Here is a 54,399-nt window from a genome sequence, read left to right as displayed (position 1 = left end):
GACATCGAGGGCGTGCGGCTGGCCGTCGTGCACGAGACCGGCGCCGCGACGGGCCGGGAAGGGCGCTGTGCCGCGCGCTTCCCGGACACCGACGTGCTGGTCTTCGGCCACTCCCACATCCCGTGGGACACCGTGGCCGCGAACGGCCTGCGGCTGCTCAACCCCGGCTCACCCACCGACCGGCGCCGGCAGCCGCACCACACCTTCATGACCGCCGAGATCAACGGCGGCGCGCTGACCGAGGTGGCCCTGCACCGGCTCTAGCCGCCGTTGGACGGCTGGTAGCGGGGTGCGCGGGCGGTCCGCGCGGTGTCGCCGGAAAGGGTGTCGATCGTGTCGATGAACGCCCGGCCCATCTTCGCCCGGGCCTGGACGGCCGGGTGGGTGGCACCGAAGTCCTCGGCGCCGGACTGACCGTCGGCGAACAGGGCGTACGTCAGGACCGGTGCGCCAGCGCGGTCGAAGATGATGCCGGCCTCGTGGCGGGCGTTGTCGAACCAGCCGGCCTTGGTGGCGACCCGGAGCCGCTCGTCGGACGACATCACCCGGCGGATGCCGTCGGTGAACGCGATCGGCGCCCGCAGCTTGGCCAGGATCGCGGCGGTCGAGGCGGGGGAGAGCAGCGTGCCGCCGACGAGCTGGCGCAGCAGGTCGTGCGTCTCGCGCGGGGTGGACACCCCGAGGAAGAACCGGTTCGGGTTGGCGACCGGCTGGACCTGGGTGTTCGGGAAGCCCTTGGCGACCAGGATCTCGTTGATCTCGAGGGCCGGGGCGACCAGGCCGCAGAGCCGGACCGCGGTGTCGTCCGAGACGGTCAGCAGGGCGGCCAGCGCGTGGCCGATGGTGACCGAGCTCGGGTACGCCCCGTCCAGGCTGAAGATGCCGTCGCCGCCAGGCACCACGATCGCCGCCGTGACGTCGACCCGCTGGTCGAGGGTGAGCAGGCCGCGGTCGACCTTGTCGAGCACCGCGACCGCCACCGCGATCTTGTTGACGCTGTAGGCCTCGAGCACCGTGTCGCTCTCGTCGTCGACGGCGACCTCGCTCGACCCGTTCACCGTGACGTAGGCCTGCCAGTTGCCACCGGCCGCCGCGCTCTCCCTGCGGTAGACCCGGCCGACCTTCCGCGCGGCCTTCAACGGCGTCGGCTCGGCGCCGGAAGCGGCTGACGTGGGTGCCGCCGAGGCGACGGCCGGGGCGCCGAAGACAGCCCCGGCCGTGGCCAGCGTGCCGAGCCCGAGGGCGGTGCGACGGTTGAGGGACGAACCCATGCGAAATCCTCCCCGATGGACAGATCGCTAGATCCAACCATGAAGCCGTTTCGCATGATGTCCCCCGAAAAGTCGTCAGCCGCCGTTCGACGGATCGTGGAAATCGAGCTCGATCCGCACGGCCGGGTCTCCGGGCAGCGTGTTGACCGCGTCGAGGAACGCGCGACCCATCCGTGCCCTGGCTCGGACGGCCGGGTGGGTGGCCCCGAAGTTGCCGGCGTTCGCCTGTCCGTTCGCGAAGATGGAGTACGTCAGCACCGGCCGGCCGAGCTTGCTGAAGATGACGCCGGCCTCGTGCCGCCCGTCGCCGAACCAACCGGCCTTGGTGGCGATCCGGCCGCGCTCCAATGAGGACATCTCCCGGCGGATGCCGTCGGTGAACGCGATCGGCGAGCGCAGCCGGGACAGCATCACCCGGGTCGAGGCCGCCGAGAGCAGCTTGCCCGCGACCAGCTTGCGCAGCAGCGTGTGCATCTCGCGCGGGGTGGTGCGACCCAGGTAGAACTGGTTCGGGTTGCCCACCGGCTGCACCTGCGTGCGGGTGAAGCCCTTCTTGCGCAGGATCTGGTTGATCTCGGCGGCGGGCGCCACCAGCCCGCAGAGCCGCGAGGCCGTGTCGTCGGAGACGGTCAGCAGCGCGGCGAGCACGTGGCCGAGGGTCACGGAGCTCGGGTACGCGCCGTCCAGGCGGAAGATGCCGTCGCCGCCGGCCGCCACGAGCCCCGAGGTCACGTTGACCCGCTGGTTGAGCGAGAGCAGCTTGCGGTCGACCTTGTCGAGCACCGCGATCGCGACGGCGAGCTTGTTGACGCTGTATGCCTCGACGACGGTGTCGACCTGGTCCGCGACCGCGACGACCTCACGCGTGGACGCCACCGTGACCAGCGCGTGCCAGTTGCCCTTCGCGACCGCGATCTCGCGCTGGTAGACCTGGCCCACCTTGGCGGCCGCCTCCTGCGGCGTCGACTCGATCACTGGTGCGCCGTCGAGCACGTCCGGGTCCGCCGCCGCGGGCGCCTGCAGGCCCAGGACCGCACCTGCGGTCGCCATGGTGCCCAGCCCGAGCGCGGTGCGCCGGTTGAACGATGAAATCATGCCAAAACCCCCGTATCGACATTTGCGGTGATTACAGCATGAAAAGGGACTACCGCACCTCGGAAGCGTCAGCTGTTCGCTCGCCCGCGCGATCGAGCAGGGCCATCACCGGCGTGGCCGCGATCCCGTGCACCACAACGGAAACCACCACCGCCAGCCCGGCCGTGGCCCAGAGCAGCGGCTCGCCGGGGAAGTCGGCGTGCGAGGTGGCGTACGCGAGGTAGTAGAACGAGCCGATGCCGCGGATGCCGAACGCGGCGATCACCCAGTGCTCGGCGGGCCGCCCGGGCGCACCGCGCAGCGACAGCCAGCCGGCCAGCGGTCGGACCACGAAGACCAGTGCCAGCGCGACCAGCGCGGCCGGCCAGGTCAGCGGGGCCAGCAGGCCGGACACCACGGCGCCCCCGAAGAGCAGGAGCAGCAGGACGGTCAGCAGCCGCTCGACCTGCTCGGCGAAGTCGTGCAGCACCTGGTGGTACTCGTGCGAGCGCTCCGCCGAGCGGATCGCGCGGGCGGCGACGAACACCGCGAGGAACCCGTAGCCGCCGGCCACCTCGACCACGCCGTACGCCAGAAAGGTGGCCGCCAGGGCCAGGAAGCCCTCCGAGTGCCGGGCCAGCCGGAGCGTCTCGGAACGGGCGCGGAAGAACAGCTTGCCCAGCAGCTTGCCCACCAACAGCCCGCCGGCGACGCCGACGAGTCCTTTGTAGAGCACGTCCAGGCTCAGCCACTCGGCCAGCCAACCGCCCGGCGCCGCGCCGTGCTGGGCGATCAGGATGGCCGCGTAGACGAACGGGAACGCCAGCCCGTCGTTGAGCCCGGCCTCGGAGGTGAGCGCGAACCGCACCTCGTCCTCGGAGTCCTCCTCGTCGGTCGGCTCGCCGACCTGCACGTCGGCGGCGAGCACCGGGTCGGTGGGCGCGAGGGCCGCGCCGAGCAGCAGCGCGGTGGCCGGTACGAGCCCCGCCCACCACCAGCCGAACAGCGCGACCGCGGCGATGGTGATCGGCATCGCGATCGCCAGCAGCCGCCAGGTCGACGACCAGCGCCGCCAGCCGAGCGGGCGGTCGATCTTCAGGCCGGCACCCATCAACGCCACGATCACGCCGACCTCGGTCAGGTGCGTGGCCAGCACGTCGTGCTGGATCGGGTCAGGGTCCGGCAGCAGGGGCAGCGCGAAGACGATCATGCCGAGGAGGAGGAACGCGATCGGCATCGACAGTGGACGGCGCTCCAGCGCGCGGGGCAGCACACCCGCGAGCAGCGCGCCGACGCCGAGGATCGCGAACGCGGCGTCGGCGGCGCTCACGCCTTGGTCAGCGGCGAGTCGTCGAGGTGGGTGAGCAGGTCGGCCGGGTCCTCGTACACGGCGACCGCGCCGGCGCCCGCGAGCTCGGCCCGGGACGTGCCGCCACAGGTGAGCGCCACGCACGGCACGCCGAGCTTGGCGCAGGCCGCGACGTCCCAGATGGAGTCGCCGACGTACACGGCCTGGGCGACGGACAGGCCCACCACACGCAGGGCGGCCTCGATGATGTCGGGCTCGGGCTTGCTCCGGTCGGCGTCACCCAACGAGGTCGCGCCGTCGATCGCGTCGTCGACGGCCAGCGCGCCGCGCATCGCACCGAGCTCCTCCGGTGTCGCGGACGACGCGAGCGCCACGCGCTGCCCGCGCTCGTGGCAGGCCCGCAGCAGGTTAGCGGCTCCGGGCAGCGGCCGCAGCTGCGACATGTACGGCGCGTACCGCTCGCTGTGCACCGCGCTGACCAGCTCGTCCCGGGAGCGGTCGCGCTCGGTGCCGAGCAGGTGGTCGAGGAGGCGGTCGGAGCCCATCCCGACGGCCCGGTGGATCTGCGCTATCGGCACGTCGTACCCGCCGGCGCGGAAGCCTTCCCACCACGTGATGGCATGGAGGTAGGTGCTGTCGATCAGGGTGCCGTCGACGTCGAACAGGACGCCCACCGGTGCGCTCATGGGAGCCCGTTTACCCCGTCAGGCGGCGTTCGATGCGCGGATTCCGATCTCGAACCAGACGGTCGAACCGCGCACCGCGGGGTCGGTGCCCCACGCGTCACTCAGCTCCTCGATCAGCCCGAGCCCGCGACCTCGGCTGCTCAGGGTCTCGGCATGGGCGCGGGTGACGGCGCCGCGGGTGCCGCTGTCGGAGACCGCCACCAGCAGGCGCTCGGCGCTCAGGTCGACCTGCACCCGCGCGGCCGTGCCGGCGTGCAGCAGCGCGTTGGTCGCGAGCTCGCTGGCGCACAGGACCGCCGCGCCGATCACCTGCTCGGGCACGTTCCAGGCGGCGAGCTGGGCCGACATCCAGTGCCGGACCCGGCCCGGCGCGGTCGGCTCGGCCGGGATCTCCATGCCCGCCGAGCGGCTCGGCGCCGTCGCGTGCTCGACCGCGAGCACGGCGACGTCGTCGTCGGTGGTGCCGCCGACAGCGGCGCAGGCGACGGCGCACAGGCTGCGCGGGTCGCCACCGCTGGCGGCACCCACGCTGGCCGCCACCTTCTCCAGGCCGGCGCCCAGGTCGAGCCCGCGCCGCTCGACCACGCCGTCGCTGAACAGCAGCAGGGTTTCGCCCGGCGCCAGCCGGGACACCGTGGACCGGCGGAGACCGCCGAGGCCCAGCGGCGTGCCGACAGGCACCTCGAGATAGTCGGCACCGCCGCCGGCGTGGCGGACCAGCGGCGGCGGATGCCCGGCGCTCGCCACGGTCAGGACCGCGTCGCGGTCGATCACCGCGTACGTCACCGTCACGAACAGCTCGTCTGTGCGGGCCTCCTCGCCCAGGCTGGCGACCAGCCGGTCGAGGCCGGTGAGCACGCTGGTCGGCGCAGGGTCGGTGAGGGCCAGCGCGCGCAGCGCCGCCCGCACCTGGCCCATCAGCGCCGCCGCGCGCACGTCGTGCCCGACCACGTCGCCGAGCACCACCGCGAGCCGGCCACCGGGCAGGGCGAACGCGTCGTAGAAGTCGCCGCCGGCCGCGTTGCCGTCGACGCCCGGGTCGTAGCGCGCGGCGAGCCGGAACCGGGGGTCGTCGGGCAGGTTCTCGGGCAGCATGCTGCGCTGGAGCAACTGTGCGGTGCCGTGCTGGTTCTCGAACCGGCGGGCGCGCTCGGCGGCCTGCGCGACGAGCTTGGCGGCCGCGGTCAGCAGTGCCCGTTCGGCGGGCGACCACGGGTGTTGGTCGTGCCGGCCGACGGTCAGCGCGCCGCGCAGCGAGGGTGTGCGCAGCGGGAGGGCGCCCAGCGCGCGGACCTTCTGGTCGTGCCGGTCCAGCGCGGACTCGCGCAGCGGGTGGCCGTCGGCGGTGAACCGGGCGAGGCCGGCCCCGGCAGCCACGGCCAGCGGCGACAGAGAGTCGGAGGCGATCCGCCGCCAGACCGGAGGCAGCCGCTCGTCGGCGTCGTCGAGCACCTCGCCGCGGACCCGCCGGACCACGCGCCAGTCGTCGCCGTCGTCGACCCCGAACGCCACCTGGTGGACGTCGGGGAAGGACAGGCCGTAGCCCAGCGCGACCCGGGCCACCTCGTCGAGCGTGAGCGTGCCGGCCAGCGACTCGGCCAGCTCGCTGAGGCCGTGGAGCCGATGCGCGACCGGGACCGGCTCGACCGCGACGACCAGCACACCGGCGATCCGGCCGGTGCCGTCGCGCACCGCGGACAGGCCGCGGCTGGGCAGGGCCGGGTCGGGCTCGCCGTCGTCGACCACCGGCCACTCCGGGTCACGGGGCACGAACCCGGTGTGGTGGGCCTCGCGGACCGCGGCGCCGGCCGGGCCGTCCCAGACGGCACCGAACACGTCGGCCGCGGGAGCGCCGTAGGCGTCCGGATGGCGGTCGCCGAGGAGCTGCCCGTACGCGTCGTTGTAGATCAGGCGCAGCCGGTCACCGTGCAGGAACGCCATCGCCACCGGTGAGCCGAACACCAGGTCGACGACCGCGAGCAGCCCCGGATCCCAGCCGTCGGTCGCCGGACCCGCCGGCGGCGGTGACGACGGTCCGGAGCCTGACATGCCAGCAGCGTAACCGCCGTCCGCCGTGGTGGCTCGCCGACCGCTGACGGCCGGGGATTGCCGGAGCCGCCGTACGGGTAATGCCGTCCGCTGACATCCACCCCGACGGAAGGTCTGACATGGACATCGGCGCCGCCCTCACCGACATGTGGCGGTCTGTGCTGCTCTTCGTGCCGAAGGCGCTGGCCTTCCTCGCGATCCTGCTGGTCGGCTACCTGATCGCCCGGGTCGTCCGCAAGCTGGTCGGCACCCTGCTGACCCGGGTCGGCTTCGACCGGGCCGTGCGGCGTTCCGGGATCGGCGAGCGGCTGGAGAGATCCCGACACGACGCGAGCGACATCCTGGCCCGCCTGGCGTACTACGCGATCCTGCTGTTCGCGCTCCAGCTGGCCTTCGGAATCTGGGGACCCAACCCCATCAGCGACCTGATCTCCGCAGTGGTCGGTTGGCTGCCGAAGGCGTTCATCGCGATCGTCATCCTGGTGGTGGCCACGGCGATCGCCAGCGCGGTCCGCGACCTGATCAACGGCGCTCTCGGCGGCCTATCGTACGGCCGGCTGATCGCGACCGTGGTCTGGGTCTTCATCGTCGGCCTCGGCGTGATCGCCGCGCTCAACCAGGTCGGCATCGCCACCACCGTGACCCAGCCGGTGCTGGTCGCCGTGCTCGCCACGGTCGCCGGCATCCTGATCGTCGGAGTCGGCGGCGGGCTGGTCAAGCCGATGCAGGGCCGCTGGGAGCGCTGGCTGGACCGGGTGGCCGCGGAGTCCGCGGTGATCCGCGAGCGGGCGCAGGCCTACCAGGCCGAGAAGGCCGCGGCCGAGCAGCGGCGCGTCGACGAGGAGCGGTCCCGTGCCGAGGCCGCCCGGGTCGAGGCGGCCCGGGCCGAGGCCGAGCGGCGTGAGGCGGCCGCGCGTGCCGACATCGACCGGGCCGAGACGACGGTGATCAGCACCGAGGCCGAGCAGACCCAGGTGATCCCGCGCCCCGAGGAGTCGCACATCGTGCCCGGGATGCGCGAGCCGACGCCGGCGCAGGGCCTGCCGGTAGCCGGTGCGCAGCCTCCGGCCGGCGACGAGCCGGCGGCAACGGCCGCGGCGGACCGGGGTCGCGGCAAGCCGACCGTGGCCGATCCGACCTCGCCGCCCGAGCAGGAAGCGGAGCAGACCCAGGTGATCCGGCCGCAGGAGGGCAAGGAGGCCTAGCGGTAGCGGGGCGCCGGCCGGTCGTTATTCCGCGTTGTCGGTGACCGGCTGGCGCCGCTGCGCGTCGTCGACCAGGATCAATGTTCCGATCATCATCCCGACCAGGATGCTGAGCAGCCAGGAGTCGTCGTGCAGCAGGTGGGCGGAGATAGGTGCCTGAACGGCGATCGCCATGAAGGCAAGCCAGGCGTAGAGGCGCTGGCTGCCCGTGAGAATGCTGGGGGTCGTCTCGCGCATTCCCGCAAGTCTGCCTGGCGGTCCGGGTTGCACCAGTCGGCCGTTCGGGCGACTTTGACTGACCTGTCCGGGTTGGACCCCAGCGCCGATCAAGCGGTGCGCCGGCCGGACCCGGCCGGTAGAAGAACACCTATGAGTCGGATGGCCCGGGCCGTCGCGCCGCTGCTGGTGCTCCTCCTCGCCGCCTGTGCCGCGCCCGGCCCCGCGCGTCCGCGACCGCACTGGGCATACGAACCGGCTCGGGCCGGCCAGCCCGCGGGCCACACCGTGACCGACTCCCGCGACGGCCTCGACGCGGCCACCTTCACGCTGGACAGTGGCGTCACCGCGGTGACGGTGCGGGTCGCGGACCTGGGCGACGACCTTTACCGGGTACGCACGGCGGACGACGCCAGGATCGCGCCGTGGGTGCAGCGCGACGATGCCGACCTGCGCCTGCTCACCCAAGGCACGGGGCTGCCCGGCCCGGCCGCCGTCGACGTGACGCTGCACCGCGCCGTGCGCTGGCACCTGCGGCTCGGCGGTGGCGCCGAGGACGAGCGGATCGACCTGCGCGGCGGCGACGTGTCCGCGGTCGAGTTCGTCGCCGGCGTCGGGCGGGTCGAGCTCACCCTGCCCGCACCGCGCGGGACAATGCCGGTGCGGATGACCGGTGGCGCCGGCGAGTTCCAGGTGCGTCTGGTCGACGGTGCTCCGGTGCGGGTCCGGGTCGGCGGTGGCGCCGGCAGCGTCGTGGTCGACGGCGTCACCCGCACCGGGATACCCGGCAATACGGTCATCGAGGGCACGGGCTGGTCGTCGGCCACCGACCGCTACGACGTCGACCTCGCGGCCGGGGTCTCGCGGTTCGTGCTCGACCACGGGTGACCGCGCACGGAGAGCGCTCTCGTCCTTATCATCGGCCGGTGACACCCGCCCCCTCCGTGCGACCGATCCGCCTCTCGTTGCTGATCCTGTCGTACTTCGCGTTCATCAGCCTTGGCCTGCCCGACGGCCTGCTCGGGGTGGCCTGGCCCTCGATCGCCGGCGACTTCCGGGTCGCCACGGAGGCGGTCGGCCTGTTGCTGATCGCGTCCACCACCGGCTACTTCATCTCCAGCGTGGCCGCCGGTTTCACCCTCGCCCGGGTCGGGGTCGGGTGGCTGCTGGCGTTCAGCACCGCGGCCGCCAGCGCCGCGCTGGCCGGCTACGCGCTGTCCCCGGCGTACGCGGTGATGGTGCCGTTCGCCCTGCTCGCCGGCTTCGGCGGCGGTGCGATCGACTCGGGACTCAACGCGTACGCCGCGGCGGCGTTCGGCGCCAAGCACATGAACTGGCTGCACGCGTTCTTCGGCCTGGGCGTCGCGATCGGCCCGCTGATCATGACGGCGGTGATCAGCGGCGGGCTGGGCTGGCGCTGGGGCTACGGCATCGTCGCGTCCGCGCAGGCCTGTCTGGCGCTGGCGTTCTTCCTGACGGTGCGCCGCTGGGTCCGGCACGGCGAGGTCGCCCGGTCGGAGCCCGCACCCCTGCAAGCGGCGGTCCCGGTCGGCGACGCCGTCGCCACGGCGGTGGCGGCCCAGCCGACGACGGCGAAGGTGCGCACCCGCGAGACGCTCGCCCTCCCGGCCGTGTGGCTCGGCGTGCTGGCCTTCGCCGTCTACGTCGCGGTCGAGGCCGGCGCCGGCCTGTGGGCGTTCCTGCTGCTGACCGAGTCGCGCGGCATCAGCGCCGCGGTCGCCGGACTGTGCGTGTCGCTGTACTGGGGCATGCTCTTCGTCGGCCGGGTCGTGCAGGGGGTGGCCTCAGAACGGTTCGACCCCACGAAGATCCTGGTCGGCAGCCTGTTCGGAATGGCAGCCGGTGCGCTGCTGGTGGCGCTGCCGCTGCACGCCTCCGTGACGGTGGCCGGCCTCGCGGTGATCGGCTTCGCGGCCGCGCCGGTGTTCCCGCTGCTCACCCTGACCACGGCCGACCGGGTCGGCCAGGCGCACGCGGACCGCGCGATCGGCATGCAGATCGGCGGCGCGGGTCTCGGGGGCTCGCTGATCCCGGCCGGCATCGGCATCCTGATGGGCAAGTTCGGAGCCGGTGCCCTCGGACCCTGCCTGCTCGTCCTGTCGATCCTGCTGATCGTCTTCTACCTGGCGGCGACCAAGGTCAGAGCTCCAGCCGCATCACTGCCCGCCGCGGAGTCGGTCGGCTGACCCCCCAGCCGGCCCACGGCACCCGGGCACGGAGCCGGCCCGCTCGTCACTCAGTCGCGGCTCGCTGGGTGCGTGGGCGAGGGCTGGAGGTAAGCCGCGATGGTGTCGTGGATCCGGTCGACGTAGCGGGGCGTCAGGCCGGCCTCCCGCGCACTGCCGTAGCGCAACGCCGCAGGCGGCCGGGCGAACCGGATGTCGCCGCTGGTGACGGTCGGTGGCCTGGGGGAGTCGGGCGGGGCCAGCACCGCGGAGGCCGGGGTGGCGACGAGCGCCGCGAGCGCGCCCACGGCCACGATCGCGCGCAGGGTCCGTCCGAAGCGCATGCAGGCTCCCCCGAGGCTGGATCGCCGTCAGCGTAATCGCTCCGATTCGGACCAATGCCATGCCCGCGCCGCTGGTTTGGATCTCTCGACCGCGTCAATACGGCCTGCGTAGACCGGCAGATCGGGGGAGTGCCATGTCATCGAACGTCCGCGTCGAGAGCTTCGGGGTTCCTTGGGAGGAGTCGTACGGCTACGTCCAGGCGATCAAGCGGGGGGACTCGATCTACCTGTCCGGCCAGCTCGCCAACGACGGCGCGGACCTGGTCGCGTTGGCGCCGCTCGACGACCAGGGTGACGTCAGCGATTTCGGCAACATGGGTGAGCAGATGCAACAGACGTACCACAACGCCGACGTCCTGCTCCGGCGCTTCGACGCGACCCTGGACGACGTCGTCGAGGAGACCATCTACGCCCTCGACATCGACGCGGCCTTCGCGGCCGCCGGCCCGGTGCGCAAGGCCGCCTACGGCCGGGACGACCCGCAGGTTGCGAGCACGCTGGTCGGCGTGACCCGGCTGGCCATCCCCGGCCAACTGGTCGAGATCAAGATGATCGCCCGCGTCTGACCGGCTTGCGCGCGAGGATCAGCTGGTAGCTGATCCCGCCGTCCGGCAGCGCGACGGTGCTCGCGCTGAACCCTGCTGTCGTCAGGTCGGCGAGGACCGCCGGCCGCTGGTTGGTGCGGTAGTACATGACGAACGGCGGGCGCCACACCGCGTTGCGGAGCCGCATGGCCAGGTCGAACCCGAGCGTGCCCCAGTACGCGACCGAGGTCGGCGACGGGATCGCACCGATCGGGAAGGCGAGCAGGCCGCCCGGTCGCAGCGCGCGGTAGACGCCCTCGAACAGGGCCGGCCGTTCCGCCGGCAGGAAATGTCCGAGCGCGCCGAACGTGACGGCGAGATCGAAGCCCTCGGCGAACGGCATGGCCCGGACGTCGGCCCGCACCCACGTGGCCTCCGGATGCGCATCGCGTGCCTGCGCGAGCATGCCGGCGCTGAAGTCGACACCCGTGGACCGCTGGCACAGCGAGCGGAGCACCTCCATGCCGGCGCCGGTGCCGCAGCACACGTCCAGCCCCTGCTCGAACGGCCCCAGCTCGGCCAGCGCGTCGGTGGTCGCCCGCAGGATGCTGTCGGGCGTGCGGAAGGGCGTGTGGTCGAACTTCGGCGCGAGCAGGTCGTAACCGTGCTCGACCGATGACAGCGCCTGCACACACAGCTCACGCAGAGTAGGGCCTGGCCGCGAGGACACCGGCCGAGGGTACCGGCCGCCGCGTCCGCCGCGCGTGATCTGCCGAACATCTTCTCGGCGTCCCCGCTGGTCAGCGGCATCCTGATCGCTGCGTGCGCGGACCGCGAAGATTTCTCCGGTCCGGCGGTAAATGGATCGGGGCGCGGGTGCGTAAAGCGGGTGTGGATCGGGACCGGGAGGAGTTCGCGGACTTCTACCAACGTTCCAGGGACAACTGCCTACGCGCCGTGCTCGCCAGCACGGGCAGTCGCGCGCTGGCCGAGGACCTGGTCGCTGAGGCGTTCGCACGGGCCTGGGCCTCGTGGCACAAGGTGAGCCGGCATCCGGCGCCGGCCGCCTGGGTGGTGCGCACCGCGCTCAACATCCGCGTGTCCTGGTGGCGGCGCCACCGGCGGGAGGTGCCGCTCGACGGTCACGACCAGGTGGAGGTCGCCGACGAGTCGGCCGGCATGCACGACGGTCTGCTGGCCGCGGTGCGCCGGCTGCCGCAGCGACAGCGGGAGGTGGTCGTGCTGCGCATCTGGCTCGACCTCGACACCAACACCGTGGCCCAGGTGCTGGGCATCTCTGCCAAGACCGTGGCGGTCCACCTGTCCCGCGCGACCGCGAGCCTGCGGACGCAGTTCGTTCCCGCCGCCAGTCAGGGGGTTCCGTCATGAGCGACGACGAGGTGCTGGACGCCCTCAAGCAGAGCCTGTCCGGCGTACGGATGGAGCGTCCGGTCGAGGTGATCGAGCGGCGCGGCCGTGCCAGGCGGCGCGGGCGCAAGCTGCTCGGCCTGGCCGCCGGTGGCGGCGTCGCGGTCGTGGCCGCGCTCGCGCTGGCCCTGCCGACGACCACGAACCGGCCCGGCACCTTTCCCGACGGCGGCCCGAGCCTCACACCCGCGGCGTTCTCCCTGGTCAAACAGCAGGACCAGACGGTCAAGCTGACCCTGAACTACGAACAGATCCTGGACCCCGTCGCCCTGGAGGACGCGCTGGCGGACGCGGGGATCCCCGCCGTCGTCAAGACGCAGGCCTACTGCTTCCCGAAGAAGAAGGAACTGCCCAGCACGAGCAAAGTGTTTCGGACAGCGGAGGTGACCGGGCCGGACGGGTCGGCCAAGGAGACCGCGTTGGTGATCGACCCGGCGAAGATGCCGAAGCACAGCGTCATCTACTTCAGCATCTTCAAGCTGTCGCCCGACGACAAGGTCGGCAAGGTCAGCCGGGTCCTCGTCGCGGACGACGACCCGATGGTGTGCCGGGAGTTCCGCCGATGAGCGCGCCCCGCGGCCGGGCGTCCCGTCGCGCGGTCCTGGCGCTGGGCGTGCTGGCCGTCACGGGAGGCGGTGCGGCCGGGGCGGGCGCGGTGTGGCGCCTGCAGGCCAACGACGCCGGTCCGGTGAGCCCGGTGAGACGGTCCCCCTCGCCCACGCCCAGCCCGACACCGGACTACCTGGCCCTGGCCAGGACCAAGGTCGCGGCGTACCTGGCGGAGAACGGAAACGGCCGCATCACGGTGGCCGTGCGGGACCGCACGTCCGACGTCGGGCTGACGCTCGGGAAGACGCGCTTCCAGACGGCCAGCATCGTCAAGGTCGACATCCTGGCGGCCCTGCTGCTGCGGGCGAAGCAGCAGGGCAAGGAGCTCACCGAGGGCGACCGCTACAAGGCCGAGAAGATGATCACGGCGAGCGACAACGCCTCCGCGACGGCGCTGTTCAACAAGATCGGCGGAAGGTCGGGCTTGGCCGTGGCCAACCGGACCTTCGGCCTGAAGGAGACCACGCCCAGCGTGCACTGGGGGATGGCGATGACGACGGCGGCCGACCAGGTCCGCCTGCTCACCGCGCTGACGGACGAGGCCGGTCCCCTGCGCGCGAGCGACCGCGCGTATCTCTTCGACCTGATGAGCCAGGTCGAGGAGACCCAGGACTGGGGAGTGCCGGCCGCCGCCGGCCCGGACGCGACGGCGACCTACGTCAAGAACGGGTGGGACAACATCTCCGCGGACGGCGGCCTCTGGCAGGTCAACACCATCGGGCGGCTCGTCGAGCCCGGCCGCGACTGGCTCGTGGCGGTGCTCTCGGGTCACCACGAGACACAGCAGGCCGGCATCAAGATGGTCGAGGCCGTGGCCAGGTACACCCTGCGCGAACTGCGGTCGATCCCGCGCTAGGCGATCCTGGTCGACAGCGCCGCGAACTCCTTCGGGTGGGACCAGAACGCGGCGTGGTGGCCGGGACGCGCTGCACCGTGCCCGTGCGCGCGGCCGTCCGCTCCGCGAGCAGGCCGGTGATCGAGATGTCGTCCTCCGGGACCAGGCGGTGGCACAGGAGATCGCCGCCGCGCAGTGGTTCGGCGGCCTGCGCCGGGCGCACTCCCGCTGACGGGTGCCGTTCCGGAAGCAGCGCGCTCACAACATCGAATCACGCCACTGCGCTCCATTGACGTGCGCCGCTGTCAGTCGTTAGCGTGTTGGAAATCTTCCGGAAGAGTTTCGATATGTATCGGAGCCCTTCTCGAACCCTGCCGGCCGTCCGCCGGGGTCGCCAGGAGGCGCGGCCCGGGTCGATGGCGGCTGTCCGGAACGCGGCGAGCGAGAGGAGGCGGCGGTGGCGCGACCGCTCGATGGCCCACCGGGCCGAGTGCGCCGCGACCGCTTCCTGCTGCTGGCGATCCTGCCGGGCCTCGGGCTGCTGCTGACGTTCCACTACCTGCCCCTGCTGGGCAACGTTATCGCGTTCAAGGACTTCCAGCCGTACCTGGGCCTGGCCGACAGCCCCTGGGTCGGCCTGGCGAACTTCCGGGTCCTCGTCGAGGGCGACCCGTTGTTCCTGACCGCGCTCGGCAACACCTTGGTGATCATGCTCCTGCAGATCGGCATCGTGTTCACCCTGCCGATCGGCCTCGCGCTGCTGCTCGACAGCCTGCTCTCCGAGCGGCTCAAGCGCACCGTGCAGACGATCCTCTACCTGCCGCACTTCCTGTCGTGGGTGATCGTCATCTCGATCTTCAACGAGCTGCTCGGCGGCAGCGGGCCGATCAACACGTTCCTCCGCCAGCACGACCTCGGGACCATCGACATCGTCGGCAACGCCGCCGTCTTCAAGGAGCTCGTCACCGGACAGGTGCTCTGGAAAGAGGCCGGCTGGGCGATGATCCTGTTCCTGGCGGCGCTGTCGCGGATCGACCCGGAGCTCTACGAGGCGTCGGCGGTCGACGGCGCGGGCCGGATGCGGCAGATGTGGCACGTCACGCTGCCCGGCCTGCGCAGCGTGATCGTCCTGCTGCTGATCCTGCGGCTCGGCGACGCGCTCACCGTCGGCTTCGAGCAGATCATCCTGCAACAGCAGGCGGTCGGCATCCGGGCCAGCGAGGTACTCGACACCTACGTCTACAACAACGGCATCGTGCGCAGCGACTGGGGCGTCAGCGCCGCCGTCGGGCTGGTCAAGGGGCTGGTCGGCGTCGCGCTGGTGCTCGGCGCCAACAAGCTCGCGCACGCGTTCGGCGAAGCCGGACTCTATCGCCGGGAGGCCCGATGAGCGCCCGTGGCTCGGCGACCACCGTCCCCGTGCGGGCGGTCAAGGGCGTGCTGCTGACCGTCTGCTGTGCCCTGATCGTCGTGCCGTTCGTCGGCATCGTCTCCACGAGCCTGTCCACCCGCGAGCAGATCGTCCGCTCCGGCGGCTTCGTCGTCATCCCCGACGAGGTCACCTTCGCGGCCTACCGCGCACTCTTCACCGGCGGCGTCGTGCCCCGGGCCGTGGCGGTCAGCGTGTTCATCACCGTCGTCGGCACCGCGCTGAGCCTGGCCAGCACGACCCTGCTGGCGTACGGGCTGAGCCGGCCCGGGTCGTTCGGCCACCGACCGGTGCTGATGGTGGTCGTCGGCGCGCTCCTGTTCACGCCGGGCATCATCCCGGGCTACCTGACCATCGACCTGCTCGGCCTGATCGACTCGTACTGGGCGGTCATCCTGCCGGCCGTGGTCAGCGCCTTCAACGTGGTCATCCTGCGGGCGTTCTTCATGGAGATCCCGGCCGAGCTCGTGGAGAGCGCCCGGATCGACGGTGCCTCCGACGGCCAGATCTTCGCCCGCATCGTGCTACCGCTCTCCAAGGCCGTGCTCAGCGTGATCGGCCTCTTCTACGCGGTCGGCTACTGGAACGCGTTCTTCAGCGCCCTGCTGTATCTCAACGACGCCGCCAAGTGGCCGATCCAGCTCGTGCTCCGCACGTACGTGGTCAACCAGCAGCAGCTCGGTGTCGACCAGGTCGGCACCGCGGACCTGCCGCCGCAGGAGGCGCTCCAGATGGCGATCCTCGTCGTCTCGATCGTGCCGATCCTGCTCGTCTATCCCTTCATCCAGCGCCATTTCACGAAAGGCGTGCTGGTCGGCGCCGTCAAAGGCTGACAAGGAGACCGCTCATGAGCTACCTGCACAGGCCCGTGAACCGCCGCACCCTGCTCTCGGGCGCGACCGCGCTGGCCGCCGGATCCCTGCTCGCCGCCTGCGGGGACGGCGGAGGGGGCGGCGCCGACAACAGCGCGCAGGCCAACCAGAGCGTCAAGCTGCCCGCGTACGTGCCCTCGACGGTCGTCACCCCCGACCTGCCGGGCAACGCCAACGGGCTGCTCAACGCCTTCCGGGCGTACCCGAGCCCACCGGTCGCCCAGTTCGGCGGGCCGCCGATGAAGGGCGGCACGGTTTCGGCGTTCGTGCTGACCGGCTCGCCGGTGCCGCCGCCGAAGGGAAACAACCCGTTCTGGCAGGAGCTCGACCGCCGGCTCGGCGTCGACCTGCAGCTGACCATCACGCCCAGCGCGGAGATGGCCACCAAGTTCTCCACCCTGATCACCGGCGACGACCTGCCGGACCTGATCGTGCCGGCGCTTTTCCTGCCCAACGGCGTGCCGGCCGGCATCGGCAACCTTCCACAGTGGATGAACGCCAAGTGCACGGACCTCACGCCGCACCTCGGCGGTGACGCCGTCAAGGAGTACCCGAACCTGGCCAACATCCCGACCGCGGCGTGGAAGCAGTGCGTCTACAACGGCGGCATCTACGGCGTGCCGGTGCCGCGCGGAGTCGCCGGCACGCTGATGTTCCGCCGCGACGACGTCATCGCCAAGCTCGGGGTCGATCCCGACCCCAAGAGCTTCGCCGAGTTCGCGGACTTCTGCCGGAAGGTCACCGACGCCAAGGCCAACCGGTGGGCGATCGTCAACGCCGGCGGCCTGATGCACCTGGTCCAGCAGATGCTCGGCGCGCCCAACGGCTGGCGCTGGGACGGCAGCAAGCTGACCAACGTGGTGGAGACCGAGGAGTTCCGCAAGGCACTGTCCGATGTGGTCACGCTGTACAAGGACGGGGTGGTGCACCCCGACAGCTTCGCCAACAACGCTCCGGTGAAGCGCTGGTTCAACGCCGGTGAGGCGATGCTGACCGCGGACCGCTACACGGCGTGGCCACAGTTCTACGCGGAGAACATCGCGGGTCCGGAATTCAAGATCAGCGGCATGCGGCCGCCGAAGTACGACGGTGGCGGCTTCGCGCCGACGTGGCAGTCGAACGCCGGCTCGATCAACAACTTCACCGTCTTCAAGAAGGCCGACGAAGGACGGATCAAGGACCTGCTCAAGCTCTGCGACTACCTGGCCGCGCCGTTCGGCACGGCCGAGTGGCTGTTCCGCCGGTACGGGCAGGAAGGGGCGCACTACACGATGCAGAATGGCGGTCCCGTCTACACCCAGGCCGGCGTCAGCCAGACCGCGCTGGGCATCCGCTACATCGTCGACGCGCCCGACACCATCTTCATCCCCGGCCGCCCCGACGCCACACAGACCTCCTACGACTACCAGAAGACCATCATCGACACGTCCGTGCCCGACCCGGTGGTGGCCAACAACCTGTTCTCCGACGAGTGGTCGCGCAAGCAGCCGGTGCTCGGCCAGATCGTGCTCAACGGCCAGAACGACATCATCGCCGGCCGGCAGCCGCTCAGCCAGCTCGACCAGGTGATCAGCGACTGGCGTGCCCAGGGCGGCGACAAGGTGCGCGAGGAGTTCACCGAGCAACTCCAGAAGTCCGGCATCCGATGAGCGTGCGGGTCGCGCTGGTCGGCACCGGCACCATCGCCGGGATCCACGCACAGGCTCTCCGGGATCTCGGCGACCGGGTCGACCTGGTGGCCGGGGTCGACGTCGACGGGGCGCTGGCCCGCTCGTTCTGCCAGACGCACGAGATACCGCACGCCGGCACCGACCTGGCCCGGGTGCTGCACGCCACCCGGCCCGACCTGGTGCACGTCTGCACGCCGCCGGGCGCGCACCTCGACGCCGCCCGCACCGCGCTGGCGTACGGCGCCCACGTCCTGGTCGAGAAGCCACCGACGCTGACGCTGCGCCAGTTCGCCGAGCTCGAGGCGGCCGCCGGCCACAGTGGACGGCATGTCGCGACGGTGTTCCAGCACCGCTTCGGCTCAGGCGCGCGCCGCCTGCGGTCGCTCTACCGATCCGGCGTGCTCGGCCGGGCGCTGCTGGCCATCTGCCAGACCACGTGGCACAGGCCGCAGCAGTACTTCGACGTGCCGTGGCGGGGCCGCTGGGACACCGAGGGCGGCGGCCCGACGATGGGACACGGCATCCACCAGATGGACCTGCTGCTCGCGATCCTGGGCGACTGGACACAGGTCAGCGCCATGGCCCGCCGGCAGGCCCGCGACGTCGACACCGAGGACCTGTCGCTGGCCCACGTGAGCTTCGCGGACGGCTGCGTGGCCTCTGTGGTCAACAGCGTGATCTCCCCACGGGAGCAGAGCTACCTGCGGTTCGACTTCGCCCGCGCGACCGTCGAGCTCACCCACCTCTACGGGTACGGGGAGGACGCCTGGCGGGTGACCGCGGCACCGGGCCACGAGGAGGCGGTGCTCGGCGCGTGGCACGGCGGTGAGCGCGGCGTGCCGAGCGGGCACCGGGCGCAGTTCGCGGCGGTGCTCGACGCGATCGAGGCGGGGGAGCGGCCACCGGTGACGCTGGCCGAGGCACGCCGCACGATGCGCCTGGTGGCCGCGATCTACGCGTCGGCGTTCACCGGCCGGCCGGTCGGCCCGGACGAGCTGGGGCCGGGATCGCCGTTCTACGAGCAGATGCGGGGCGGCGGTCCGCCGTGGCGGATCGTGGCGCGTCAGGAGGTGGCATGACGGATCCTGGACGGACCGGGTTGGCGTTGACCCACGAGCACGGCCGCGCGCTGCGGGTGAGCTGGTGTGACCGGGATCTGTTCCGCTACGTCTACCGGCCCTGGGACGACCAGCTCGAGTCGCCCAAGCCGTACCTGCATCCGATGTGGACTCTCGAGGGCCGGCCGATCAGCCTCTACCGGCCGCACGACCACGTCTGGCACAAGGGGCTCTCGCTGGCGCTGGCCAACGTCGGTGCCGACAACTTCTGGGGCGGCCCGACCTACCTGCGCCCCTACGGCGGCTACGCCCAGCTGCCCAACAACGGCACGCAGCGGCACGACCGGTTCACCCGGCTGTCCGCCCATGACGCGGCCGTGGGCGTCACCGAGGAGCTGACCTGGGTGACGCAGGACAGCCGGGCGGTGTTCGCCGAGGAGCGGACGCTCGACGTCACCGCGCTTCCCGAGGACGGTGCCTGGCAGCTCGACCTGGGCACCGCCCTGCGCAACGTCGGTGTCTCGGACGTCGCCATCGGCAGCCCGTCGACCGAGGGTCGCGACGGTGCGGCGTACAGCGGGTTGTTCTGGCGGGGGCCGCGCAGCTTCAGCGGCGGCACCGTGCGGATCCCCGACGCGGAGGGCACCGACGAGCTCAACGGCGCTCGGGCGCCGTGGATGGCGTTCACCGGCCGGCACGACGGCGACGGCGAGCACGCGACGCTGCTGATGGCCGACCTGAACGGGCCGACGCCCTGGTTCGTCCGCAGCGAGGTCTACGCGGTGCTGTGCCCGGCCGCGTTCGCGGAGGTGCGCACCGTCGCCCCGGGCGAGACGCTGCGGCTGCGCTACCGCGTCGTCGTCGCCGACGGCGACCTCGACCACAAGACCTGCGCGAGGCTGGCGGGATGACGGCGTTCCCCGGCGGCACAGGCGTCACCCACCTGTCCGTCTACGACTGGCCCGGCCCGGACGGCCTGCCCGGCGGGTCGGCGCACGTGCACCTGGTCTGCACCGAGGGCTACGTCGTGCTCGAGGGCCGCGGCCGGTTGCAGACGCTCGGCGCCGACGGCTTCGCCGAGACGGTGCTGACCCCACTGACCGTCGCCTGGTTCGCGCCGGGCGTCGTGCACCGGCTCGTCAACGACGGCGGGCTCCGGATCCTGGTGGTGATGCAGAACGCGGGCCTGCCCGAGGCCGGCGACGCGGTGCTGACGTTCCCGCCGGCGCACCTGGCCGACGCGGCGAGCTATCGCGCGGCCGCCACGCTGCCGTCCGACGACCCGGCCGGCGGTGCGCGCAGGCGCAAGGATCTCGCGGTCGAGGGCTTCCTGGGGCTGCGGGCCGGCGGTGCACCCGCGCTCGCCGAGTTCTACGCTCGGGCGGCGGCGCTGGTGCGCGACGACCTGCCCGGCTGGCGCGACCGCTGGCGGGACGGTCCGCTGGCCGCCGCGACCGCCACCGGCGACCAGCTCGACCGCCTCGGCGACGGCGGCGTCCACCATCTGCACGACGGCCGGCTGACCGTGCTGGGCGCGCCTCCGGAGCGCGGCTACGGCATGTGCGGGCGGCTGGCCACCTACCCGGCGCGTTCACCGCTGACCTGAGCGCGCACGGCCGGGACGACCTCCTCGGCGAAGCGGGGCAGCTGGTCCGGCCCGTCGCCCCAGAACAGGAACGTGTCGAACCCGTAGCCGACGGCCAGGTCGGTGAGCTCGTCGACCCACTGGTCGACCGGTCCGCGCAGGAGCCCCTCCCGCGCGCCGTCGGTGATCCGGCCGTTGACGTTCAGCACGCGGCGGATGTCAGCGGGGTTCCGGCCGGCCTCCGCCGCCGCCTCGTCGAGCCGGGCCGCCGCGGCCGCGAGCGGGGCGATCTCCTCGCGCAGTGACGGCACCCAGCCGTCGGCGAGCCGGCCGGCCATGGCCAGCGCGCGCGGTCCGTACACGCCGAGCCAGATCCCGATCCCGTGTGCCGGCTCCGGACCCGAGTGCGCCCCGGCCAGCCGGTAGTGGCGGCCCTCGAAGCGGAGGTTGCGCTGCCCGCTCCAGACCAGCCGGATGACGGAGATGGCCTCCTCGAGCGCGTCGAGCGACTCGCCCGGCGCCCGGCGCGGGCCGCCGTACGCCTCGATCGCGTCCCAGAACGCCCCGGCGCCGAGGCCGAGCTCGAACCGCCCGCCGCTGAGCAGGTCGATGCTGGCGGCGGTCTTCGCCAGCACGGCCGGCGGGCGCAGCGGCAGGTTGGCCACGTCGGGAAGGACGCCGACCCGTGTGGTGGCCGCCGCTATGGCACTGATCAGGGCGAAGGTGTCGACGTACCGCCGCTGGTAGGGGTGGTCCTGCACGCCGATCCAGTCGAGCCCGCGGTCTTCGATCTCGCGCGCGGTGGCGAGCAGCGGCGCGCTGGCGTCGGGGACGAGGAATGATCCGAAGCTGAGGTCACGGCCGAAGTCAGGCACCCCTCCACGGTACGGAACCCGGGCGGCACTTCCGGACAGTCAGAGAATGTGGAGATGAGCACACGGGCGCGGGTCCGTGCGGGAGACCCGGACGCGTTCCGGCAGCTGTTCGACGAGCACGCCCGTTCGGTCTACAACCACGGCTTCCGCCTGACGGGGGATTGGTCGGTGGCCGAGGAGGTGGTGTCGCTGACCTTCCTTGAGGCGTGGCGGCTGCGCGGCCGGGTCGACGCGGGTGGGGACGGATCGTTGCGGCCGTGGCTGCTGGGGATCGCCACCAACGTGGCGCGCAACGTGCGCCGGGCCGCGCGCCGTTACGACGTCGCGCTCGCCCGACTGCCGGCACCGCGGGCCGTGCCCGACTTCGCCGAGGAGGTCACCGACCGCCTCGCCGACCAGGAGCGGATCACCGCCCTGCGGGCCGCGATGAGCGCGTTGCGCGCGCCCGAGCGGGAGGTGCTGGCGCTGTGCGTGTTCGCGGGGCTCGACTACGCGGAGGCGGCGCAGGCCCTGGGGGTGCCGGTGGGCACCGTGCGATCGCGGCTGTCGCGGGCGCGCAAACGGCTTCAGGAACCGCTGCCCGGTTCCGGACAGGTAGTTGGTGACCGCACGATCGCGGTCCGGCTCGCTGCGGAGGAAACGCGATGAACGACCTACGGGACGAACTGGCTCGCCTGCTTCCCCGGCCGGCGGAGCGGAACCTGCCGGGCGACCGCCACCAGCAACTCCGGGAGGCCCTGTTGAACAACCTGTCCACATCGGAACGTCCGGCTCGGCTACGCGGGCGGCCGTTCGCCTACCTCGCGTCAGGGTTGGCGGTCTGTGCGGCGGTCGCCGTAGCGGCGATCGCGATCGGCAGCGGCCCGCGACCGGTGACGTCGGCCGAACAGATCCTGCTCGCCGCCGCGACGACCGCGGCGAGGACGCCGGAAGGCACCGGCGCGTACTGGCACGTCAACGTCGTGTCGTCCGACGGTGGGACGTACGAGACCTGGACGGCGCGCGACGGCCGGTACTGGGTCACCTATCGGACGGACGAGTCCGCACCGGCCACCCCGGGCACGAAGGCAAGCCCCGTGAAGATAGTCGAGGCCGCGTCGGTGGCCCCGTTCTCGCTGGGCGGGGCGGCGGTGACCCTCGAGACGATCCAGGCGCTGCCGACCGAGGAGAACGCGCTGAGCGCGCGGATCGACGAGATCATCGCGGCGGCCGACGTGCGCACCAGCGCCGGCATCCTGACCGCGGAGCAGCGCGAGCAGGCGGTCCTCCAGAGCCTGGTCTCGCTCGTCTCGCAACTGCCGGCGCCGCCGGCCGTGCGGGCGGCCGCCTTCCGCGCGTTCGCCGCGTACCCGAATGTCGAGAACACGGACGAGGGGTTGCTGATCTCCTTCTTCGCCGGTGAACCGCCGGCTCGGCTGGTCGTCGACCCGACCACGGCCCGCGTCACCCGCACCAACGTCATCGTGACGGCGGACGGCGGTTTCCTGAGCCCGCCGGACGGCGCCACCTTCGACCTGACGGTCGCCGAGTGGACCGACGTGCCGCCGAGCTAGGCCCTAGGCGACGGCGCCGCTGGGGCGGGTGTGCAGGCCGGACAGGGCGGAGTAGACCGCCGACAGTTGGGCCGCCACCCGCTTCCAGGAGTAGACCTGGCGGGCGCGGTCGATGGCCGCGGTCGCGTATGCCAGATGGCGGACCGGGTCGCCGAGCAAGCGCCGGATGGCCGTGCCCAGGGCGCGCGGGTCCCGCGGTGCGACCAGGTCGCCGGTCAGGCCCTCCACGACCGTCTCGGCGATGCCGCCGACCGCTGTGCCGACCACCGGCACGCCGCAGGCCATCGCCTCCAGCGGGCTCAGGCCGAACGGCTCGTACCAGGGTGCGGCGACCAGCAGGTCCGCGGAGCGGTACCAGAGCGGCATCTCCAGGCGCGGGACGCGTCCGACCAGCTGGACCCGGTCGCCCACGTCGAACCGGTCGGCCAGCGCGCGAAGCTCGCGCGCCGCGGGGTCGGCGTCCAGTGACTCCGCCGGCGGCCCACCGACGACGACGCACTCGGCGTCGGGGACCAGGCGCAGCGCGGAGATCACGTCCTGGTGGCCCTTGCGGGCGGTCAGGGCGCCCACGGACAGCACGCGGCGGCGCGGGCCGCGCTCGCGGGCCGGCCCCTCGGGTTGGAACAGCTCGTCGTCCACACCCCCGGGGATCAGCACCAGGCGCGACCTCGGCACGCCCATCCGGACGAGCTCGCGGAGCTCGTCCTGGCTCTGCGCGACGACCCGGTCGACCGCGCGGCCGAGCACCCGCTCGTAGCCGATCCGCTGCGGCGGTCCGCTGAACGCGTTGCCGCGCCGGGCCGCGGTGCCAAGCTCATGGTAGGACTCCACGATCGGCACCCCGGTCTGCCGTCCGGCGGTGATCGCGGCCAGGCCACTGGTCCAGAAGTGCGCGTGGGCCACCGCCGGGGTCCAGCCGTCACCGCGCCAGCGGTCGACCAGAAAACGCGAGAAGTCCTTCGTGTACGGAAGCAGTTCGCTGTCGTCCAGGGGTCGCGGGGGGCCGGCCGGGACCCGGATCACCGAGACGCCACCGACGGTCACGTCGGTGGCGTCCCGGTGATCCGCGCGCGTGTAGACGCGGACGTCGTGCCCGGCGGCCGCGAGGGCGGCGGACAGGTCGCCGACGAAGACACCGCGTCCCCCGCTCGCCGCCCCGTCGGACGGGTCCGCGTGCTCGGAGATCATCGCGATGCGCATGGGTTCATCCTCCCGCGTCGAACCGGCGTAGCCGCGCAAGTCCGGCGTTCCCGACGATTTGCCTCGTGGTTCCTGCCTCACCAGGCCTCAGAGCTTCCCGATCGGAACAGCGCTAAACATCACGAACACCGCATGCACCATGCGTCGAAGCGTTTGTGGAACAGTCACGCTGGGTACGGACGGCCGTGCTCCCGGTTTGAGAGGCGGACCCATGGCGACCACGGCAGGCCTTGACTTCGACCCTGCCGCGCTGCCGCGCCGGGTCCGGCAACTCAACTGGCGCACCTGGCGCGGCGTGCTCGTCCGCGCCGGCAAGGGCTTCGTCAACGACAACTGCTCGGACTGGTCGGCGAGTCTGACCTACTACACCGTGCTGGCGCTCTTCCCGTCGGCGATCGTGGTGGTCGCCCTGGTCAACCTGGTCTCGCAAGGTGACCGCACCGTCGACACCGTGGTCGGCCTCCTGCGCGACATGGGCGCCGCCTCGGTCGTCGACAAGGAGGGGGTCGTCGACGCGATCAAGGGCGTGGTCAGCGCGAAGAGCTCGGCGGGTGTGCTGCTCAGCTTCGGTCTGCTGACCGCGATCTGGTCGGCGTCCGGCTATGTCGGCGGCTTCACGCGCGCCTCCAACGCGATCTACGGCGTCGAGGAGGGCCGGCCCGTCTGGAAGCTGCGCCCGCTCCAGATCCTGCTCACCATGGCGGCCCTCGTGCTGTTGGCGCTGGTCGCGCTCATGCTGATCGTCAGCGGGCCGGTGACGACCGCGATCGGCGAGCGGCTCGATCTGGGCCGGGCGCCGCAGCTCGCCTGGACGGTGGCCAAGTGGCCGGTGCTCGTGCTGATCGCGATGCTGCTGCTGGCGATGCTGTTCTGGATCGCGCCGAACGTCCGGCAGCCCCGGTTCCGCTGGCTGACCGTGGGCGGCTTCGTCACGCTGCTGGCGACCGGCCTCGCGTCGTTCGGCTTCGGCCTCTACGTGGCCAACTTCGACTCCTACAACAAGACGTACGGGAGTCTGGGCGCCGTCATCGCCTTCCTGGTGTGGATCTACCTGGTCAACTCGGCCGTGCTGTTCGGCGTGGAGGTCAACGCCGAGGTGCAGCGCGGACGGGAGCTCCAGGCCGGCGCGGAGAAGGTCGACGACCCGGTGCTGCCGCCCCGCACGCCGGCGGAGGACTGAGGTCCCTGGGGCGGATGGTTGCCCTGCGACGGGTTTAGCCCCTGGACCCCTGGGAACCTCAAAACGCATGGAACGGGGCAACGCAAAACACAGTCCACGTGTTGACGACGAGCTCGCGCACGAGGTCGACGGGGTCGTGAAGGGCACCGCCGGCGGCCGGGCGGAGGAGTTCCGCGAGGCCGAGCCGGCCGGCGAGGACCAGCCCGAGCCGAGCATGGTGCCGGGAGGCGACGACGGCTCCGGCGCGCCGCAGGGCATGACGGCCGAGGAGGTCGAGCTGCGCAGCCGGTTCGGGCGGTACATCAACCGCTCGGCGCTGCCGGGCGACCGCGACCGCCTGCGCCGCGACGCCGAGGGCAACGAGGCGCCCGACGACGTGCTCGCGGAGATCGACCGGCTCCCGTCCGGGGTCCGGTTCCAGACGGTGTCCGAGGCCTGGGCCGCGCTCGGTCACCACAACGAGACACAACGCTGGTAACCGCTTCGCCCAGGCGCGGGAACCGGCAGACATGAGGAGGTATCAAGCCACATGGGTGGCGTGACCAAGTCAGTCGACGTCGCGGTGCCGGTGCGCACCGCGTACAACCAATGGACCCAGTTCGAAGAGTTCCCCCGCTTCATGGAGGGGGTCCAGGAGATTCGTCAGCTCGACGCCACGACCACGCACTGGAAGACCGAGATCGCCGGTGTGAAGCGGGAGTTCGACGCCCGCATCACCGAGCAGCTGCCGGACGAGCGGGTGGCATGGACCTCGGTCGGCGGCACGAAGCAGTCCGGCGTGGTGACGTTCCACCGGCTGGACGCTGAGAACACGCGCGTCACGGCTCAGATGGAGTTCGAGCCGGACGGCATGGTGGAGAAGGCCGGCGAGAAGCTGCACGTGGTCGACCGTCGGGTCGAGGGTGACCTCAAGCGGTTCAAGGAGTTCATCGAGGGCCGGGGCACCGAGACCGGCGGCTGGCGCGGGGAAGTGGACAGACCCGTGCCGTAAGGATTTTCTGAGAGGGCCCGCTTCGGCGGGCCCTCTTCTACGGCAGCTGGGCGGCGGCGAAGGCCGGGTCGAAGCCGAACGGCAGCTCGAGGCGGTGGCCGCGCATCAGGTCGGCGTCGCCGAGCAGGTCCGCCGTCTTGCCGTCGGCCGCGATGCGACCTCCGTCGAGGATCACCGAGCGAGGGCAGAGCTCCAGCGCGTACGGCAGGTCGTGCGTGACCATCAGCACGGTGACCGGCAGGGACCGCAGGATCTCGGCGAGCTCCCGCCGGCTGGCGGGGTCCAGGTTGGACGACGGCTCGTCGAGGACCAGGATCTCCGGTCGCATCGCGAGCACGGTGGCGACCGCGACCCGGCGGCGCTGGCCGAACGAGAGGTGGTGCGGCACCTGGTCCCGGTGCTCCGTCATGCCGACCGCGGCGAGCGCCTCGTCGACCCGTTGTCTCAGCTCCTCGCCCTTGAGACCGAGGTTGGCCGGGCCGAAGCCGACATCTTCCGCGACCGTCGGCATGAAGAGCTGGTCGTCCGGGTCCTGGAAGACGATGCCGACCCGGCGCCGGATCTCGGCGATGCCGGCCCGGTCGGCCGGGTTCACGGTCAGGCCGGCGACGTCGACGGTGCCCGCGCCGGATCCCGAGCCCGCGTGCAGGATGCCGTTGAGGTGCAGCACGAGCGTGGTCTTCCCGGCGCCGTTGGGACCGAGCAACGCGACCCGCTCACCGGCGCCGACGGTCAGGTCGACCCCGTGCAGCACCTCCCGCCCGTCGGGGTAGGCGAAGTGCAACCCGTTGATCGTCAGCGAGGCGGTCATGCCAGCACCGCCACCAGGGCGATGGCGCCGGCCGCGATCGGGAGGGTCGCGGAGCGTACCCAGTCGGCGGTCGTGGCTCCTGGTCCTTCCGGGCGGGGAAGGCGGCCGGAGTAGCCGCGGGCGACCATGGCCAGGTAGACGCGTTCGCCGCGCTCGTAGGACCGGATGAACAACGCGCCCACGCCCACCGCGAACGCCTTGACCTGCCACAGGAAGCGCGGGTCGTAGCCGCGGGAGAGGCGCGCGACGCGCATCCGGCGGGCGTCGTCGGCGAGGATGTCGAGGTATCTGAGCATGAAAGTCGCGATCTGCGTGAAGACCTGCGGGCAGCGTAGCCGGTCCAGGCCCAGCAGCAGGTCGCGGGCGGTGGTGGTGGCCGCGAGCAGCAGCGAGGCCAGCACGCCGAGGGTGCCCTTGGCGAAGATGTTCCAGGCACCGTGCAGGCCGTCGATCGACAGCGACATGCCGAGCCAGTCGACCCGCTCGCCGTGCCCCGCGAAGGGCAGGGCGATGGCGAGCAGGACGAACGGGAGCTCGATCGTGGCCCGCTTGGCCAGCCAGAGCGGCGGGACCTTGGCGAGGACGAGCACCCCCACGAGAAGCAGGGCATAGCCGGCGAAGGCGATGAACTTCTCGCGGGGAGTGATCACCACGACGATCGTGAACAGTAGGGTCGCCATGATCTTCACCTCGGCCGGCAACCGGTGGATCCGGCTGTCGTGGTCGAGGTGGAGCGGGTGAGCGTGGCCGGCGCCCATCAGGCGCTCGTCGCTCCTTCGGTCGTGCGATCGTCGGTGTGCTCGTCGCCGCCGCGGCGCCGGACCAGCCAGAAGACGCCGCCGCCGATCGCGAAGGTGACCGCCACGCCGAGGACGCCGGACAGGCCGGTCGACAGGAACTCGTTGTCGATGCCCTTGATGCCGTAGTCGGCCAGCGGGCTGTCCTTGAGCTGGTGGGCCCGCTCCTGCTGGGCCATGCAGGTGCCGCCGGTGATGTTGTCGTCGGCGTCGAACGTGCAGCCCTTGCGGGCGGCGGCGTCGAGGCCGTCGGGGCTCGAGGAGGCGAAGCTGGAGACCACACCGGCCAGGAGGGCGGCGACCAGCAGGCCGCCCGCGATGAACCAACCGAGACGCTTCTTCACGCCACACCTCCGACGGCCGGGGCGGGCACGGCCGGGCCGGCCGGGCTCGCGGTCTTGCGGAAGCGGCGCAGGGCGTACACCAGGTCGGGCCGGACCCGCGCCACGGTGGCGACGGTGACCGCCGCGATGAGGCCCTCGCCGATGCCGATCAGGACGTGCGCACCGGCCATCGTGCCGGCGATCGTGGTGAGGTCGAGCTGGGTCGTGCCGCCGAGCGCGTACTCGACCACGAAGGCCTGCGACGCCACCACCACGCTGACCACCGAGGCGAGGAACGCGGTGACCGCGACGCCGCGGGGCGTCTTGGGCAGCACCCGCAGCAGACCGGCGACGAGCAGGTAGCCGGCCGCCGTGCCGATCACCGCCATGTTGGTGATGTTGAGACCGAGCGCGGTCAGGCCGCCGTCGGCGAACAGCAGGCACTGGATGATCAGCACCGTCGAGACGCAGAGGGCGCCGACCCAGGGGCCGACCAGGACCACCGCCAGCGTGCCGCCGAGCAGGTGGCCGGAGACGCCCGGGAGCACCTGGAAGTTGAGCATCTGGACCGCGAAGATGAACGCCGCGACCAGGCCGGCCATCGGCGCCAACCGGTCGTCGAGATCGGCGCGCCCGCGCCACACGCAGATCGCCAGCGCCGCCGCCGCGACCGCGGCGAAGATCGCCGAGACCTGCGAGTTGACGATGCCGTTGGCGATGTGCATCGCCACACCGTTCATGGACCCCTCCCCGAGGCGATCTGAGCCGCCGGCGCCGTCGTGACGGGTCGTGGCGGCGAGGTCGCCGGTAGCATATTGCGCCGGTCCGGTTATTGCATAGTCTTGGCAACAAGGACCGGCCGGGGTAGTCCACCACGCGCCGGCGATCATGGTCAACATCGCCGACCGACGGTTGGATCACACGAAATGCGCTGTTCACGCCTCGGTTATGGAGGCGACGCCTGCGGTCAGGCGTTGAGGCGCCAGATCGCCAGGTTGAGCGCGGCGGCGTAGGTCACCCAGGCCGCGTAGGGCACGAGCAGCCAGGCGGCCCGGCGATGCACGCGGTGGAAAGGACGACGGTGGCGACGACCGCGAGCCAGAGCAGGCAGATGTCGAGGAACGCGAGGCCGTAGCGGCCGGCGCCGAAGAACAGTGGGGTCCAGGCGGCGTTGAGCAGCAGTTGCGCGGCCCAGACGCTGCGCTCGTCACGTATCGCTGTTCATGAATCTGTGGTAGAAACTTTTCACGTTGCGAGGTGAATGCGCAGAAAATCTTCGAAAGGAGCGTGCTGATGCGCGGGACTGTCGCTCGGGTTCTGTCGCTGTTCGTCGCCGCCGCGGCGTGGCTGGTCGTGCCCGCGTCCGGAGTCGCGGTGGCGGCCACCCCGCCGCAGCCTGGGACGTTTGTCGGGCGTGGGTTCGACACCTGTGCCGCGCCGTCGCAGGCCGCTATGAACGCCTGGCGGGCCAGTTCGCCCTATCGGGCCGTGGGGATCTACATCAGCGGCGGCAGTCGGTCGTGTGCGCAGCCCAACCTGACCGCGACCTGGGTCGCCAACCAGGTCGCCAACGGGTGGCGGTTGATTCCGATCGAGCTCGGCTACCAGGCGCCGTGCGGCACGCGTACGCCCAAGATGTCCGCCAACCCGGCCACCGCGCGCACGCAGGGTGGCAGCGCCGCCGACAGTGCCGTCAGCGCCGCCCAGGCTCTCGGGATCGGGCTCGGCAGCACGATCTACAACGACATCGAGCACTATCCGTCGACCGCCTCGTGCAGGGCCGCCGTGCTGTCGTTCCTGTCCGGCTGGACGGAGCGGCTGCACACCCGCGGCTACCTGTCCGGCATGTACTCCAGCGGCTCCTCCGGCATCCGCGACGTCTGCGCCGCTTACGACGACACCGCGTACACCCGGCTCGACCAGATCTGGATCGCCTGGTGGAACGGGGTCGCGGACACCGACGCGGGCAGCTACTGCCCCGACGACCACTACGCGAACCACCAACGGCTGCACCAGTACGCGGGTGAGGTGACCGAGACCTGGGGCGGCGTGACGATCCACATCGACCGCAACTACCTCGACGTGAGCCCGACGCGGGAGCCGCCACAGGGGGAGGAGTGGACCGCTACCGTCGACAACAGCGGACCGGGCTTCACGGCGAGCGCCAACTGGGGCACGTCGGCCTTCTCGGCGCAGCGGTTCGGCGCCGACTACCGCTTCGCGAGCCCGGTCTCGTCGAGCGACGTCGCCTGGTACGCGGCGACCACCCCGGCGACCGACTCGTACGCGGTCGACGTCTGGTATCCGGCCGACGCGGGCTACAACAACCTGGCGCCCTACATCGTAGCGACGACGACCGGCAACCAGTCGGTGACGGTCGACCAGCGCACGGGCGGCGGCCGGTGGGTGCCGCTGGGCGTGTTCACGCTCCCGGCCGGCGCCGGCAACAAGGTCGGCGTGAGCCGGTGGACGAGCGGCACCGGCTACGTCATCGCCGACGCGGTGCGGTTCACCCGGCTGTGAAATGCCTCCGGAGCAGGTCGGTCACGCGATCGGCCTGCTCCACATTGGCCAGATGGGCGGCGTCGGGCAGCACCTCGAAGGCGGCGCCTTCGACCGCGTCCACAATGGCCGAAAGGAGCCGGGGCGGCGTGGCCGGATCGTCCTCGCCGGCGATCACCAGCGTGGGTGCGGTGATGCGGGACAGCACCGGGCGCAGGTCCATGGCCGCGATCGCCTCGCAGCAACCGGCATAGCCCTCCGGGTCGATCGCGACCAGCGCCTTCGTGAAGGTGGCCACGTCGGCGGGGTCGCATCCGGGTGTGAACCAGCGCGCGACGACCGCGTCGGCGACCGCGCCCATCCCGGCCGCGCGCACGGTCGCGGCCCGGTCGTGCCAGCCGGCGGCGGGTGGCAGATGGGCGGCGGTGCACAGCAACGCCAGGCGGTCTATCCGTGCGGACGCGTGCGCGGCGAGCCACATCCCGACCATCCCGCCGAGCGAGAGCCCGGCGTAGTGCACCCGCGCGAGGCCGAGGTGGTCGAGCAGCGCGACCACATCCTGGCCCAGATCGTCGAGGGCGTAAGGCCCGGGCGGCACGGGCGAACCGCCGTGTCCACGATGGTCGAACGCGACGACGCGAAACTGCCTACGAAGGGCCGCGACCTGCGGCGCCCACATCGCGCCGGTCGTGCCGAGGGAGCTGCCCAGCAACACGACCGGCGCGTCGAGAGGCCCGTGGACCTCGTAGGCCAGCACCTCAGTCGTTGAGGACCGTGGCGAGCTGGTCGCGGAAGACGCGCTCCGTGTCGGTGACCACGTCGCCACCGATGCCGAGGATGCCGCCGCTGGGTGCCGCGGTGACCACCTGCTCGGCGATCGTCACCAGCCAGTGCTTGTAGGCGCCGGCGTCGCCCTCGCTGGCCTTCGCGTTGAGCAGCGCGGCGGCGGCGCGGGCGCGGCCCAGCACGTCGGTGGCGTAGGCGGCCGGGTCCGCGGGCTCGATGGCCGGCAGCTCCTCACCGCTCTCCGGGTCGCCCACGCGGGTGACGAGCTCCACCGCGACGGCGGAGACCAGCTTGCTCGGCGACTCACGACCTTCGGCGATCGCCTCGAGGCCGGCCGCGCTCTCCGCCAGCGTGCGGCGCGTGCCGTCGTGCTCGGCCGCGCTCGCGGCGGTCAGCACCGACTGGGGCAGGCCGACGAGCAGCCCCCACTCGGAGTCGGTGAAGCCGAACTCGGTGAACACCGGAAGGTCAGTCACGTCCCGCACCCTTTCGTCCAACAGTCGAACAGAGCCTAGTCAACGGGCCTCGGCCACCAGCAGCCCCTGTTCGGAGACCACCGGGACCGACAGGGTCTTGTACCCCACTTCGTCGAAGAGCACCGTCATCCGGTCCTCCTCGTAGCCCATCACCATGCCGGAGCCCCACTCGGCGTGGTTGACCGTGCTGTGCACCGGGAACGGGCCGACGGCGCCGTTGTCCGCGACGGCCCGGCCGGCCACGCAGTTGTCGCAGTGGCCGCAGACGTGGTTCATCTTCTCGCCGAAGTACGCCAGGAGGGCCTGGCCGCGGCAGCCGCGCGCCTCCGCGTAGCCGCGCATCATGTCCGTCCGTGACTTCGACAGGTTCTGCTGGCGCTCGGCCTCCGCCATCGCGAGCGTGGCGACGTCGGCCGGTTGCGGAGCGTAGCGCGGGCTCGCGACCTTGCCGCCCGACCGGGTGACGGCGCCGCCGACCTGCTCCAGCAGGGCCACGAGCTGGCCGAGCTTGCGGGCGCCGAGGCCCGTGCGCTCGCGCAGCGCCGTCTTGGTGAGCGGACCGTCGGCTCGCAGCACGGCGGCGAGGTCCCGCAGCTCGTCGAGGGAGGGCAGGGCGCCGGTGAAGTACCGCTGCAAGCCCTCGTCCTCGGCCCGCCAGAGCAGCAGGGTCCGCGCGGGCAGCCCGTCACGGCCGGCGCGGCCGATCTCCTGGAGGTAGCTGTCCGGTGAGTCCGGCAGCGCGACGTGCGCCACCCAGCGGATGTTGGGCTTGTCGATGCCCATCCCGAACGCCGACGTGGCGACCATGATCGGCACCTTGTCGGCCAGGAACTCCTCGTGCAGCTTCTCGCGCGCACCGGTCGCCATGCCGCCGTGGTAGTGCGCGGCCTCGTGGCCGGCCGCGCGCAACCGCTCGGCCAGCTCCTCGGCGCCGCGCCGGGTCGGCACGTAGACGATCCCCGGGGTCTCGCCCTCGGCCAGCAGCGCCTGGAGCCGGCGCCAGCGGTAGTCCTCGGTCGGACAGTTGTTGGCTTCCAGGAACAGGTTTGGCCGGTCCAGCCCGGTGACCATGATCTTGGGGCGTCGCAGGTCCAGCCGGGCCACGATGTCGTCACGCACGGGCGGCGAGGCCGTCGCGGTCAGCGCGACCACGGGCGGGCGGCCGAGCTGCCGGATGACGTGGCCGAGCGCCAGGTAGTCGGGGCGGAAGTCGTGTCCCCAGGCCGAGATGCAGTGCGCCTCGTCGACCGCCACCAGCGACGGCTTGCACGCCTTGACCTCGGCGAGGCGGTCGGGGTCCGCCAGCTGCTCCGGCGTGATGAAGAGGAACTCGGCGGTGCCGTCGCGCAACGCGGCCAGTGCGGCCTGCTGCTGCTTCGGGGTCTCGGCCGACGAGACGCGCACCGCTTTGAGGGGTGCGGCGCCGCGTCGTTCCAGGCCGCCGATCTGGTCCTGCTGCAACGCGAGCAGTGGGGAGATGACCACCGTCGGGCCGGGCAGTTGGGTCGCCGGCACCTGGTAGAGCGCCGACTTGCCGGCGCCGGTGGGCATGACGGCGAGGACGTCGTGCCCGCGCAGGATCGCGTGCATCGCGTCGAGTTGGCCGGGACGCAGGGTCTTCCAGCCGAACAGGGTGCGGGCGGCCCGGCGCAGTCGCAGGGCGGTGAAGGTCGCTTTCATCGCCGAGCCGCGATACCCGGGCCGCACCGGTGCGAAACGCTCAACGGCGCAACTTCGGCAGGACCGAGGACGCGTACAGGTCGAAGAGCCCTTCGTAGTGCGGCCCGGTGTTGGCGACGTAGACCTCGTCGAAGCCCGCCTGCGCGTACGTGTCGATCATCTCGAGATGGGCGGCGGCGTCCTGACCGCAGACGAACGCCTCGCCCACCTTCTCCTCGGTGGCCAACTGCGACGCCTGCTCGAAATGCTTCGGCGTGGGCAGGATCTGGGACAGCTCACCGGGTACCGCGCTGTTGGGCCACTTCTCGAAGGCGATCCGCCGGCCCGCCGCGACCGTCTCGGCGAAGGCCGCCTTGAAGCCCGCCTGGGCCGGCTTGTCTCCGCCGCCACTGTCCCGGAAGGTCTTCACCAGGTCGGCGTCGGGGATCGTGCTGACGTAGCCGTCGCCGATCCGCCCGGCCAGCGCCGCCGCCTTGGGCCCGAACCCGCTCACGTAGACCGGCGGCGGTGTCGACGGCCGCGTGTAGATCCGCGCGTTGCGGACCGTGTAGTGCGGGCCACGGTGGGAGACCACGCCGCCCTGCCACAGTTCGCGCATCACCGCGACGGCCTCTTCGAGCATCTCCAGCCGCACGTCGGCCTCGGGCCAGTCGTCGCGGGCTCTGGCCCTGTGCGTCAACCCACGGGTGGTAGTGATCCGAGATCCACAGTGCCTCGAAGCCCGCCCGCTGTGCTCCCTTGGCCTGGGCGATCAGCCCGGCCGGCGGGTATTCCTCTGACGACAGGAAGTATCCGATGCGCATGCGGCGTCGGTACCCGGGCCGGGCCGGGTCATGCCTGCCGCCCTACTTGAAGATGCGCCGGATCGCATAGATGACGATAAGTGTGCCGAAGATCGCACCGAAGATCTGGACACCCGGTACGTCGTACCAACTCACGTTGTCCGCCGCCCACCCCATGCGGGCACTGTAGCGTCGCCAACAACTGGAAGGTTTGTTGACTATTTCCGGAGGCGGTGTGACCATGGCACGGACGGTGATGGCCCAAACGGGGGGTATGCACAGATGACCGAGCCTGGCGGCGAACTGCTGCGGCTGGCCGCGACCGTTCTGCAACCAGGGTTCGTGGGCACCACGCCGCCCGACTGGGTGCGTCGGTGGCTGGGGGAGGGGCTCGGTGGCGTGGCGCTCTTCGCCCGCAACGTCCGCGACCCCGAGCAGATCGCCGCACTGACCGCCGCCCTGCGCGCGGAGCGGGCCGACGTGCTGGTCGCCCTCGACGAGGAGGCCGGCGACGTCACGCGGTTCGAGTCCCGCAGCGGCAGCTCGCGGCCGGGCAACCTGGCCCTCGGCGCGGTCGACGACGTGGCGCTCACCGAGGAGGTCGCCCGCGATCTCGGTCGGGAGCTGGCCGCGGTGGGCATCAACCTCGACTACGCCCCGGACGCCGACGTCAACAACAACCCCGACAACCCGGTGATCGGTGTACGCAGCTTCGGCTCCGACCCGGCGCTCGTCGCCCGGCACACCGGGGCATGGGTGGCGGGGCTGCAGGGCGCCGGGGTGGCCGCCTGCGCGAAGCACTTCCCCGGGCACGGCGACACGGCCGTCGACTCGCACCACGACCTGCCGCACATCCCGCGCGACCGGGCGGGCCTCGACACGGTCGAGCTGCTGCCGTTCCGGTCCGCGATCGCGGCGGGCGTCCAGGCGGTGATGACCGGCCACCTGCTGGTGCCGGCCGTCGACCCGCACGTGCCGGCCACGCTGAGCCGCGCGGTGCTGACCGGACTCCTGCGCGACGAGCTCGGCTTCCAGGGCGCGGTGATCACCGACGCCATGGAGATGCGCGCGGTGGTCGACGGCTTCGGCTTCGAGGGCGGCGTGGTCGCCGCGCTGGCGGCCGGAGCGGACGCGATCTGCGTGGGCGGCGAGCTCGCCGACGAGGAGACCGCGGAGCGGCTGCGCCGGGCGATCGCCGGTGCGGTGGTCGCTGGTCAGCTGGCCGAGGACCGGCTCATCGAGGCCGCGAAGCGGGTCGAGCACCTGGCGGCCTGGGCCGCCACGGCGCGGGCGGGCGCGACGCCGGGCCTCTGGTACGGCACGGGCGGCTCGCCGGTCGGGCTGGCCGCCGCCCGCCGCGCGGTGAGGATCGGTGGCACCGCGCCGACGCTGCCCCTCTCCGGGGCGCCGCACGTGGTCGAGCTGTCGCCGCCGGCGAACATGGCCGCGGGCACGGACACGCCGTGGGGCGTGGCCGCACCGTTGGCGGCGCTGCTGCCGGGCACGACCGCCGTGCGCCTGACCGAGACCGACGGCGCGGAGGCGTCCACAGTGGTCGCGGCCGCGGACGGCCGCCCGCTCGTGCTGGTCGTCCGCGACCTGCACCGGCACGCGTGGATGGGGACCTTGGTGCGGGCGGCGCTGACCCTGCGCCCGGACGCGGTGGTGGTCGAGCTCGGTGTGCCGGCGGCGGTGGTCGGCGCGACGCACCTGGCGACGCACGGCGCGACCCGGTCGAGCGGCCTGGCGGCCGCGGAACTGCTGGCGGGGGTCAGCCACTAGCGGAGTGAGCACTCACTCCGTTAGGGTCGACCCATGACCGAGACGGAGACCCGGCGCCGCGCGCCAGGGATGACCCCGGAGCAGCGCCGCGAGACCGTGGTGCGGGCCGCGTTGCCGCTGGTCGCCGAGCACGGTGCGGCGGTGACCACCGCGCAGATCGCGCGCGCGGCCGGCATCGGCGAGGCGACCATCTTCCGCGTCTTCGACGACAAGCAGGCCGTCCTCGAGGCCGTGGTCGCGGCCGCGCTGGACCCGACCGTCGTCGTCCAGGAGCTCGGGTCGATCCCCCTCGACCAGCCGCTCGCGGTCCGCCTGGTCGACGCGGCCGACGCGCTCGACGCGCATTTCGCCAGGGTCGGCTCGGTGCTCGGCGCCCTGCACGCCACCGGGCACACCGGGCCGCGCCGCGAGCCCGTGCCCGGCGGCGGTCGGGAACGGTCCGTGAGTACCACGTTCGCCGCCATCGCCGAGATCATCGAGCCCGACCGGGAGCGCCTCCGGCTCCCGGTCGAGACGCTCGTCCACGCGTTCCTCGGCCTGCTCTTCCCGGCCCGCGTCGGCGCACCCGCCGGCCCGCGGACGGTCGCCGTCGAGGACCTGGTCGACGTCTTCCTCTACGGCGCGGTCAAGGCCTAACGCACCCGCACGCCGGCGCGGAAGACCGCCCGCACGGCGCGCAGGGCGGTGATGTCGCTCGTCGGGTCGCCGGCCACCGCGAGCAGGTCCGCGTCGTAGCCCGCGGCCACCCGCCCCTTGGTCGCGCCCAAGCCGCACGCCGCCGCCGCGTCGGAGGTCACCGCGCGCAGGGCCGCCGGCGGTGGGTCGCCGAAGAGCAGGAACATCTCTGCGGCGTACGGGAGCACGTCATGCGGTTTCGACGGCCCGATGCCGGCGTCACTGGTGACGATCATCTGGACGCCGGCGTCGCGCTGCGCCGTGAAGATCTCGGTCAGCGTCGCGGAGATCGCCGCCGTGCTCGCCGGCACCGGCTCGCCGGGCAGGTAGCCCAGCGTGGCCGACACGACCGTGCCGCTCGCCGCCAGCTTGCCGATCACGTCGTGGTCGGGCGCGGCACCCGACGCGGTCAGGAACGAGCCGTGCTCGATCGTGTCGAAACCCGCGTCGATCGCCGCCGCGATGGCCTCCGCGCTGTGCGCGTGCGCGGCGGCCGGCAACCCGTGCCGGTGTGCCTCCTCCACGGCCGCGGACAGCGCTGCCTGGTCGATCTGGAGCAGGTGCGGCTTGGTGCCCGGGGTGATCTCGCCGCCGGTGGCCAGCACCTTGATCACGTCCACGCCGTGCTCGGCGCGCGCGGCCACGGCCGCCCGGATGCCGTCAACCCCGGAGGTCTCGCCGCCGAGCCACCAGCAGTGGCCGCGCGGGCTGGTGATCGGCGGGCCGGCCGACAGCACCTGCGGGCCGGTGTGCGGCGCCCGGTCGAACTCGGCGCGCAGGCGCCGCGCCACGTAGCCGCGGTCGCCCAGATCCCGGACCGTGGTGATGCCGGCGTGCAGGGCTCGCACGGCCGCCACCCGGGCACCGCGCAGCAACTCGTCGTCGTCGACCGCGCGCAGCCGCCCGACCGGGTCCGGCCCGGCGTCGAACACGAGGTGGGTGTGCGCGTCGACGAGGCCGGGCAGCAGCGTCACGTTGCCCAGGTCGAGCACTTCGGCACCGGAGGGCGGGGTCCCACCGGCGGTCACGCCGGCCACGATGCCGTCCTCGACGTACACGATCGGGTCTGTGGTGGTGCCGGTCCCGTCGAACAGTCGGGCGGCGCGGATGGCCAGCATGGTCATTCGGTGGCCAGCAGGTCCTGGTATTCCGGGTGCTTGTCGATGTAACCGGCGATGAACGGGCACTGCGCGTAGACCCGCAACCCGCGCGAGCGGGACTCGTCCAGCGCCGCGCGGGCCAGCTTGCTGCCCAGGCCCTTGCCCTCGAAGCGCGGGTCGATCTCGGTGTGCGTGAAGGTGATCGCGCCCTCGCGCAGGCGGTACGCCGAGAAGCCGGCTGCCTCGCCGTCCGCGGTGAGCTCGAAACGGTGTTTGTCGGAGTTGTCCTTGACCTCGGTTTCCACGTCTACAGTTCTACCTCGTGATCCGCCCGCTGCGATCTCTGCTCGCCCCCGACGCCGTCGCGGCGCTCGTGTCCGGCGCCTACGACCTGCCGGTCGACGGCGCGGTACTGCTGCGCACCCTGGTCAACGACGTCTACCGCGTGGACACCGGCCGGGGTCCGCTGGTGCTCAAGATCTACCGCCGGGGCGCGACGGGAGCCGACTGGGAGGCGCTGCTCGCGGACCACGTCGCCGAGCGCGGCGTGCCGACGGTCCGGGCGGTGCCGCTGACCGACGGAACCCGCGCGGGTACGCACGACGCGCCCGAGGGGGAGCGGACCTTCGTGCTGTGGGAGTGGGCACCCGGCGCACTGCCCGGCGCCTCGATCGGCGACCGCGTGGCCGGCGACTTCGGGTGGACCGTCGCCGCGTTCCACGAAGCGACGGACGCGAGCGCGGAACCGCCCCCGGCCACGCGCCGTCGCGACCTGGCGGCGCTCGGCCCGATCGTGGAACGGCTCAGGACCGTGCTCGAGCCCGACGACCGCGAGCTGGTCGACCTGCTCGCCGCCGCGCTTCCGGACCGGCTCGGCAGGGAGGACCTCGATCGGGGGATCTGCCACGGCGACGTCTCGCTCGACAACCTCCACGTCGACGGCGACCGGCTGGTCCTCTACGACCTCGACCTGGCCGCGCAGGACTGGCGGGCCGCCGACCTGACCGGGGTCGCCACGACGCCGTGGTGGCCGGCGTTCCTCGCGGGCTACCGCACGGTGCGCCCGTTCGGCGCCGCCGACCTCGCCGCGCTGCCCTGGCTCACCGTGCGCGGGCTCATCACCAACCTGCACTTCCACCTGGTCGACAAGCCCACGTTCCGCGGCACCGACTCGATCGGCGAAGGCTGGGCCGACCGGGAGCTGCGAGCCCTGCGCGCGGCGGCGGGCCGGCTCCTGGGTGGACACCGGTCCGTACCCTTGGGCGGGTGAATACGCGACGAACGACCGTGAGCCTTCTCGCGGCGCTCGCCCTTGGCGGCGCCCTTCTCGCCGGCTGCAGCTCCGAAGGAGCATCCACCAACTGCGGCCTCGACCAGTGCACCGTCACCTTTGACCGGGGTGTCCAGGGCAACGCCAGCATCCTCGGTGTGGAGGCCAAGTTCGTGCAGGCCGACGCGAACACCGTCACCCTCGAGGTGGCCGGCGAGCAGATCTCGCTGAGCACCGGCGGCCAGGCGGTCGACGTGGGCGGCCTGCAGGTCTCCCTCTCGTCCATCACCGACAACGAGGTTTCCGTCCAGATCGCCCGCAACCCCGGCTGAGGAGTTTGAGAGGCTGGCATGGCGGGGCACATTGACCGCCATGTCAGCAGTCACTCGCGCAGAGTCAACCGCGTCCCGGGCCGCGAACAGCCCGGCCCTCGAAGCACTCACCCGAGCCGGGTTCATCGGGTACGGGATCGTCCACCTGCTGTTCGCATGGTTGGCGCTGCAGATCGCGTTCGGGAAGCCCGCCGCCGAAGGCGACCAGTCCGGCGCGCTGATGACGCTCGCGGAGCAGCCGCTGGGCAAGTTCCTCGTGATCGCGATCGCGGTCGGCCTGCTCGCGATGGCGATCTGGCAGCTCTCCGAGGCGCTGATCGGCCACAACGACGAGCAGGGCAAGCGACGCGTGTTCGAGCGGATCGCCTCCGCGTTCCGCACGATCGTGTACGCCTACTTCGCGTACACCGCCTGGAATGTGTTCCAGGGCAAGCCCACCTCCGCGGCCGACAGCCAGCAGCAGAAGACGCAGGACCTGCTGTCCAGCGGCGGCGGTCGGGCCGTGGTGATCATCGCCGGACTGGCCCTGGCCGGCCTCGGCATCGGGCTCGTCGTCTACGGGGTGAAGAAGGCGTTCGCCCGGCACCTCAAGACCGGCCAGATGTCGCCGAAGACCCGCAAGCTCGCCATGCGTCTCGGCATGGCCGGTTACAGCGCCAAGGGTGTGGCGTACGGGATCGCCGGCGTGCTCTTCGTCGTCGCCGCGGCCACCTACGACCCGGAGAAGGCGCGCGGGCTCGACGCGGCGCTGGAAACCCTCCGCGGCCAGGCGTACGGCGCTATCCTGCTGACGCTGATGGCCATCGGAATTGCCGCTTTTGCGCTGTTCTGCTTCTTGCAGTCGAAGTACCGCAAGGTCTGAGACACTGATCATGGCGATATGTCCGTTCCGCGGGGTATCCGCCATGCACTCGTGACACGCTCCGGACACGAGGATTGACCGGTGCGAGCACAGGGCATACGTAAGAAGCGTGAGAGGAGGCCCGATGGTCGACGCCCGCAACGCCGCCGCACCGCCCCGTGCCGACGCCGATCCGTCGACGTCAGAGCTGGTGCAGCGTGCCACCGAGCAGGTTTCCCGGTTGGTCCGCGACGAGCTCGCCCTGGCCAAGGCCGAGCTGACGCAGAAGGGCAAGCATGCCGGCATCGGCATCGGGCTCTTCGGCGGCGCCGGTGGCCTGGCCTTCTTCGGCATCGCGGTGCTGATCGCCACCGCCGTGATCGCCATCGACATCGCGCTGCCGCTCTGGCTGTCCGCGCTGATCGTCGGTGTGTTCCTGCTGATTCTCGCCGGCTTGTTCGCGCTCGTCGGCAAGGGCCAGGTGAAGCGGGCGGTGCCGCCGGTGCCGACCGACGTCACCGAGGGGCTCAAGGCCGACGTGCAGACCGTCAAGGACGGCTTCCGCGGCAATGGCCACAAGAACGGCCAGGGCCGCATCTCAGGGGGTGCGGGGCGATGACAGCATCGAACGGCCATGGCCATGGCAACGGCAGCACGTCGTCCGATCCGGCCGTCCTGCGCGCGGAGATCCGCCGCACGCGGGCCGAGCTCGGTGAGACGGTCCAGCTGCTGGCGGCCAAGGCCGACGTCAAGGCGCGGATGAAGAGCTCGGCCAGCCAGGCCCGCGACCGCTTCCGCGCCAAGGCGAGCACGGCCGCGTTCCGGATGAGCAGCAACGGCGGCCGGCCAGGGGGCCAGGCAGCGCTGCGCCCGAATCCGGTGCCGGTAGCAACGCTGATCGGCGTCGCCGCGAGTGCCGTGGCTGTCATTCTGTTGGTGATGCGTAGACGCCGTCGCTAGGCGGCGTTCGGGATTGCGTGGCCGCCGGCGTCAGCGCGCGCCAGCGCGCCGCAGGTTCTACGGGGGGAACCGAAGTGGCCAAGCGAATCAGCAAGGCGAACTACAAGCCGGTCGGCATCGTGCTCGGGCTCGCGGCCGGCACGCTGTCCGGGATGGTGTTCCAGCGGATCTGGGCGATGACGATGCACGGCGACGCGCCCCACCCGATCGACGAGGACCGCGGCTGGGGCGAGGTCCTGCTCGCCGCCGCGCTCCAGGGTGCGATCGTCGCCGTCATCCGAGCCTCGATCGACCGGGCGGGTGCCACCGGCGTCCGGAAGTTCACCGGGCACTGGCCGCACGACTAGCGGGGACGGCCGCACCGGGATGAGTAGCATCCCGGTATGCGCCCTCCCCGTACATTCATCATCGCCGTCCTCTTGACCGCGCTGGCCTCGTTGGCCGCGTGCGGCGACGACGGTGACGCCGCCGGCGACCCGAGTCTGCCGCAGGCCTCGACCCTGCTCGCGAACGCCGCCACGCAGATGCGCACGGTCACCTCGGCCGCGTTCGACATCACGACCGAGGGCGACACCGGCGCCCTGCCGATCCGGTCGGCCAAGGGCGCGATCGACGACACCGGCACCGCGCAGGGCACCGCCACGATCGAGCAGGTCGGCATGCCGATCGAGCTGTCCTTCGTGGCCAAGGACGACTACCTCTACGTCAAGGGGCTGACCGCCGGCTGGCAGAAGCTGCCGCTGGCCCAGGCCGCGATGGTCTACGACCCGACCGCCATCCTCAACCCGGACAAGGGGATCGGCGCGGTGCTCGCGACCGCCGAGGGCAACACCAAGGGCCGCGAGACCCTCGACGGAGTCGAGCACTACGTGGTCGACGCGACCTTCAAGGGCTCCGCGATGGCCGGCCTCGTGCCGGGAGTCAGCGGCGACGTTACGGGCACGGTCTGGATCGGCGTCGACAAGCCGCTGGTCAACCAGCTCCGGTTCGCCGTGCCGGGTGAGGGCAAGGGCACCGTTCTGATCAAGTTCGCCGACTTCGGGAAACCGGTCAATGTCGACGTTCCCGCGGTCTAGGAGTCGCCTCGCCCTCTCCGCGGGCGGGGTGGCGGTGTTGCTCGCGGCGCTCGACGCGTACGTCGTCGTGACGATCCTGGTCGAGATCATGAAGGACCTCGACGTGCCGGTGAACCGGCTCGAGCGGATCACGCCGGTGGTCACCTGCTACCTGCTGGGCTACGTCGCCGGCATGCCGCTGCTCGGCCGCCTGTCGGACCGTTACGGCCGGCGTCTGGTGATCCAGGTCTGCCTGGCCGGCTTCGCGGTCGGTTCGCTGGTCGCCGCGCTCGCGCCGGGCCTGACCGTGCTGGCGATCGGCCGCGCGGTGCAGGGGCTGGCCGGGGGTGCGCTGCTGCCGGTGACCATGGCGCTGGCCGCCGACCTGGTGGTCCGGCAGCGCCCGTTGGCCCTCGGCCTGGTCGGTGCCGCCCAGGAGCTCGGCAGCGTGCTGGGGCCGCTCTACGGCGCCGTCATCGCCGCGGTCGCCGGTTGGCGCGGGGTCTTCTGGATCAACCTGCCGCTGGCCGCGCTCGTGGCGCTCGCGGTGCACTTCGGCCTGCCGGGCAGGTCCGCGGAGCGGCGCGAGCGCCAACCGGTCGACGTGGTCGGCGGCCTGCTGCTGGCGCTCGCACTGGGCCTGCTGGTGGTGGCGCTCTACAACCCCGACCCGGACCAGGGCGTGCTGCCGAGCTGGGGCTGGCCGACGCTCGGCGGGGTGGCGTTGGTGGTCCTCGCGTTCGTCGCGTGGGAGTCCCGGGCGCGCACCCGGCTGCTCGATCCCGACGGCGCGCGCCTGCGTCCGTTCACGGCGGCGCTCGTGGCCAACCTGCTGGCCGGTGCCGCGCTGATGGTCACGCTGGTCGACGTCCAACTGCTGGCACAGACCGCGCTCGGCCGCGACGGGCTCGACGGCGCGCTGGTGCTCACCCGCTTCCTGATCGCGCTTCCGGTCGGTGCGGTGCTGGGCGGGTTGCTCACCCGGCGGCTCGGCGAGCGCCTCGTGACCTCCGGCGGGCTCGCGCTCGCGGCGGTGGCGTACCTGTTGATCGCGAACTGGCCCGCGGACCTCGCGGCCGCCAGGATCGGCCCGCTGCCACGGATGGACACCGACCTCGTGCTCGCCGGGTTGGGGCTCGGATTGGTCATCGCGCCGTTGTCGGCGGCGGTCCTTCGCGCGGTGCCCAGTGCGCAACACGGAATCGCCTCGGCCGCCGCGGTCGTCGCCCGTACCGTCGGCATGCTGGTCGGGATCGCCGCCTTGACCGGGTGGGGGCTGCACCGTTTCCAGGAGCTGACCAGCGACCTCGTGCCGCCGCTCGGGTTCGGTGTGGACGCTGCGACCCAGGCGCGGCGGTTGGCCGAGTACCAAAAAGCGGTCGGAGAGGCGTTACGTCAGGAGTATCGCGAGATTTTCCTGGCCACGGCCGTGTTGTGTGGAATCGGGGCGCTCGTGGCCCTAGCGCTCGCGGGGCGAGACGTCGATGCCCGTAGCCCGGATGTGGCCATTCCGGTATCGAACTCCGACGCCGCAGATCACATGTCGGAGAAATTCGTCGGGTAGGCTATGCGGAGTTTTTCGGTACGTGGTTTGCTGTTCCCCGCTGTTGATGAGACATCGGGGTTGAGAGACCTCCTTCGTTGAGATGGAGGCCGACTCAGGCGCCGCTGCTCGAAAACGGCCAACCGGCCGCACGGCGTTCGGCCGCCAGTTTCGACAAGGAGATACACATGGCGCAGGGAACCGTGAAGTGGTTCAACGCAGACAAGGGCTTCGGCTTCATCACCGTTGACGGCGGGGGTGCTGACGTGTTCGTCCACTTCTCGGCCATCCAGACCAGCGGCTACCGCACGCTGGAGGAGAACCAGCGGGTGGAGTTCGAGATCGCGCAGGGCCAGAAGGGTCCGCAGGCCGAGCAGGTCCGCCCCATCTGACGTTTCCCGATACAGACGTAGCGCCGGCCATGCGCCGGCCGAGTGAGCGACCCGTTCGCACGGGTCGGTGGTGAGCCCCGCATCCTGCCCTGTATGCGGGGCTCAACGCTGTTCTACCGCCGCTTCGCCCGGGTGCGGGCGCGCAGTCCGACCACCAGCACCGCGAGGCCGGCCGCGGCGACGATCGGGCCGACGATCGCCCAGACGTCGTCGCCCGACATCACGCTGCCCCGCAGGGTGCCGAGGCCCTGCAGCGTCCACACCAAACCGACGACGACGGCCAACAGGCCAAGCGTCAGCCGCAACCACCCGGTCATGACGGGTCCCCGCTCCGTGGTGACCCGCCCTGCCCGGGCGGGCTCTGTCGATGATGCCCTCGCCAAGGCTCGGTCATGCGATCACCACCGGTCGTGGACAGCCGGCCGGATGAGCTCGTCATAGGTTTCTCGTACGCCGGCCAGGGCCTCCGGGCTCAGCGGCGCCAGGTCGGCGGTGGCCAGGTTGCCGCGGGCCTGCTCAGGGCCCCGGGCGCCGGGGATCACAACGGTCATGCCCGGCTGGTCGATCACCCAGCGGAGGGCGAACTGGGCCATGGTCATGCCGGCCGGCACGTATTGCTTGAGCCGCTCGACAGCGCGCAGGCCGGTCTCGTAGTCGACGCCCGAGAACGTCTCGCCGACGTCGAACGACTCGCCGTGGCGGTTGTAGTTGCGGTGGTCGTCGGCCGCGAACGTGGTCTCGGCGGTGTAGCGGCCGGAGAGCAGCCCGCTGGCCAGCGGGACCCGGGCGATGATGCCGACGCCGGCGTCTTTCGCCGCTGGGAGCACCGCGTCGAGCGGCTTGAGCCGGAACGCGTTCAGGATGATCTGCACGCTGGCCACGTTGGGCCGGGCGATCGCGGTGAGCGCCTGGTCGACGGTCTCCACGCTGACGCCGTACGCGGCGATGGCGCCGTTGTCGACCAGTGCGTCGAGCGCGTCGAAGATCTCGTCGTCGTGGAAGACGGCGGTCGGCGGGCAGTGGAGCTGCACCAGGTCGAGCCGGTCGACGCCGAGGTTGGCCCGCGACCGGTCGGTCCAGGCCTTGAAGTTGGCGGCGGTGTAGTTGGCATGCTCCTGCGGGACCCGCCGCCCCATCTTGGTGGCCACCATGATCTGTTCCGGTCGCCGGCGCAGGAACTGCCCGATGAGCTGCTCGCTGCGGCCGTCGCCGTAGACGTCGGCGGTGTCGATGAAGGTGGTGCCCGCGTCGACAGCGGCGTCGAGGGTCGCGAGCGCGTCGTCGGCGCTCACCTCGCCCCAGTCGGCGCCGAGCTGCCAGGCGCCCAGGCCCACAACGGACACGTCGCGGCCGATCCGGCCGAACTCGCGGTACTCCACGGGGGAACCCTATCTGGAACGTTTAAAGGGCCTTGCCGGCGGTCCCGGTGTGTGCTTGTCTTCAACAAGACGGACGTACGGTTTGGAAAGGTGGCAGCTCATGTGGGACCCCGCCGTTTACGGTCGGTTCGGTGACGAACGCTCGCGTCCGTTCCACGAGCTGGTCGCCCGAATCCCCGCCGAGGCGCCGCGCCAGGTCGTCGACCTGGGGTGCGGTCCCGGCACGCTGACCGCGACGTTGGCCGCCCGTTGGCCGTCCGCGCTGGTGCGGGGGATCGACTCGTCGGCTTCGATGATCTCGTCGGCCCAGGCCCTCGGTGCGCCGGTCGACTTCGCCGTCGGTGACCTGCGGGAGTTCATGCCCTCGCCCGGCGTCGACGTGCTCGTCTCCAACGCCGCCCTGCAGTGGGTGCCGGACCACGAGGCGCTCCTGCACCGCTGGGTCGCCGCGCTGCCGGCCGGCGCGTGGCTGGCCTTCCAGGTGCCCGGCAACTTCTCGTCGCCGGCCCACGACGCGGTCTACGAGCTGGCCGGCTCGCCGCGTTGGCAGCCCGTGTTGGCCGGGGTCGCGCGACGGATGGCTGTGCCGACCGCCACTGACTACGCGGCCTCCCTGGCCTCGGCCTGCGCGGTCGACGCCTGGGAAACTACCTACGTGCACCTGCTCCCCGGCAACTCCGCCGACCACCCGGTGCTCGCCTGGCTGGAAGGCACGGCGCTGCGCCCGATCAGGGCGGCGTTCGGTGCCGACGAGGCCGGCTGGGCCGCCTACCGGGCCGAGCTGGGTGAGCGGCTGGCGGCGGCCTATCCGATCCGCCACGACCGCGCCTTCTTCCCCTTCCGCCGCGTCTTCGTGGTGGCGCACGTTCAAGGAGCACTCTCTTGACCGACCTAGCCGAGTTCATCGCCGGCCTGCCCAAGGTCGAGCTGCACGTTCACCACGTGGGCTCGGCCTCGCCGCGGATCGTGTCCGAGCTGGCCGCCCGGCACGCCGGCAGCACCCCGGTGCCGACCGACCTCGACGCCCTGGCCTCGTACTTCGAGTTCCGCGACTTCCGGCACTTCATCGAGGTCTACCTGTCGGTGGTCGACCTGATCCGCGAGCCGGAGGACGTCCGGATCCTGACGTACGAGGTGGCCCGTGAGCTGGCCCGCCAACAGGTCCGCTACGCCGAGCTGACCGTGACGCCGTACTCGTCGGTCCGCCGCGGCATGCCGGCCCCGGAGTTCTGCGGTGCCATCGAGGACGCGCGCCTGGCCGCCGAGAAGGAGCTCGGCATCGTGCTGCGCTGGTGCTTCGACATCCCCGGCGAGGCCGGGCTGGAGGCCGCGGAGGAGACGCTGCGGATCGCCCTCGACGAGCGCCCCGACGGCCTGGTCTCGTTCGGGCTCGGCGGCCCCGAGGTGGGCGTGCCGCGTCCGCAGTTCAAGCCGTACTTCGAGAAGGCGCGGGCGGCCGGCCTGCACCTGGTGCCGCACGCCGGCGAGACGACCGGCCCCGAGACGATCTGGGACGCGATCCGCGAGCTGGGCGCCGAGCGCGTCGGCCACGGCATTTCCGCAGCTCAGGACCCATCCTTGATGGCCTACCTGGCCGGGGAGGGCATCCCACTGGAGATCAGCCCGACGTCGAACGTCCGGACCCGCGCGGTGGCCTCGCTGGACGAGCATCCGTTGCCGACCCTGGTCGCCGCCGGCGTCCCGGTCAACATCAACTCGGACGACCCGCCGATGTTCGGGACGACCCTCAACGACGAGTACGCGGTCGCCGCCCGTCTGCTCGACCTGGACGCGGCCGGTGTCGCCCGGCTCGCCGTCGCCGCGGTGGAGGCGTCTTTCCTCCCGGCCGGGGAGAAGACCCGAATCACCGAGGAAATCACCGCGTACGCCCGTTCGACGGTTTAACGGGTACGCAGCGGGCAGGTCAATGTGTCGACCTGCCCGCGGTGGATGCGGAAGTGGAGTTCCCGTTCCGCGGGTCGCTCAGCCGAAAATTGTTTTCGCGCCTGCCTTTCGGCATTCAACATCAACAAGGCTTGGCGCATTTGCGTGTATGGCAAAGGTTTACGGAAATGGTCGGAGGACCGCGCCGCCCGGGTCCGGCCGAGCATTTACTTCCGTGCGGTCGCTTTCTGCTTGCGCTGCGGCGCGGGGGTAGCGTCGCGCTCCGACTGGCGCCGGCCGCGGAGCTTGAGCGCGAGCACCGCGCAGACGAGGCCACCGACGGCGGCGACCGCGATCAGCACCCACGCCATGCCGTTGCCGCCACCGTCGCCCTCGCCCGCGGGCGCCGAGGCGGCGAGCGGCGTCGGCGCGTCGCAGTTGGTCTGCTGGGTGTTGTTGCCGGTGCCGACCTGGAACGAGGCGTTGCAGGTGCGGGCGATCGGCGGACCGAACTCGACGGTGACGGCCCACTCGCCGGCCGGCAGGGTGCTCATGTAGACCAAGGTGCCGGGCGCCGAGGACTGGACCATCTTGGCCGGGGCGACGGTCGAGCCGTCGGCCTCCTTCGCGGTCAGCGTCGCGTCGACGAACCCGTCGGCCGGGTGCCCGTCCTCGTAGGTCACGCTGACCCACACCGACCCCTTGCCGTCATGGTTCACCGTGATCTTCGCGCCCCCGTGCGCGGAGGCCGGCGACGACCAGGCCAACAGAGCGATGAGGGCGGCGATCAGCAGGCCGGCGGCGCGGCGGAGGGTCAGCTTCACCGCGCCAGTATCGCCGCCGGTCGATCGTTTCCGGAAGAGCCGCCGGCGAACGGTCCTATGAATCGTCCCGGCTCCAGGGCCTTGCCCGGGAGTCTTGCCCGGCGCCGCGGATTCGGCCTTCGCCCGGTTCTGGCCCGGGCGTTGCCCGGACATTGGCCTCCGCGCGGTTGGCCGTCGCCCGGTTCTGGCCCGGGCGTTGCCCGGACATTGGCCTCCGCGCGGTTGGCCGTCGCCCGGTTCTGGCCGGGGCGTTGCCCGGACATTGGCCTCCGCGCGGTTGGCCGTCGCCCGGTTCTGGCCCGGGCGTTGCCCGGACATTGGCCTCCGCGCACCCGGCCGTCGCTCGGATGTGGCTGGGCGCCGGCGATGGCGTTGCCCGGACCTGGCCTCCCGGCGCTTAGCCTTCGCCAAGTCCGCGGGCCTCCCGCGGACGGCTCCTGATCAGCGGGCGACCCTGGACGGGTCAGTCCTATCGACCGACGACAGAGATCAGCATCCGTTCGTCCTGGCTGTGCGTGGAGGTCGGTGGCTGGCTCGGACCGCGGTGGCGGGTTGGTCGCTGTGGGGCTGCGGCGGGGTGTGTCGTGACTCGGGAGATTGTTGGCGGTGCGGGCCGTGATCGGGTGTGGCTGGTCTGGTCTCGGACGGGTGTGGGCGGTGATCGGGTGTGGCTGGTCTGGTCCTGGGACAGCGTGTCGACCAGATCTGGCGCACCCGATCAACGTTTCGGGTCTGGATCTTCCAGATAGCTCTCACACGATCACGGCCCAGCGCTTACGGCCCACGGCCCACGGCCCGCTGCCCGCTGCCAACGGGCAACGGGCAACGGGCAGGACTGAACGACTATCGGCCACGGCCAACAGCCCACCCCCCCATGGGCCGCAGCGGGCCTTCAACGCCGGGCCGTTACGACTTAATCGTCTAGTCGTCGTCCGGGCGGCGGCGTTGGCGGCGGCGGGCGGCGGGTTCGCGGGCCAGGCGGCCGACCAGGCCGAAGCGGCTGACCTGCTTCACCGGGGCGTCCGGGTCGCGCAGCAGCATCACCACGCTCGCGCCACCAAGCTGGGCCTGGTCGATGCTGACCGAGCCGTGTGCCGTCAGGGTGACCCGCTTCGCGATGTCGAGGCCCAGGCCGGTGGAGCCCCGGTCGCTGGCGCCTCGGCGCAGCGCGCGCTCCGGGTTGGCGATGCCCGGGCCGGCGTCGTCGACCCGGACCGCCACGTAGCCGTCGCGGCGGGAGATCGCCACCTCGAACGCGGTGGCCTGTGGCGTGTAGCGGAACACGTTGCCGATCACCGCGTCGAGGGCCGCGGCGAGCTCTGCCCTCGGCACCGGCACCTGGATGCGGGTGTGCGCACCGACCACCCGGTGCGGGCGGTTCTGGTCGTCGGCGAGCTGCGACCAGAAGACCATCCGCTCGCGGACCACCTCGCTCGCGTCGCAGCTGCCGGGGCCGGCGTCCTGCGAGATGGTCTTGCGGGTGGTCTTGATCAGGACGTCGATCTCGCCCTCGAGCGTGACGATCGCCTGCCGGATCCGGCGGATCGTGCGCCGGCGGTCGAGCTCGGCCTCGCTGAACGAGCCGATGCTGGTGTCGTCGGAGTCCAGGGCGTCGGCGTCGAGGCGCAAGACCGTCAGCGGCGTACGCAGGCGGTGTGAAAGATCCGCGACCAGCTCGAACTCGTCGGTGCGGGTGACGCTGAGCCGCTCGGCCATCCGGTTGAACGCGAAACCGGCCTCCACCAGCTCGCGTGGCCCGCTCGGCTTGACCCGGGTCAGCAGGTCGCCGTCGCCGAGGCCGACCGCGGCCGCGGCCAGCTCGCGTGCCGCGCTGACCGCCCGGCCGGCCAGCCGGTCGACCACGATCACGGTGACCACGACCAGGGCGAGCGCGATGCCGAAGAGCAGCAGCCAGGTCTGCCCGGAACCACCCGACAGCACCGGGTCGGCGACGAACACCTCGATCACCGCGATTCGGTTGCCGACCCGCACCGGTTCCAGCCGCAGCGCGCCGCCGTCGACGTCGACCACCACCGGCTCGATGCCGGCCGAGGCACGCTCGATGTCGACCCCCGCGGCCCGCGACTTGGCGCCGGCCTCGATGCCGTGCACGTGGATGTCGCCGCCGGCCGCCTCGATCGCGACGCCGAGCTGTGCCGGGTCGGTGGTCACCGCGAGCGCCCCGGCAACGATCCCGCTGCGCCGGGCAGCGTCGGAGAGCGCGTCCTCCCGGTTGTCCTTCTGGACGGCGATGCCCAGGGGGATGAGGAACGCGAGCGCGACGATCGTCGTCATGCCGGCCGCCAACGCGGCCAGCGTAGGCCTCAGTCGGGGGCTACCAGGCGGAAGCCGACCCCCCGCACGGTGCGCAGGTAGCGGGGCTTCGCCGCGGACTCGCCCAGCTTGCGGCGTAACCAGTACAGGTGAACGTCGATCGTCTGATCCTCGCCGACGGACGGCTGGCGCCATACCTCCTCCAACAACTCCCGGCGGGAGACTACCCGGCCCGGGCGTGCCGCGAGGTAGGCCAACAGGTCGAACTCTTTGCGGGTCAGCGCGAGCGCCTCGCCGTCGAGCATGGCGCTGCGCTCGCCGACGTCGACGCGCAGGCCGCCGACCTCGTGGACCGCGGGGGCCACGGTGCGGCTGGCCCGGCCGACCCGGCGCAGGACAGTGGTGATGCGGGCGTCGAGATGGGCGCCCGTGAACGGTTTGACCATGTAGTCGTCGGCACCGGCGCGCAGCAGGCGGACGATGCCCTGCTCGTCGTCGCGTGCGGTGGCGATGATGATCGGGACATCGGTGATGCCGCGGAGCATGCGCAGCGCGTCGGCGCCGTCGAGGTCGGGCAGACCGAGGTCGAGCACGACGAGGTCGGGCGTCTCGGCCGCGACCCGGCGCAGGGCGTCGAGGGCGGTGCCGACCGCGTGGACCGCATGCCCGCGATCGGCAAGGGACCGCAGCATGGCGCCGCGTACGACGTGGTCGTCTTCGACCAGGAGGACCGTGGCCACGTGAAGAACCTACTGCCCTTGGCAAGTCGGTGAACGCCCGCACTGTCCGTCAACTGACACGGTCCGTCCGAAACATCCGCCTTAAACCGTCTTATTCGGACATAGCCGTCTGGTCCGGCGGCGAGAACGGCCATTCCTCGTATTCTCGGCATCTCCCGTCGGTGGCGAACCGCAGGACCCACAGGTCGCGGTACTCGTGCGGCCGTGGCTGCGCGTAGCGCACCTCGACCCTGGCAACCGCGGTGTCACCGTCGACCGCGACGATCTCGCTCGCCATCGTGAACGGCTCGTCCGCGCCCTCGCGCTTCCGCTCCCACATCCGCCCGATCGCCGGCAGGCCCAGGACCGGTTCCTCGTACGGGCCGTCGGAGTAACGGGCGTCCTCGGTGAAGATCTCGGCCAGCGCGTCGGTGCCGGGCGTGCGCCAGACCCGCTCGTAGGCCTCGAGCCAGTCGGACACCCTGTCCCGGTCGGTGGTCGCCGCTGCTACGTCCATGCCAGGTCTATTGCCCAGAAAAGGGCACCTTGCTAACGCCGCGCGTCAACAAGGTGCCCTTCCTTCGTCGGGGGAGCGGCTAGGCCGGCTCGACGATGACCTCGGGCTCCGGCCTGGCCGCCGGGCGGCGGACCGAGCGGAAGCTCAGCGCCACCACGACCAGCCCGGCCGCGATCACCACGGAGACCACGTTCGCGGCGTTCATGCCGTGCACGAAGCTCACCGCGTCGGTCGTACCCGCGGCGCCCTGCGGACCCACCGCGGCGCCGAACACCGCGATCAGCACCGCGAGCCCCAGCGTCGCGCCGACCTGCTGCATGGTCTGCAGCACGCCACCGGCGGCGCCGGCGTCGCGCGGCTGCACCGAACCCATGATCACCGGGGTCAGCGGTACGAAGGTCAGGCCGCCGCCGAGGCCGAGCAGGATCATGGGGCCTAGCAGCGATCCGGCGTACCCGCTGGTGGTGTCGAGTTGGGTCAGCCAGGCCAGGCCCGCGATCATCAGCGGCGCACCGGTCAGCGCGAGCGGACGGGGCCCGATGCGGTGCAGCAGGCGCGGCACCACGCGGGTCATCGCGAACATCGAGCCCGCCATGGGCAGGAACGCGAGGCCGGTCCGCAACGGGCCGAAGCCGAGCACGAGCTGGATGAACTGCGTCAGGAAGTAGAACGCCGACATCATCGCCGCCGGGCCGAGCAGGAAGCCGACGAAGCCGACCGCCCGGTTGCGGTCCTTGAACAGCGACAGCGGGACCAGCGGCTGGGCGGACCGCACCTGGATGGCCAGGAACGTGATCAGCAGGACGACGCCCAGGGCGAGCGAGACCAGCGTCTCGCCGGCGGTCCAGCCGTGGGTGGAGGCGTGGATGAAGCCGTAGACCAGCGCGCCGATGCCGAGCGTGGCGGTGGCCGCGGCGGGCCATTCGAGCCGGCCCGGGTGGCGCTCCGGCTCCCGGACGTGCCGGGGTGCCAGCAGCACGGCGGCGATGCCGAACGGCACGTTGATGAACAGCACCCAGCGCCAGGACAGGACGTCGGTGAGGACGCCGCCCAGGATCAGGCCGATCGCGAAGCCGGCGCTGGCCATGGCGGATAGCAGTGCGAGCGCCCGGATCCGCCGCTGCGGCTCGGTGAAGGTGGTGGAGATCAGCGCGATCGTGTTGGGACCGGCCATGGCCGCGCCGACGCCCTGCGCGACGCGGGCCGCCAGCAGCCAGGCGGCCGAGGTGGCGAGGCCGCCGACCAGCGACGCGACCGTGAACAACGCGATGCCGAAGACGAACATCCGGCGCCGGCCGAGGATGTCACCGGCCCGGCCGCCGAGCAGCAGCAGACCGCCGAAGGTCAGCGTGTACGCGTTGATGACCCACGACAGGCCGGCGGTGGAGAACCCCAGGCCTTCCTGGATGTGCGGCAGCGCGACGTTCATGACCGTGCCGTCGACGATCAGCATCAGTTGGGCGCTCACGATGATGAGCAGCGCCAGTCGGCCCGGTGCCCGGGCCTCGGTGCCCGCGCTGGTGACGGCGGGCACAGCGGTTTGCGTGGACAAGGTGTGTTTCCCCCGAGAGTGGGTTGCGACAACCGGAGATGGTCTCCGCTTAGCTCTGAGCTAGCATATGGAGGACGTCTCCGATTTCGCAACACTATCCGGAGACAGTCTCCGGAAATAGTGTGTTGTCCCACAGTGAGCAGGGGGTGCGGTGGCCGTGAACGCTGATCGACCGCTGCGTGCCGACGCGCGACGCAACCGCGAGAAGGTCATGGTCGCCGCCCGCGCGGCGTTCACCGAGCACGGCGAGAAGGCCACGCTCGACGACATCGCCCGCCGGGCTGGGGTCGGCCCGGGCACCCTGTACCGCCACTTCCCCGACCGGGAGACGCTGCTCATAGAGGTCTATCGAAACGACATCGAGACGCTGGCGGCGCGGGGGCGGGAGCTCTCGGCCCAGTACCCGCCGGCGGAGGCCTTCGCGCGGTGGCTGCAGGTGGAGTTCGACCACGTCAGGGCCAAACGCGGCCTCGGCACGGCGGTCAAGCAGATGCTCGGTGTGGGCTCGCCCGCCATGCTCGACTGCAAGGCCCTGGTGCGCGACACGATCAGCGAGCTGCTGGTGCGCGCCCAGGAGGTCGGCGCGGTCCGCAAGGACGTCGAGCCCGACGACGTGCTGCGCCTGGTGCACGGCGTCGTGCTGGCGACCGAGTCCGCGCCGGAGATGGCCGATCGGCTGCTCGGCTTCGTGCTGGACGGCCTGCGGCCGCCGGTCTGAGCTGGGGCGTGCCCTAGGCCGGCGCCCCCGGCATCTTCAGGACCCAGCGGTACGCCTGGACCAGCCCGGTGTCGAAGCCGGCGGCCGAGCCCCAGAGGAACAGCCGGAACCGCCGGTAGAGCGGCTCGCCCCAGCGGGCCACGATCTCGTCGCGGCGCTCGTCGAGGCGCTTGGCCCACTCGCGGCAGGTCAGGTAGTAGTTGTGCCGGTCGTCGTCGAGGCTGACCAGCTCGAACGGCGAGCGGGCCACGTGCCGGAGATACTGGTGCAGCAGCA

At 71.9% G+C, this 54,399-nt stretch carries 61 protein-coding genes and 2 pseudogenes (2 of these 63 cut by a window edge); 34 read left to right on the top strand and 29 right to left on the bottom strand.

Annotated features, from left to right (window positions below; all coding sequences use genetic code 11):
- Positions 1–264, top strand: partial view of a metallophosphoesterase gene (locus AB0J88_RS16585; protein WP_364343892.1) — the 3' portion only. It extends 228 nt beyond the left edge of the window; the window shows 264 of its 492 coding nt (coding positions 229–492); its start codon lies off the left edge, out of view; its stop codon occupies positions 262–264.
- Here the strand turns inward: AB0J88_RS16585 and AB0J88_RS16580 are convergent.
- From AB0J88_RS16580 to AB0J88_RS16560, 5 genes are all read right to left on the bottom strand, one after another.
- Positions 261–1,271 (bottom strand): serine hydrolase, encoded by a 1,011-nt coding sequence (locus AB0J88_RS16580; RefSeq protein ID WP_364343895.1) that lies wholly within the window; start codon positions 1,269–1,271, stop codon positions 261–263. The two genes, AB0J88_RS16585 and AB0J88_RS16580, sit on opposite strands and share 4 nt — an antisense overlap.
- A gap of 75 nt (positions 1,272–1,346) precedes the next feature.
- Positions 1,347–2,366, bottom strand: a complete 1,020-nt coding sequence (locus tag AB0J88_RS16575) for a serine hydrolase (RefSeq protein WP_364343898.1) — start codon at positions 2,364–2,366, stop codon at positions 1,347–1,349.
- 49 nt (positions 2,367–2,415) lie between these two features.
- Positions 2,416–3,675 (bottom strand): cation:proton antiporter, encoded by a 1,260-nt coding sequence (locus AB0J88_RS16570; protein WP_364343901.1) that lies wholly within the window; start codon positions 3,673–3,675, stop codon positions 2,416–2,418.
- Positions 3,672–4,340 (bottom strand): HAD family hydrolase, encoded by a 669-nt coding sequence (locus tag AB0J88_RS16565; protein ID WP_364343904.1) that lies wholly within the window; start codon positions 4,338–4,340, stop codon positions 3,672–3,674. Before AB0J88_RS16565 ends, AB0J88_RS16570 begins: the two co-directional genes overlap by 4 nt.
- 18 nt (positions 4,341–4,358) lie before the next feature.
- Positions 4,359–6,389 (bottom strand): ATP-binding SpoIIE family protein phosphatase, encoded by a 2,031-nt coding sequence (locus AB0J88_RS16560; RefSeq protein ID WP_364343907.1) that lies wholly within the window; start codon positions 6,387–6,389, stop codon positions 4,359–4,361.
- Positions 6,390–6,508: 119 nt separating this feature from the next.
- On the opposite strand from AB0J88_RS16560, the pseudogene AB0J88_RS16555 reads away from it, so the two are divergent.
- A pseudogene (locus tag AB0J88_RS16555) lies at positions 6,509–7,219 on the top strand (hypothetical protein); the annotation flags it as partial.
- 399 nt (positions 7,220–7,618) lie between these two features.
- Here the strand turns inward: AB0J88_RS16555 and AB0J88_RS16550 are convergent.
- A complete protein-coding gene (locus AB0J88_RS16550) occupies positions 7,619–7,831 on the bottom strand; it encodes a hypothetical protein (RefSeq protein WP_364343910.1) in 213 nt (70 codons plus the stop codon).
- Positions 7,832–7,963: 132 nt separating this feature from the next.
- Here AB0J88_RS16550 and AB0J88_RS16545 point away from each other — a divergent pair, with 132 nt between their 5' ends.
- Entirely contained in the window at positions 7,964–8,698 is a 735-nt protein-coding gene (locus AB0J88_RS16545) for a hypothetical protein (protein WP_364343913.1), read from the top strand.
- Between the two features lie 38 nt (positions 8,699–8,736).
- Entirely contained in the window at positions 8,737–10,017 is a 1,281-nt protein-coding gene (locus tag AB0J88_RS16540; protein WP_364343916.1) for an MFS transporter, read from the top strand.
- A 50-nt stretch (positions 10,018–10,067) separates the two neighbouring features.
- On the opposite strand, the gene AB0J88_RS16535 is transcribed toward AB0J88_RS16540, so the two are convergent.
- On the bottom strand, positions 10,068–10,340 hold the full coding sequence (locus AB0J88_RS16535; RefSeq protein WP_364343918.1) for a hypothetical protein: 273 nt from the start codon (positions 10,338–10,340) through the stop codon (positions 10,068–10,070).
- A gap of 134 nt (positions 10,341–10,474) precedes the next feature.
- Between AB0J88_RS16535 and AB0J88_RS16530 the strand changes: the two genes are divergently transcribed.
- Positions 10,475–10,906 (top strand): Rid family hydrolase, encoded by a 432-nt coding sequence (locus AB0J88_RS16530; RefSeq protein WP_364343921.1) that lies wholly within the window; start codon positions 10,475–10,477, stop codon positions 10,904–10,906.
- Here the strand turns inward: AB0J88_RS16530 and AB0J88_RS16525 are convergent.
- A complete protein-coding gene (locus AB0J88_RS16525) occupies positions 10,884–11,594 on the bottom strand; it encodes a class I SAM-dependent methyltransferase (RefSeq protein WP_364343924.1) in 711 nt (236 codons plus the stop codon). The two genes, AB0J88_RS16530 and AB0J88_RS16525, sit on opposite strands and share 23 nt — an antisense overlap.
- 161 nt (positions 11,595–11,755) lie before the next feature.
- On the opposite strand from AB0J88_RS16525, the gene AB0J88_RS16520 reads away from it, so the two are divergent.
- The 9 genes from AB0J88_RS16520 to AB0J88_RS16480 all read left to right on the top strand — a co-directional run bounded on the left by AB0J88_RS16520 (position 11,756) and on the right by AB0J88_RS16480 (position 20,371).
- Positions 11,756–12,253 carry a sigma-70 family RNA polymerase sigma factor gene (locus AB0J88_RS16520; protein WP_364737913.1) on the top strand — a complete coding sequence of 166 codons (498 nt, stop codon included), beginning with the start codon at positions 11,756–11,758 and terminating at the stop codon, positions 12,251–12,253.
- Positions 12,250–12,858 (top strand): hypothetical protein, encoded by a 609-nt coding sequence (locus AB0J88_RS16515; RefSeq protein ID WP_364343930.1) that lies wholly within the window; start codon positions 12,250–12,252, stop codon positions 12,856–12,858. Before AB0J88_RS16520 ends, AB0J88_RS16515 begins: the two co-directional genes overlap by 4 nt.
- On the top strand, positions 12,855–13,757 hold the full coding sequence (locus tag AB0J88_RS16510) for a serine hydrolase (protein ID WP_364343933.1): 903 nt from the start codon (positions 12,855–12,857) through the stop codon (positions 13,755–13,757). The genes AB0J88_RS16515 and AB0J88_RS16510 overlap by 4 nt, the downstream gene beginning before the upstream one ends.
- 436 nt (positions 13,758–14,193) lie before the next feature.
- A complete protein-coding gene (locus AB0J88_RS16505; protein WP_364343936.1) occupies positions 14,194–15,126 on the top strand; it encodes an ABC transporter permease subunit in 933 nt (310 codons plus the stop codon).
- Complete coding sequence (locus AB0J88_RS16500; protein WP_364343939.1) at positions 15,123–15,998, top strand: carbohydrate ABC transporter permease; 876 nt, start codon at positions 15,123–15,125, stop codon at positions 15,996–15,998. Before AB0J88_RS16505 ends, AB0J88_RS16500 begins: the two co-directional genes overlap by 4 nt.
- 14 nt (positions 15,999–16,012) lie before the next feature.
- Positions 16,013–17,686, top strand: coding sequence for an extracellular solute-binding protein (locus tag AB0J88_RS16495; RefSeq protein WP_364343942.1), 1,674 nt, complete (start codon positions 16,013–16,015; stop codon positions 17,684–17,686).
- Complete coding sequence (locus tag AB0J88_RS16490) at positions 17,683–18,786, top strand: Gfo/Idh/MocA family oxidoreductase (protein WP_364343945.1); 1,104 nt, start codon at positions 17,683–17,685, stop codon at positions 18,784–18,786. Before AB0J88_RS16495 ends, AB0J88_RS16490 begins: the two co-directional genes overlap by 4 nt.
- The gene (locus AB0J88_RS16485; RefSeq protein ID WP_364343948.1) at positions 18,783–19,676 is read left to right on the top strand and encodes a PmoA family protein; all 894 of its coding nucleotides are present in this window, start codon (positions 18,783–18,785) and stop codon (positions 19,674–19,676) included. Before AB0J88_RS16490 ends, AB0J88_RS16485 begins: the two co-directional genes overlap by 4 nt.
- A complete protein-coding gene (locus tag AB0J88_RS16480) occupies positions 19,673–20,371 on the top strand; it encodes a cupin (protein WP_364343951.1) in 699 nt (232 codons plus the stop codon). The genes AB0J88_RS16485 and AB0J88_RS16480 overlap by 4 nt, the downstream gene beginning before the upstream one ends.
- Here the strand turns inward: AB0J88_RS16480 and AB0J88_RS16475 are convergent.
- Complete coding sequence (locus AB0J88_RS16475; RefSeq protein WP_364343954.1) at positions 20,344–21,225, bottom strand: LLM class flavin-dependent oxidoreductase; 882 nt, start codon at positions 21,223–21,225, stop codon at positions 20,344–20,346. The genes AB0J88_RS16480 and AB0J88_RS16475 overlap by 28 nt on opposite strands.
- A gap of 54 nt (positions 21,226–21,279) precedes the next feature.
- On the opposite strand from AB0J88_RS16475, the gene AB0J88_RS16470 reads away from it, so the two are divergent.
- Both AB0J88_RS16470 and AB0J88_RS16465 read left to right on the top strand, forming a co-directional pair.
- On the top strand, positions 21,280–21,873 hold the full coding sequence (locus tag AB0J88_RS16470; RefSeq protein ID WP_364343957.1) for an RNA polymerase sigma factor: 594 nt from the start codon (positions 21,280–21,282) through the stop codon (positions 21,871–21,873).
- Positions 21,870–22,778: a hypothetical protein gene (locus tag AB0J88_RS16465; RefSeq protein ID WP_364343960.1), complete on the top strand. Its 909-nt coding sequence runs from the start codon at positions 21,870–21,872 to the stop codon at positions 22,776–22,778. Before AB0J88_RS16470 ends, AB0J88_RS16465 begins: the two co-directional genes overlap by 4 nt.
- 3 nt (positions 22,779–22,781) lie before the next feature.
- On the opposite strand, the gene AB0J88_RS16460 is transcribed toward AB0J88_RS16465, so the two are convergent.
- On the bottom strand, positions 22,782–23,978 hold the full coding sequence (locus tag AB0J88_RS16460; protein ID WP_364343963.1) for a glycosyltransferase: 1,197 nt from the start codon (positions 23,976–23,978) through the stop codon (positions 22,782–22,784).
- Positions 23,979–24,189: 211 nt separating this feature from the next.
- On the opposite strand from AB0J88_RS16460, the gene AB0J88_RS16455 reads away from it, so the two are divergent.
- The 3 genes from AB0J88_RS16455 (at position 24,190) to AB0J88_RS16445 (ending at position 26,149) form a co-directional block, all read left to right on the top strand.
- Positions 24,190–25,158: a YihY/virulence factor BrkB family protein gene (locus tag AB0J88_RS16455; protein ID WP_364343966.1), complete on the top strand. Its 969-nt coding sequence runs from the start codon at positions 24,190–24,192 to the stop codon at positions 25,156–25,158.
- Positions 25,159–25,225: 67 nt separating this feature from the next.
- Entirely contained in the window at positions 25,226–25,636 is a 411-nt protein-coding gene (locus tag AB0J88_RS16450) for a DUF2795 domain-containing protein (RefSeq protein WP_364343969.1), read from the top strand.
- 51 nt (positions 25,637–25,687) lie between these two features.
- Entirely contained in the window at positions 25,688–26,149 is a 462-nt protein-coding gene (locus tag AB0J88_RS16445; RefSeq protein ID WP_364343972.1) for an SRPBCC family protein, read from the top strand.
- Positions 26,150–26,186: 37 nt separating this feature from the next.
- Here AB0J88_RS16445 and AB0J88_RS16440 read toward each other — a convergent pair whose 3' ends face one another.
- From AB0J88_RS16440 to AB0J88_RS16420, 5 genes and pseudogenes are all read right to left on the bottom strand, one after another.
- The gene (locus AB0J88_RS16440) at positions 26,187–26,960 is read right to left on the bottom strand and encodes an ABC transporter ATP-binding protein (protein WP_364343975.1); all 774 of its coding nucleotides are present in this window, start codon (positions 26,958–26,960) and stop codon (positions 26,187–26,189) included.
- Entirely contained in the window at positions 26,957–27,718 is a 762-nt protein-coding gene (cbiQ, locus tag AB0J88_RS16435) for a cobalt ECF transporter T component CbiQ (protein ID WP_364343978.1), read from the bottom strand. Before cbiQ ends, AB0J88_RS16440 begins: the two co-directional genes overlap by 4 nt.
- On the bottom strand, positions 27,718–28,101 hold the full coding sequence (locus tag AB0J88_RS16430) for a PDGLE domain-containing protein (protein ID WP_364343981.1): 384 nt from the start codon (positions 28,099–28,101) through the stop codon (positions 27,718–27,720). Before AB0J88_RS16430 ends, cbiQ begins: the two co-directional genes overlap by 1 nt.
- Entirely contained in the window at positions 28,098–28,820 is a 723-nt protein-coding gene (locus AB0J88_RS16425) for an energy-coupling factor ABC transporter permease (protein ID WP_364343984.1), read from the bottom strand. The genes AB0J88_RS16430 and AB0J88_RS16425 overlap by 4 nt, the downstream gene beginning before the upstream one ends.
- Positions 28,821–29,047: 227 nt before the next feature.
- Positions 29,048–29,277, bottom strand: a pseudogene (locus AB0J88_RS16420) (TspO/MBR family protein); the annotation flags it as partial.
- A 96-nt stretch (positions 29,278–29,373) separates the two neighbouring features.
- Between AB0J88_RS16420 and AB0J88_RS16415 the strand changes: the two are divergent.
- The gene (locus AB0J88_RS16415) at positions 29,374–30,603 is read left to right on the top strand and encodes a glycoside hydrolase domain-containing protein (protein WP_364343987.1); all 1,230 of its coding nucleotides are present in this window, start codon (positions 29,374–29,376) and stop codon (positions 30,601–30,603) included.
- Here AB0J88_RS16415 and pcaD read toward each other — a convergent pair.
- The 4 genes from pcaD to AB0J88_RS16395 are packed head-to-tail and all read right to left on the bottom strand — an operon-like array spanning position 30,590 to position 34,203.
- Positions 30,590–31,339: a 3-oxoadipate enol-lactonase gene (pcaD, locus tag AB0J88_RS16410; RefSeq protein ID WP_364343990.1), complete on the bottom strand. Its 750-nt coding sequence runs from the start codon at positions 31,337–31,339 to the stop codon at positions 30,590–30,592. The genes AB0J88_RS16415 and pcaD overlap by 14 nt on opposite strands.
- Before the next feature lies 1 nt (position 31,340).
- Positions 31,341–31,844 (bottom strand): hypothetical protein, encoded by a 504-nt coding sequence (locus AB0J88_RS16405; RefSeq protein WP_364343993.1) that lies wholly within the window; start codon positions 31,842–31,844, stop codon positions 31,341–31,343.
- A gap of 39 nt (positions 31,845–31,883) precedes the next feature.
- Positions 31,884–33,524 (bottom strand): ATP-dependent DNA helicase RecQ, encoded by a 1,641-nt coding sequence (locus AB0J88_RS16400; protein WP_364343996.1) that lies wholly within the window; start codon positions 33,522–33,524, stop codon positions 31,884–31,886.
- A 40-nt stretch (positions 33,525–33,564) separates the two neighbouring features.
- Positions 33,565–34,203 (bottom strand): TIGR03557 family F420-dependent LLM class oxidoreductase, encoded by a 639-nt coding sequence (locus AB0J88_RS16395; RefSeq protein ID WP_364343999.1) that lies wholly within the window; start codon positions 34,201–34,203, stop codon positions 33,565–33,567.
- 385 nt (positions 34,204–34,588) lie between these two features.
- On the opposite strand from AB0J88_RS16395, the gene AB0J88_RS16390 reads away from it, so the two are divergent.
- Both AB0J88_RS16390 and AB0J88_RS16385 read left to right on the top strand, forming a co-directional pair.
- Positions 34,589–36,088: a glycoside hydrolase family 3 protein gene (locus tag AB0J88_RS16390; protein WP_364344002.1), complete on the top strand. Its 1,500-nt coding sequence runs from the start codon at positions 34,589–34,591 to the stop codon at positions 36,086–36,088.
- A gap of 33 nt (positions 36,089–36,121) precedes the next feature.
- Entirely contained in the window at positions 36,122–36,724 is a 603-nt protein-coding gene (locus AB0J88_RS16385; RefSeq protein ID WP_364344004.1) for a helix-turn-helix domain-containing protein, read from the top strand.
- On the opposite strand, the gene AB0J88_RS16380 is transcribed toward AB0J88_RS16385, so the two are convergent.
- A complete protein-coding gene (locus AB0J88_RS16380) occupies positions 36,721–37,881 on the bottom strand; it encodes an amidohydrolase family protein (RefSeq protein ID WP_364344007.1) in 1,161 nt (386 codons plus the stop codon). The two genes, AB0J88_RS16385 and AB0J88_RS16380, sit on opposite strands and share 4 nt — an antisense overlap.
- Positions 37,882–37,883: 2 nt before the next feature.
- Positions 37,884–38,168, bottom strand: coding sequence for a GNAT family N-acetyltransferase (locus AB0J88_RS16375; RefSeq protein WP_364344010.1), 285 nt, complete (start codon positions 38,166–38,168; stop codon positions 37,884–37,886).
- A 17-nt stretch (positions 38,169–38,185) separates the two neighbouring features.
- Here AB0J88_RS16375 and AB0J88_RS16370 point away from each other — a divergent pair, with 17 nt between their 5' ends.
- The 9 genes from AB0J88_RS16370 to AB0J88_RS16330 all read left to right on the top strand — a co-directional run bounded on the left by AB0J88_RS16370 (position 38,186) and on the right by AB0J88_RS16330 (position 44,256).
- Positions 38,186–39,133 carry a phosphotransferase gene (locus tag AB0J88_RS16370; RefSeq protein WP_364344013.1) on the top strand — a complete coding sequence of 316 codons (948 nt, stop codon included), beginning with the start codon at positions 38,186–38,188 and terminating at the stop codon, positions 39,131–39,133.
- The gene (locus AB0J88_RS16365) at positions 39,130–39,465 is read left to right on the top strand and encodes a hypothetical protein (protein WP_364344016.1); all 336 of its coding nucleotides are present in this window, start codon (positions 39,130–39,132) and stop codon (positions 39,463–39,465) included. Before AB0J88_RS16370 ends, AB0J88_RS16365 begins: the two co-directional genes overlap by 4 nt.
- A 40-nt stretch (positions 39,466–39,505) precedes the next feature.
- Entirely contained in the window at positions 39,506–40,327 is an 822-nt protein-coding gene (locus AB0J88_RS16360) for a DUF1206 domain-containing protein (RefSeq protein WP_364344018.1), read from the top strand.
- A 124-nt stretch (positions 40,328–40,451) separates the two neighbouring features.
- The gene (locus AB0J88_RS16355; protein ID WP_364344021.1) at positions 40,452–40,925 is read left to right on the top strand and encodes a phage holin family protein; all 474 of its coding nucleotides are present in this window, start codon (positions 40,452–40,454) and stop codon (positions 40,923–40,925) included.
- Positions 40,922–41,266 carry a DUF3618 domain-containing protein gene (locus tag AB0J88_RS16350; RefSeq protein WP_364344024.1) on the top strand — a complete coding sequence of 115 codons (345 nt, stop codon included), beginning with the start codon at positions 40,922–40,924 and terminating at the stop codon, positions 41,264–41,266. Before AB0J88_RS16355 ends, AB0J88_RS16350 begins: the two co-directional genes overlap by 4 nt.
- Before the next feature lie 74 nt (positions 41,267–41,340).
- Positions 41,341–41,613 carry a DUF4235 domain-containing protein gene (locus tag AB0J88_RS16345; RefSeq protein ID WP_364344027.1) on the top strand — a complete coding sequence of 91 codons (273 nt, stop codon included), beginning with the start codon at positions 41,341–41,343 and terminating at the stop codon, positions 41,611–41,613.
- Between the two features lie 36 nt (positions 41,614–41,649).
- Entirely contained in the window at positions 41,650–42,342 is a 693-nt protein-coding gene (locus AB0J88_RS16340) for an LppX_LprAFG lipoprotein (RefSeq protein WP_364344030.1), read from the top strand.
- A 28-nt stretch (positions 42,343–42,370) separates the two neighbouring features.
- The gene (locus AB0J88_RS16335; protein WP_364344033.1) at positions 42,371–43,885 is read left to right on the top strand and encodes an MFS transporter; all 1,515 of its coding nucleotides are present in this window, start codon (positions 42,371–42,373) and stop codon (positions 43,883–43,885) included.
- Positions 43,886–44,052: 167 nt separating this feature from the next.
- The gene (locus AB0J88_RS16330; RefSeq protein WP_007075740.1) at positions 44,053–44,256 is read left to right on the top strand and encodes a cold-shock protein; all 204 of its coding nucleotides are present in this window, start codon (positions 44,053–44,055) and stop codon (positions 44,254–44,256) included.
- A 113-nt stretch (positions 44,257–44,369) separates the two neighbouring features.
- On the opposite strand, the gene AB0J88_RS16325 is transcribed toward AB0J88_RS16330, so the two are convergent.
- Entirely contained in the window at positions 44,370–44,573 is a 204-nt protein-coding gene (locus tag AB0J88_RS16325) for a hypothetical protein (RefSeq protein WP_364344038.1), read from the bottom strand.
- Between the two features lie 81 nt (positions 44,574–44,654).
- Positions 44,655–45,635, bottom strand: coding sequence for an aldo/keto reductase (locus AB0J88_RS16320; protein ID WP_364344041.1), 981 nt, complete (start codon positions 45,633–45,635; stop codon positions 44,655–44,657).
- Between the two features lie 100 nt (positions 45,636–45,735).
- Here AB0J88_RS16320 and AB0J88_RS16315 point away from each other — a divergent pair, with 100 nt between their 5' ends.
- Both AB0J88_RS16315 and AB0J88_RS16310 read left to right on the top strand, forming a co-directional pair.
- Positions 45,736–46,521 carry a trans-aconitate 2-methyltransferase gene (locus AB0J88_RS16315; protein WP_364344044.1) on the top strand — a complete coding sequence of 262 codons (786 nt, stop codon included), beginning with the start codon at positions 45,736–45,738 and terminating at the stop codon, positions 46,519–46,521.
- A complete protein-coding gene (locus AB0J88_RS16310; protein ID WP_364344047.1) occupies positions 46,518–47,540 on the top strand; it encodes an adenosine deaminase in 1,023 nt (340 codons plus the stop codon). The genes AB0J88_RS16315 and AB0J88_RS16310 overlap by 4 nt, the downstream gene beginning before the upstream one ends.
- A gap of 206 nt (positions 47,541–47,746) precedes the next feature.
- On the opposite strand, the gene AB0J88_RS16305 is transcribed toward AB0J88_RS16310, so the two are convergent.
- The 5 genes from AB0J88_RS16305 to AB0J88_RS16285 all read right to left on the bottom strand — a co-directional run bounded on the left by AB0J88_RS16305 (position 47,747) and on the right by AB0J88_RS16285 (position 53,405).
- Positions 47,747–48,343, bottom strand: a complete 597-nt coding sequence (locus AB0J88_RS16305; protein WP_364344050.1) for a hypothetical protein — start codon at positions 48,341–48,343, stop codon at positions 47,747–47,749.
- Positions 48,344–49,264: 921 nt separating this feature from the next.
- Positions 49,265–50,638: a HAMP domain-containing sensor histidine kinase gene (locus AB0J88_RS16300; RefSeq protein WP_364344053.1), complete on the bottom strand. Its 1,374-nt coding sequence runs from the start codon at positions 50,636–50,638 to the stop codon at positions 49,265–49,267.
- A gap of 29 nt (positions 50,639–50,667) precedes the next feature.
- Positions 50,668–51,357 carry a response regulator transcription factor gene (locus tag AB0J88_RS16295; protein WP_089255257.1) on the bottom strand — a complete coding sequence of 230 codons (690 nt, stop codon included), beginning with the start codon at positions 51,355–51,357 and terminating at the stop codon, positions 50,668–50,670.
- A gap of 91 nt (positions 51,358–51,448) precedes the next feature.
- The gene (locus AB0J88_RS16290) at positions 51,449–51,853 is read right to left on the bottom strand and encodes a nuclear transport factor 2 family protein (protein WP_364344056.1); all 405 of its coding nucleotides are present in this window, start codon (positions 51,851–51,853) and stop codon (positions 51,449–51,451) included.
- Between the two features lie 79 nt (positions 51,854–51,932).
- On the bottom strand, positions 51,933–53,405 hold the full coding sequence (locus tag AB0J88_RS16285) for an MFS transporter (RefSeq protein ID WP_364344059.1): 1,473 nt from the start codon (positions 53,403–53,405) through the stop codon (positions 51,933–51,935).
- A 157-nt stretch (positions 53,406–53,562) separates the two neighbouring features.
- On the opposite strand from AB0J88_RS16285, the gene AB0J88_RS16280 reads away from it, so the two are divergent.
- Positions 53,563–54,123, top strand: a complete 561-nt coding sequence (locus AB0J88_RS16280; RefSeq protein ID WP_364344062.1) for a TetR/AcrR family transcriptional regulator — start codon at positions 53,563–53,565, stop codon at positions 54,121–54,123.
- A 13-nt stretch (positions 54,124–54,136) separates the two neighbouring features.
- Here the strand turns inward: AB0J88_RS16280 and AB0J88_RS16275 are convergent, their stop codons facing one another.
- Positions 54,137–54,399: the 3' end of a class I SAM-dependent methyltransferase gene (locus AB0J88_RS16275; protein WP_364344065.1), read on the bottom strand. It continues 895 nt past the right edge of the window; the window shows 263 of its 1,158 coding nt (coding positions 896–1,158); the start codon falls outside the window, past its right edge — the gene reads right to left on this strand; its stop codon occupies positions 54,137–54,139.

Source organism: Asanoa sp. NPDC049475 (assembly GCF_040676915.1).
GTDB lineage: Bacteria > Actinomycetota > Actinomycetes > Mycobacteriales > Micromonosporaceae > Asanoa.
Note: the sequence above shows the minus strand (reverse complement) of the source record. Positions and strands in the feature narration are given on the sequence as shown.

Coding starts and splice junctions, on each gene's coding strand:
- AB0J88_RS16580 (WP_364343895.1), bottom strand. CDS start 1,271: ATGGGTTCGTCCCTCAACCGTCGCACCGCCCTCGGGCTCGGCACGCTG.
- AB0J88_RS16575 (WP_364343898.1), bottom strand. CDS start 2,366: ATGATTTCATCGTTCAACCGGCGCACCGCGCTCGGGCTGGGCACCATG.
- AB0J88_RS16565 (WP_364343904.1), bottom strand. CDS start 4,340: ATGAGCGCACCGGTGGGCGTCCTGTTCGACGTCGACGGCACCCTGATC.
- AB0J88_RS16560 (WP_364343907.1), bottom strand. CDS start 6,389: ATGTCAGGCTCCGGACCGTCGTCACCGCCGCCGGCGGGTCCGGCGACC.
- AB0J88_RS16550 (WP_364343910.1), bottom strand. CDS start 7,831: ATGCGCGAGACGACCCCCAGCATTCTCACGGGCAGCCAGCGCCTCTAC.
- AB0J88_RS16545 (WP_364343913.1), top strand. CDS start 7,964: ATGAGTCGGATGGCCCGGGCCGTCGCGCCGCTGCTGGTGCTCCTCCTC.
- AB0J88_RS16535 (WP_364343918.1), bottom strand. CDS start 10,340: ATGCGCTTCGGACGGACCCTGCGCGCGATCGTGGCCGTGGGCGCGCTC.
- AB0J88_RS16530 (WP_364343921.1), top strand. CDS start 10,475: ATGTCATCGAACGTCCGCGTCGAGAGCTTCGGGGTTCCTTGGGAGGAG.
- AB0J88_RS16515 (WP_364343930.1), top strand. CDS start 12,250: ATGAGCGACGACGAGGTGCTGGACGCCCTCAAGCAGAGCCTGTCCGGC.
- AB0J88_RS16510 (WP_364343933.1), top strand. CDS start 12,855: ATGAGCGCGCCCCGCGGCCGGGCGTCCCGTCGCGCGGTCCTGGCGCTG.
- AB0J88_RS16500 (WP_364343939.1), top strand. CDS start 15,123: ATGAGCGCCCGTGGCTCGGCGACCACCGTCCCCGTGCGGGCGGTCAAG.
- AB0J88_RS16495 (WP_364343942.1), top strand. CDS start 16,013: ATGAGCTACCTGCACAGGCCCGTGAACCGCCGCACCCTGCTCTCGGGC.
- AB0J88_RS16490 (WP_364343945.1), top strand. CDS start 17,683: ATGAGCGTGCGGGTCGCGCTGGTCGGCACCGGCACCATCGCCGGGATC.
- AB0J88_RS16485 (WP_364343948.1), top strand. CDS start 18,783: ATGACGGATCCTGGACGGACCGGGTTGGCGTTGACCCACGAGCACGGC.
- AB0J88_RS16480 (WP_364343951.1), top strand. CDS start 19,673: ATGACGGCGTTCCCCGGCGGCACAGGCGTCACCCACCTGTCCGTCTAC.
- AB0J88_RS16470 (WP_364343957.1), top strand. CDS start 21,280: ATGAGCACACGGGCGCGGGTCCGTGCGGGAGACCCGGACGCGTTCCGG.
- AB0J88_RS16465 (WP_364343960.1), top strand. CDS start 21,870: ATGAACGACCTACGGGACGAACTGGCTCGCCTGCTTCCCCGGCCGGCG.
- AB0J88_RS16460 (WP_364343963.1), bottom strand. CDS start 23,978: ATGCGCATCGCGATGATCTCCGAGCACGCGGACCCGTCCGACGGGGCG.
- AB0J88_RS16455 (WP_364343966.1), top strand. CDS start 24,190: ATGGCGACCACGGCAGGCCTTGACTTCGACCCTGCCGCGCTGCCGCGC.
- AB0J88_RS16450 (WP_364343969.1), top strand. CDS start 25,226: ATGGAACGGGGCAACGCAAAACACAGTCCACGTGTTGACGACGAGCTC.
- AB0J88_RS16445 (WP_364343972.1), top strand. CDS start 25,688: ATGGGTGGCGTGACCAAGTCAGTCGACGTCGCGGTGCCGGTGCGCACC.
- AB0J88_RS16440 (WP_364343975.1), bottom strand. CDS start 26,960: ATGACCGCCTCGCTGACGATCAACGGGTTGCACTTCGCCTACCCCGAC.
- cbiQ (WP_364343978.1), bottom strand. CDS start 27,718: ATGGGCGCCGGCCACGCTCACCCGCTCCACCTCGACCACGACAGCCGG.
- AB0J88_RS16425 (WP_364343984.1), bottom strand. CDS start 28,820: ATGAACGGTGTGGCGATGCACATCGCCAACGGCATCGTCAACTCGCAG.
- AB0J88_RS16415 (WP_364343987.1), top strand. CDS start 29,374: ATGCGCGGGACTGTCGCTCGGGTTCTGTCGCTGTTCGTCGCCGCCGCG.
- AB0J88_RS16400 (WP_364343996.1), bottom strand. CDS start 33,524: ATGAAAGCGACCTTCACCGCCCTGCGACTGCGCCGGGCCGCCCGCACC.
- AB0J88_RS16390 (WP_364344002.1), top strand. CDS start 34,589: ATGACCGAGCCTGGCGGCGAACTGCTGCGGCTGGCCGCGACCGTTCTG.
- AB0J88_RS16385 (WP_364344004.1), top strand. CDS start 36,122: ATGACCGAGACGGAGACCCGGCGCCGCGCGCCAGGGATGACCCCGGAG.
- AB0J88_RS16380 (WP_364344007.1), bottom strand. CDS start 37,881: ATGCTGGCCATCCGCGCCGCCCGACTGTTCGACGGGACCGGCACCACC.
- AB0J88_RS16360 (WP_364344018.1), top strand. CDS start 39,506: ATGTCAGCAGTCACTCGCGCAGAGTCAACCGCGTCCCGGGCCGCGAAC.
- AB0J88_RS16355 (WP_364344021.1), top strand. CDS start 40,452: ATGGTCGACGCCCGCAACGCCGCCGCACCGCCCCGTGCCGACGCCGAT.
- AB0J88_RS16350 (WP_364344024.1), top strand. CDS start 40,922: ATGACAGCATCGAACGGCCATGGCCATGGCAACGGCAGCACGTCGTCC.
- AB0J88_RS16340 (WP_364344030.1), top strand. CDS start 41,650: ATGCGCCCTCCCCGTACATTCATCATCGCCGTCCTCTTGACCGCGCTG.
- AB0J88_RS16330 (WP_007075740.1), top strand. CDS start 44,053: ATGGCGCAGGGAACCGTGAAGTGGTTCAACGCAGACAAGGGCTTCGGC.
- AB0J88_RS16325 (WP_364344038.1), bottom strand. CDS start 44,573: ATGACCGGGTGGTTGCGGCTGACGCTTGGCCTGTTGGCCGTCGTCGTC.
- AB0J88_RS16315 (WP_364344044.1), top strand. CDS start 45,736: ATGTGGGACCCCGCCGTTTACGGTCGGTTCGGTGACGAACGCTCGCGT.
- AB0J88_RS16300 (WP_364344053.1), bottom strand. CDS start 50,638: ATGACGACGATCGTCGCGCTCGCGTTCCTCATCCCCCTGGGCATCGCC.
- AB0J88_RS16290 (WP_364344056.1), bottom strand. CDS start 51,853: ATGGACGTAGCAGCGGCGACCACCGACCGGGACAGGGTGTCCGACTGG.